This is a genomic window from Mesorhizobium sp. WSM4887, from assembly GCF_029625865.1.
Lineage (GTDB): Bacteria > Pseudomonadota > Alphaproteobacteria > Rhizobiales > Rhizobiaceae > Mesorhizobium.
This window is the reverse complement of the sequence record NZ_JARTVP010000002.1, coordinates 497,937-553,814: the sequence shown is the minus strand read 5'-3', so window position 1 is coordinate 553,814 and position 55,878 is coordinate 497,937. Positions and strand designations below refer to the sequence as shown.

Genomic DNA, 55,878 nt, shown 5'->3' with positions numbered 1-55,878 from the left:
CGTTCCACCTTGTTGCCAACCAACTCTTCTCCAACTGACGACTGGTAGTGGACTGGCTCATTGAATCGGCGCTAGGCCTTCAGTTGCTGCCTCCAGAGTGGCTTCAGCAACTCCAGGATTGCCAGCACGGCAAATCCCGCGGCAATTGTTACCGCCAGATCGTTAAGATGCAGCGGTCCGAAGCGGAAGAGACTGGTGGCAAACGGCCAAAGAAGCGTGCCGCCCAGCATTGAAGCAACGGCCACGACAACAATCATCAGCGACCGGTTCGGCCTGTTAAGCGCGGTCAAAAGGGATGCGCTGAACGAGCGGTTGACAAAAATCAGTCCCACGATGCTCAGCACCAGCGAGAAAAAGGTCAGCGCCCGGATTTCGTTCTCGGCCATGCCCTGCTTCAGGGCGACAAGGTAGATGCCCGCGAGGAGCGCGAAGGTGAGCGTCCCCTGGATCAGCCCCCACCCGATCAACGCCCCGGAGAAAAGTGGCGTATCCGGATTGCGGGGCGGACGGCGCATGACATCGTCTTCTTCCCTTTCAGCCTCGAAGACCAGTGAGCAGACGGGATCGATCACCATCTCCAGAAAGGCGATATGGATCGGCCCGAACAGGATTGGCAGGCCAAAAAGCAAAGGCAGCAGCGAGAGACCCGCGATCGGCACATGGACCGCGAAGATGAACCCCACGGCCTTGCGCAGATTGTCGAAGATGCGGCGGCCAAGCCGAACGGCTTTGACGATCGAGCCAAAATCGTCGTCGAGCAGGACGATCGAAGACGCCTCGCGCGCAACGTCGGTGCCACGCCCACCCATGGCAATCCCGATATTGGCTGCCTTGAGGGACGAGGCATCATTGACCCCGTCGCCGGTCATGGCAACGATTTCACCGCTCGACTTCAGCGCGCTCACGATGCGAAGTTTCTGTTCGGGCATGATGCGCGCGAACACGGTTGCGGTTTTTACACGCATTGCCAGCTCGTCGTCACCGAGCGCTTGCATCTGACTGCCGGTCACCACGCTTTCGGCATCGAGGCCAGCCTGACGCGCGATCACCTTGGCGGTTGCCGGGTAGTCGCCGGTGATCATCATCACCCTGATGCCGGCGGAACGACAGTCGCCCACGGCTTCGGGAACCCGTGCGCGCAACGGATCCATCAGGCCGACCAGGCCGAGAAATTCGAAGTTGAAATCATGTTGCGTATCCGGCAAGTCGGCGCCGCGATGAAAAGCGCGGGCCACGCCAAGCACCCGTAACCCCTCGGCCGCCATGGCTTCGACCAAGCCCTGCAAGACCATCAGGTCTCTGGCACTCAGATGGCACAGCGTCGCGATCGCTTCTGGCGCACCTTTTGCCGCAACCAGCGAATTGCCATCGCCGCCTGTCGACCGCCAAACATTCGACATTGCCAGCAGGCCGGGTCGAAGCGGATATGCGTGAACCAGTTCCCAATCCGGCTTGTCCAGAACTCTGTGCTTGCGCAGCCGTTCCTTGCCGAGTTTGTGAAATGCGATTTCCATGGGGTCGAAAGGGATCCGCGCGCTGGCGAGCACGCCAGCCTCGACCATATCGGCGAATGCCGCCGGCAGGTCGGTCTCCGGATGGTCGGCCAGCCGCAACCGCCTTCCGTCCGCCGACCGCAGTTCGGCGATGGTCATCCGGTTCTCTGTAAGGGTTCCTGTCTTGTCGGTGCAAAGGATCGTGGCGGAGCCGAGCGTTTCAATCGCGGCGGCCCTGCGGGTCAGGACGCGCGCCTGCGAAATGCGCCACGCTCCCATGGCCATGAAGATCGTGAGCACTACGGGAAATTCTTCCGGCAGCATGGACATGCCGAGCGCGATACCTGCAAGCACGGCGTCAAGCCAACCGCCTCGCAGAAGCCCGTAAAGCAAGACCGCGACGACGCTGACTGCACCGCCGACCATCGCGAAAATGCGTACGACGCGCCTCATTTGTCCCTGCAATCGCGGCGGCTCTGCCTCCATTGAACTCAGCGAGTATCCGATCTTGCCAATTTCACTTCGTGGCCCAGTCGCAAGGACTTCGCCAATCCCTGAACCGCGAACGATCAGCGAACCCGAGAATAAGAAGGGCAGGTCGTCACCGCCTGGCCGACGCTCGATCGTTGGCGAGCCGCCGTCGGTGGCAATCTTTCGGACCGGTACGGATTCGCCTGTCAGCAGGGATTCGTCGCTCTGAAGATCCTGGCTTTGGAGAAGCTTGGCGTCGGCAGGGACCCGGTCACCTTCGCCGAGCACGACGAGATCTCCCCGAACGACCTCACGGCCCGCTATCCGCTTGCGTTCACCAGCACGTATGACCAGGGCGCGAGGACTGGTGAGGTCACGCAATGCTTCAAGGACGCGCTCGGTGCGCGTCTCCTGGATGATGGTTATGCCGATCGACATCGTGCCAAATGCCAGCAGGATCAGCGCTTCCTCCAGGTTGCCCAGAAGCAGATAGACGAAGCCTCCACCGAGCAGGAGGGCCAGCATCGGTTCGCGAATGACCTCAAGGGCTATTCTAAATGGCGTGCGCCGGCTGGACCTGGGCAACTCGTTCGGCCCCTCGGCGAGAAGCCTGGCCTGAGCCTCGGTTTCGCTGAGGCCGCGCAGGCGTTCTCCAATCTCCGAATCGCCGGCCCCACTTTGCGTTTTCTCGATACAGGGGGCTCCCATCAACTGCTGCATCTAATCGCCCCGGGCAGTGAGTGCTCGCTGCATTTGCCTGATGATCTTGGCTCGACCGCGTTCGTCCGCCGCCGAGTTGACGGCCTCGCTCACGTCCAGCAAGAGCTTGGAGAGATCGTTGTGCCAGTCAAGACGGCCGACACTCTCCGGCTTCAGCCTGCGAGCATGGTTGATCTCGATTGGCACGCAGCCCGCCGGGCTCAATCGAAAGGCGTCATCAAGCTGTGGCTTGATGATCCTGTCCCCCGGAAAAGATCCCTTGAGGCGCTCTGCGAGGCCTGCAAGACCTTCGTCTTCGCTGTGGGTCAGGAACAGCGATTGCCCGACGGGGCCGCGAGCCATTATCCAATCCAAGAGCTCGGCTGCATCCGCATGAGCGGAGTATAGATCGAACAGGGTAACGTTTGCCCTCACTTCGATTTCCTCGCCCTGGATACGCACGCGCCGGGCGCCATCAAGCAATATTCTGCCCAGCGAACCCTGGACCTGATATCCAGCCATCATGACGGTGGCGTTCTTGCGCCAGAGGTTGGCCTTGAGATGATGGCGTATGCGCCCCGCATCGCACATGCCGCTTGCCGCTATCACCACGAAGAAGCCTGTCAGGCGATTGATCGCCTTGCTTTGCTCCACGGTATCGGTGAACCGCAATTCGGCGGAAATCAAAGCCTGACGCAAGACGTCGCCGTTCTCGATTTCATTGGCATGTCTCTGGAATATGGCGCTTGCGCGCGTGGCCAACGGCGAATCGACGAATATTGGGGCTCTGGGAACCTCGCCGGCTTGCATGAGCAGATGAAGGTCAACCAGCAATTCCTGCGTCCGCTCGACGGCGAAGGACGGAATGATCAAGGGACCGTTCGCCCGTGCGGCGCCGCGCACGACGTCGCCGAGCATCCAGCGTCGCCGGTCAGGCGAAACGTCGGGGCGATCCCGGCTGCCATAAGTCGCTTCGCAGACGAGATAGTCGACCGCGGAAGGACCCTGCGGGTCGGTCTGGAGCAGTTTGTGCCCCGGACCTATGTCGCCCGAAAACACGATGCGCATCGGCGAGCGCCCACCTCCATCAATTTCCAGCTCGACTGACGAGGAGCCGAGCAGATGGCCTGCGTTCCAGAAGCGGAAGCGGAGACCTTGGGCTGCGGTCGTCCAGTCGCCATACTCCGCAGCCCGAAACAGATGCATGCATGCGGCCGCATCTTCCTGACGGTAGATCGGTTCAACCAGCGGCCTGCCGCGCTGGGCGTTGCGGCGATTGAGATAGTCCACCTCCGTTTCCTGGATATGCGCGGCGTCCGGCAACATGACGGAGCAAAGATCGATCGTGGCGGCCGTCGCGTAGATCGGTCCGAGAAAGCCTAGCTTGACCAGCTTGGGCAGCAGACCGCTGTGATCGATATGCGCGTGGGTCAGGATGACCGCGTCGATCGCATCCGGCGAAAATGGGAATGCGCCGTAGTTCAGTTCCCTTTCGGATTTCGAACCCTGAAACAAGCCGCAATCGATCAGGAGGCGCCAATGTGGCGTTTCAATTTCGTAACATGACCCTGTCACGCAACGCGTCGCGCCATGGAAGCGCAAGACGGGATGCTGATCGCGATCCACGATCGTACACCTAATGCGACATCAAGACCGGCAAGCGCAGATCCGCCAGGATGCCTTCCGTAGCCCCACCAAGCACAAAGTCTCGAAGCCGGGAATGGCCCCATCCGCCCATGACGAGGAGGCTGCCATTGATCCTTATGGCATGGTCCTCGAGCGCGGCGCCGATTTCATTGTCCCCGGCGTGGATCGACTCCGACCTGGCCCGGAGACCCCGCGCCGCGAGGCCATGCGCCAGCCTATCGCCGGTATCTTCGCGCGGCAGAGCCTTCTCATCCGTCACCGTGACGATCGATATCGTCGATGCCCGCTCCAGGAACGGCCTGGCGTCGGCCACGGCCCTTGCAGCCACGCGGCTGCCGTCCCAGGCGATCACAACATGATCGAGCGCACCGACATCTTCGTCACCCGGAAAAATCAAAGTCGGCCGGCCGGAGCTGAACACTACCTCCTCCGCGGTCGCGCGGATTGACTCGATATTGCGCGTCCATCCGACCATGCAGAGGTCAAAATACCGCCCTTCCCTGGCGGCCGTTTCGCGCATGAAGGCGGGCTGGGCTTTCAACTCCTGGCTGGTCAAGGTCACTTTGCATCGCGCAGCTTCGGCCGCGACTGTCTCCAGCAGGGCCTTGCCCCGATTCCTGCTGGCCGCGTTGGCCTCGCGGATCTTCGCGGGGAGGTCGAGCAACAAGCTGGACAATGCGTTCGAGACATCCGGAATGTCGACGTTGATGACCGCCGCATCCAGGGTGGCGCCGAGTTGGTTGGCCACGGCCACCGCGTTCGAAGCAACCTTCGACCCCGGCGGGTCCGGATAAGTCGGCAGGAGCACGGATGTTAACAGTTGCATGGAGTTATCTCCTTCAAGGTGCAGGGACGTAGACTGCCGCAGCCTTTCAGTTCGACAGCAGCCTGTGGAACGAGCCCGAGCTGAGCAAGGATCGCGTCGCGCCGCCAAATGCCCATTCGCGGAACCGGCTATGGCCATAACCGCCGGCCACGATGAGATCGGCCCCGATGCGATCGGCCTCGACGATGATCGAGTCGCCGACCGAGATCCCTCCGCCCTCAAGCAACTGGGATCTCGCCTTGACGCCATGCTTCATCAAGAAGCGCACTACGTCCGCCGCGCCATCCCTGGCGACGACCGTTCCGTCCTCAGCCGCGTTGAAAACGGTCACTTCCTTGGCATTGCGCAGGAAGGGCATCGCATCAACCACTGCCCGCCGCGATTCGCGGCAATCCTTCCAGGCGACCATCGCCCTCTCGCCCTTGAAGGCTGCAAGGCCGTCGGCCGCAAACAGAACAGGTCTGCCCGTGGACAACACCAACGCGCCAGGGTTTATGGTTCTTTGGTAGTCGCCGGCGGCAGCCGCAGTCGGCGCGCCGGTAATCACCAGATCGGCCGCGCGCGCGTGCAGGGCAACGGCGCGCGTAGGATCATTGAGTTCCGCGCGCCATGACGCGCGCTCGTCGTTGCCGACGACGTTGAGGAACTCCTCCTTGAGCTTCTTGATGCGCTCCTCGATTTCGTGGGTTCGGTAACGCAGAACCTCTGCCACCAACGGGGAGGATTCGCTAGGCGAGACCAGAGTGGAGGGTTCGGCAGCGGCCACCGCGATGAGATCCGCCTCGAATTTCTTCGCGATCTGCTGTGCAAAAAGCAGGCGTGGGGTGGCCGGAGCATCAATATCGAGCTGAACCAGTATCGTGGTGTAGATCATATCCGGACTCCATGAGAGACCGGTAGCTCAGCATGGGACAGAGCCCCGTGCTTTGATGCACGTCAACTTCTTCAGCCGGAGCATGACAGTCCGATGGCATCGAGGCCCGCCTCGAGATGATCGCCGAGAAGCGGATTGCCGCAGAGATAGTCGGCCGTGTGTCGGTTGTGAGCATAGGCGGCCTGCTGGCGAACCTCGTCCCAATCGACATTGGCCGTCGTCCCTGCCAAGCCACGTCAAGGCGACGAGATCGATCTGCTCATCGACGGAGAGCTCCGAGATCAGCGACCCCAGTTCTTCGCGCACGGGGTCGTCATCATGATCCTGAAGCACAGCAATTTCATTGTCGTCCGTCGGATTCGATCCCGTGTCCGGCTCGGTGACGGCCACCTTGACGTCGAACCCATGTGCCTTGGCGATAATGAAGCAGACTTTCGCGACGGGGATCGTCAGTTCAGGTGCCTCGATATCGTCACTTCCCACTCCGCGTCTCATCGGACATTTCCTCCGTAGCTCGCCAGCATTATTCGCGTCGGTCCCGGGTGAATCGCAGCATCATCAGGAACAGATTGATGAAATCGAGGTATAGCGTCAGCGCCCCAATCAGCGCCTTGTTAGAAATCGCCTCGCTTTGGGCACGCTCCAAATAGACGGATTTGATCCGCTGCGTGTCATAGGCAGTCAAGGCCGCGAACAAGATCACCCCAACAAGCGATATTGCCGTCTCCAAGATGGATGACGCAAAGAGCAGACTGATGAAACCAGCCAGGATGAAGCCGACCAAGCCCATGAACAGAAACGAACCGAGACGCGTCAGATCGCGCGCGGTTGCGTATCCGTAGAGACTGGTGGCGCTGAAAGTGCCCGCGGCGGCGAGGAAGGCCTTCGCGATAGCCACATCGGAATAGGCAAGGAACACGCCCGAAAGAGATAGTCCCATGAGAACAGCATAGATCCAGAAAGCCAGCTGCGCGGCCGCGGGCCTCATCGTGCCGATACGGATACTGAGGAAAAAGACCACTCCAAGCGGTGCCAGCACGATCAGCCAGATAAACGGCGTCGCTGCGAGCTCGTGATAGAGATCCGTCGAGATCGCCAGATAGCTTGTGACCCCGCTGACTCCCAGTCCACCTGCCATGAGATCGTAGACCCGAAGCATGTAAGCTCGCAGGGCTGGATCGACGTCTTGGGGCGGGTAGCCGAGAATATCCGGGCTTCGGGCGTCACTGAACATTTGGCTGCTCCGTCAGCGCTTACCGCCAAGCATGCCACAGCCCCAGCCGGATGGGATTGATGCGGATCAAGCCGACATATTGCCCCAGCAGAATGCATGTCGCGAATGTGCTAGGGCGGACCTGCGGCTCACGGAATGACGACGTACTGGATACCGCCGGCATGGAAGATCCCGAGCAGCAGCAGCTTCTCGAACCGGTTTGCCTGTCGCGCCACCTGCGTGGCGGAGTGCACCGGTTGCTGATCGACGCTCACGATGAAATCGCCGGCGATCAACCCTGCCCTCGCAGCGTCGCTCTCGGAGTCGACAGCCAGGATCTCCGCGCCGTCCGCTTGGCCATAAGCCGCAGAATCGGGCGAGATATCGGCCAGTGCTACCCCGGCAAGCAACCCCTCGCCTTTGACCTGCGCCGTGCTAACTGTGTTTGCTTCCCGGAGCTCCACCGGCAACTCGAGGAGCTTGTTGTGCCGGTCGATCGTGAGCGTGGCCTTTGCGCCAGCACCGAGCAGTCCAAGCGCTGTTCGAAGGTCAACGTCGCTGCGTATTGCCCGACCGTCCACGGCAACGACGACATCGCCAGCAAGGATGCCGGCGCTGCTTGCCGCAGATCCGGTCATGACCCGGCTGACGAGCGCGCCCGCAGAAATCTTCAACTTGAAGGCCTGGGCCAGCAACGGCGTGAAGTCCTGTATCAGCATGCCGAGCTCCCCGCGCCTGATCTTTCCGTGGGCGATCAACTCCCGCACCGCGTCCTTTGCCATATTGGATGGAATCGCAAAGCCTATCCCGACATTGCTGCCGGCCGGTCCGAAAATGGCGCTGTTGATACCCACCAGCTCGCCCCGGAGGTTCACGAGGGCACCTCCCGAATTGCCGGGATTGATCGACGCATCGGTCTGGATGAAATTCTCCAGACCGTCGGAACCAAGGCCCGATCGCCCCAATGCGCTGACAATGCCTATGGTGACGGTCTGGCTCAGACCATAGGGATTTCCGACGGCGGCAACGTAGTCGCCGACCCTGAGCTCGCTTGAGTCTCCCAGCGGCAGCGAAGTGAGCCTGTCGGCCTTTATCTGAACAACCGCCACATCGCTCGGCTGATCCATGCCGATCACCTTGGCCGGAAACGATCGGTGGTCCAGCAAGGTCACCGTGATCTCGTCGGCATTTTCAAGCAGATGACTGTTGGTCAACACATACCCGCTTTTTGCGTCGACGATCACGCCTGAACCGGCCACCTGGAACGAGCGTTCGTTTGCCGTGGGTTGCTCAGGAAGCCCGAAGAACTTTCGCAGGAAGGGGTCGGATAACATCGGATCGGATTCAGCGGTGCCCCTCCCTTGGATGGCAATGCTGACGACACTGGGAACGACGCGTTCAAGCATTGGAGCCAGCGATGGTATCTCATTGCCAACGCGAGATGGGTCGGCCGCCCAGACAACCGAGTGTGTGTACAGGACACAGATAGCTGCAAGCACCAGCACTGCGCGAAGAGTTTTGGGCTCCTCGCCGGCCGACCGCTGACCCCTCGTCATCGGCTTAGGCTCCTGATGTAGGCGACAATGGCCTCGATCTGCTGAGGATCAGCGACAAATTCCGGCATGTCCGGGTGACCCGTCGATATCCCTTCCGCCAACGCCTCTTCCAGATCCTCGATCGGATAGCGCCGGTGCAACAGTCGAAAAGGCGGTGCGTCCGGATGCGAACTTTTGCCGGTCGGTCCTGTTGCGTGGCAACGGGCGCAGTTTGCTTCCACGAGCTTCCTGCCATGGGCAATCTGCAGATTGTCTTGCGCCCATGCGAATGGCCCGCCAGGGAAAATGGCTATAACCACGACCATTTTTGATAGCGCCAGGCGTTTCATGGCCTCCGAATACGCGACGAATGAGCGCCGGACCTTGACTTGGCTCAAACTGGCGAAACCGTCCTGTCGTTCGAGCACACGCGCCGGGTGCCGTGCAAACTGTCTTCGAGTTGCCTGAGGCGGCGGCGACCCGGCCGAGCGCAACCTCAGCACTCGAATGGCTATCAACCAGTCGATCCAGACTGTCCATCAGGAGCCATGTTCTATGGTCGCCTCTTTCGCCCAATCGTCTGGGTTCGGACGAATATCCGCATGGCTGCAACTGAGCTTTCTATAGGAACGGCCCGGGTGCCCAGGCTCGGAAACGATGCCGGCATTGTGCCCGCCGCTGGTCAGGACGAAGTCGATGTCGGTGTCGAGGAGATAGATCAACTTGGATACCGAACGCCATGGCGCGACATGGTCCGTCTTAGAACACCGGGACCCTGATGTCTTCCACATGAAAGGCCTGCCGGCAACGCAAAGGCGCCCTTCGATAAGGTCATTGCCCAGATAGAGTTGTCGTTGCGACTGCATGCGGTAAGGCATGCGGGTCGAATCGGCATTCCAAGCCATGAGATCGGATCGCGATAGATGTTCCCGGCTTCTTCGTCTGGGGGTGGCAACACCGAGGAATCGGTTGCGTTCACAACCTCACCGCGCTCAGGTCTTGGTGGCGCTGTCGAATCCCTCGCCCCGGCGGCGATTCTCCGAGCTGAGGTCCGATTGGCGACTGGTTTCCCCTCTCTTCCTCGGCCACAACATTTCAGGTCGCAAGCGTGGCCGCGGCCATGTCGTCGATAGTTGTTTCCCCATCCTTGCGGACCTGGTCGGCTGTCTCCGAAGCAAGTCTGGCGCCGATGGATGCGAATTTGCCAGCCTCATTCGCATAGTCGGACGTAGCGTTCTGGATGAAGTTCACGAATATGTCGAACGCATCGACGAATCCATCACCGCCAGTCAACTCCTCAACAAGTCTGAGGTCATCCTCGAACCGCCGCTTAAGGAAGGATAGGCCTTCGATCTGGTAGCGCAGCAGGGCGCGGACCGAGTGTGCTTGCATCGCGGCCGTCGCGCGCAAGAATTTTTGGCCGGTCTGGGCGAAAGGCAGCAGCTGGGGCGCACGAAACTCTTCCGGGTTCCTGGTCAAGGTGGTTTCCCTCCTTGTTTCAAATTTCGTCTTCGAGCTGATGGAAGCGGGAGCGGCGTTCGAAGCCGTGGCTGGCGGGCGAGCGCCTGCTTCTCTTGAACGATGCCAGCTCGAAATAGATCGCAACTCCCGCAAGTAAGCCGAGGCAGAGCACAGCGCCCCAGAGGAGGATATCTTCAGCGGACATAGGTGGATTCCTTGTTCAACCTGATCAAACATGGCTGGCCGAGCTTAAGTTGGCATTGATCGTGATCAATCGGGCTTATCGCCATTCGGTCCCGCATTTCGGGTTTTGATCGTGATCAAGGCGAAGGAAGGCAATGGCCGCGACAAGGTCGAAATCGACAAGCCTGTTGCGGATGCCAAGCGAGAGATGGATATGAGGGAATTGCCGCTTGCCGAAGTCTATCGCCTTATCGAACCTGGTCCCGTCGTTCTGCTCTCGACCCGATCCGAGCAAGGCCGCTCGAATGTCATGACCATGTCGTGGCACACGATGGTGGCGGTCGCGCCGCCGACGATTGCCTGCGTCGTGTCAAGCAATGACCGCTCGTTCTTCGCCTTGCGTCAAACGAAGGAGTGCGTGATTGCGATACCTGAAGTCGGCCTTGCCGAGAAGGTCGTGAAGGTCGGCAATTGCTCCGGCAGGGATACCGACAAGTTCGCAACGGCATGGTTGACGCCGCTTCCCGCCGAACGGGTGTCGCCGCCACTTGTGGCTGAGTGCTTCGCCAACCTCGAATGCCGCGTGGTCGATACCAGGCTGGTCAACAAGTACAATATGTTCGTGCTGGAAGTCCTCAAAGCCTGGGTTGATCCAGGTCAGCCAAAGCCGAAAACCATCCATCATGTCGGCTACGGCACCTTCGTCGTCGATGGTGAGGTAATCCATTTCGAATCGCGGATGCCATGAAGCGTTGCGCGCGCAGAGGCGATTTTGATCTGCATCAAGGCACGAGTGCGTCCTCGAAGTAGGGTTCCGCTCATCGAAGAAAGATCGAACCGAAGGCGCGTGCGATGGGTTACAAGTCAATCCTTCTAAACCTCAATATTGATGGGCCGATCGAACCGCTTACACGGATAGGTGTAAGCTTAGCCAAGCGCTTTGACGCCCGTTTGATCGGATTCTGCGCGGCGGATGCTCCGTTGCCGGTGACCATGGCGCCCGAGGGTGCGGCGGTCGCCGCCGAGATTTGGGAACAGTCAAGGGATGAAATCCGACGCCGCCTCGCCGACCTGAGCGGCGAGTTCGGCACTCTCGTGGCGGGAGCGGTCGAGACAGGCTGGCACGGAGAGATCGAAAATCCGGATCATGCCGTGGCCCGGAGAGCCCGCATGGCCGATATCGTCGTCACCAGCGCTTCCCAAGGCGCATCTACGGGCGACTCTTATCGCACGGCCGATCCAGGCTCGCTGGTGCTGCGCGCCGGTCGGCCGGTCCTGGTCGCCGCCCATGGCGCGACGGATCTGCCGGCACGCAAGATCGTGGTGGCCTGGAAGGACACCCGTGAAGCTAGACGTGCGGTTGCTGACGCTGCGCCGCTCATGACTATGGCGAGCGAGGTCACGATCGTGGCGGTCGATCGCCATCCCGACGACTGGATCAGGGACAGCGTCAAGGACGTGGCGAGCTTCCTGGCCGGTCACGGCATCAAGCCGCGCACAGAGATCATCAAGACGACCGATGATGAAGGCAATCGCCTCGTCGATTTCTTCGCCTCGGTGAATGCCGAGCTGATCGTGTCGGGCGCCTATGGGCATAGCCGGTTGAGGGAGTGGGTTTTCGGCGGCGTTACCCGCTCGTTGCTGGACGAGGTGTGGCTCAATCGGCTGATGTCGAGCTGACGCCGCTGCCTAAGGGCACACCTGCATGATGACGGCGGCAGCCGTCGGATAGAGCATGGTGATCCGCAGCGCGAGGAGTGAGGAAATCGCCCGCCTGATCGCATGGCCGCAGTGAAGCATCGCTACCACTAAGGGAATGCGCGGGGCCGCTGCAATGGACTCTTTTCGACGCATTGACCGAAATCAAATTCTTCGCCTCGAAATCCTTCATATGTGGCGCAACCAGGCGCTAAAGGTAACGCCGCTCAATGAGAAATGCCGTCGCGAGGCTTGTCGACACCTGCAATGCTGAAAGAAGCAAGGGATCGGACTTTCCAACCATCTGGAGAGATGTGCTGAAGGCTCATCCTTGCGTGCTCGGGCAGCCGGTGCAGGACAACGGGGAGGACGGTCCCCTGCTGAGGATTCCCTTGATCACCGGCCAGGTCCTCGTGTTCCTGGGTTCGCATTTTTCTCTCTGGTGAATTTCCCACTGCCGGGTGGTCCTGACGGTTTGGTTGCATCCTGTCCAACTTGACGAGGATCAAGGTTGTTGCGTCCCTGACCTGTCTTGATGCCGCCAGCGATCACTCGGGACGCTGCCGATCTCCCGGGCGGCTGTCTCGGCCGCGTAAACATTGTCGACTGTGATGTCGATCGCCAACCGACCGGGCGTTCGGGCCGGCAGCGAGGTCGTCAGCGGGTTGTCAGGCTGTGCTTGCTAGACAGCGCTCGCGACCAATCATCTTCCAAGCAGCCCGCCTTTGTGGTCGCCGGACGGCGGATAGGAGCACTTTCGATGCAGTTTTTGAAAATTGGACTTGCGTTGACCACGCTGGCCGTTGCGGCGCCGGCGTTCGCGGATTCCACGGTCAACGTGAAATTATGGGACAAGAACGGCGACATGAACGCCGACGCCAAGATGGGAATGGGCATGCCGGCGAATATGAGCATGGCAATGATGAAGATTCAGGTCGACAAGAAGGTCGTGCCGGCTGGCAAGGTGACCTTCGATGTGACCAACACCTCCCAGGCCACGGTCCATGAAATGATTGTCGTGCCCGTGGTAGACCCAAAAAAGACAACGCTGCCATATATTTCGAACGAGAACCGTGTCGATGAGGATGCGGCCGGCCATCTGGGCGAGGTCTCGGAACTCGATCCGGGCAAGTCGGGTTCGCTGACGCTCGACCTGAAGCCGGGCTTCTACGCGGTCTTCTGCAACATCCCCGATCATTTCATGAACGGCATGTGGGCCACCATCAAGGTTCAGTAAGACGACACCGAGCACGCCCGGCGATGACCCGCGGCGTGCTCGCCCAGCCAAGTGCAGGTCGCGAGCTGTGAGAACGTCATCGCAATAGGTATCGCGACCGTGCGCGGCCTAACGAGCCTGCCGCCGCAAGCCTTCCAGTGGTTGGACGTGCCTACGCCAATCAAGGCGAGTGGATAGGGTCAGGCGGTTTCTATGGCGCTTTTGATCGACATCACCGAATGCTTGACGAAGTCCTTGCCGATTTCGCCGACGAGTTTGGCGCTCAATGACGGCTGATAGTGCCTCCGCATCTCACCGAGCGTGCGCGGATCGGCGATCACCAGTATATGCTCGCAGGCTTTCTCGCGAGCCTTGTGATTGAGATAGCTCGCGATGGATGCGGCGAAGTCGTCCTCGCCCAGCCGGGACTCGTCCGGATTGGCGGTTGAACTGCGATGCCTGCCGCCGGATCCGGCGCGGGCCACTTCAAGGACCGAATCCTCGACTTCGATCAGGTCGAGACGAGGTTCGTGCCCCTTGTTGTGAAACAGCCGCAAGCTCTCGCCATCCGTAACCGCGACGAGGGTGCCGTTATTCAGGATCATGTGTTCCTCCGATGTGGGATCAGCCGAGCACTCTGGCGCCGCCCGATCACTGCTGTTGCCAGGCAGGTAAGCCCGGATCGCCTCGCATCGCTTTGAGCTTGATCAATGCCGGGCAAGGCCATGCAATGACCGGCTAGAGCAATTCCAGGAAAAGTGTGAGCAGTTTTCCGTCCGGAATTGCGTAAAAACAAAGACTTAGAGCGTTTCACCGTTTCCGTGAAACGCTCTAAGTCGGGCAGAAGGCGGAATGCAGCGCCTCGATGACAGTCAACACCTCCGGGCGGGTGATACGGTAGTGAACCGTCGTCCCTTCGCGGCGAGCCTCGACCAGCCCGTCGGCCCTCAGCCGCATCAGCTGTTGAGACATCGGCACCTGGTCGATGTCCAGGAGTTCCCTCAGTTGAGCCACGGAGCGCTCCTGATTGCCGAGTGCGCATAGCACCAGCAATCGCTGCGGGTGCGACAGGCTCCGAAGCAATTCCGCCGCCTTGTCCGAGGCCGGGATCATATCTCTTACATTCATACTCTTGAATTTATAATCTTTGAATGTTAGATGCAAGCTCGCCATCCGGGCCCCGTCGAAGCCACACCCTACAACCGCGCCGGCCCGTTTGGAAATTGAGCCTGATCAACGCAGAGCGCGGGCTCTCCAGCGCAGAATGCTGCGAAAGATCAAATACCGGGAGGATCATCATGTCACACATCGTCGTCCTCGGAGCAGGTCTCGGCGGCACCATCATGGCATACGAAATGCGCGACAAGCTGCGCAGCGACGACCGATTGAGCGTCGTCACGCTCGGCACGTCCTATTCCTTTGTGCCCTCCAATCCCTGGGTGGCCGTCGGATGGCGGGAGCGCGACGACGTCACCGTCGATCTGGCGGATACCTTCAAGCGGCGCGGCATCGCTCTGCGCCCCGAAGGCGCGAAGAAGGTGCATCCGAAGGAAAACCGGATCGAGCTCAACGACGGCTCCTTCGTCGACTACGACTATCTGATCATCGCGACCGGCCCCGACCTTGCCTTCGATGAGGTGCCGGGTCTCGGACCTGCCGGCCATACCCAATCCATTTGCCACATCGATCATGCCGTCGCCGCGCGGGCGAGGTTCGACGAATTGGTCCGCAAGCCCGGCCCGATAGTCGTGGGCGCGGTCCAGGGCGCATCCTGCTACGGCCCGGCCTATGAATTCGCCTTCATCCTGGACACCGCGCTGCGCAAGGCCAGGGTGCGCGACCGCGTGCCGATTACCTTCGTCACGCCGGAGCCCTATATCGGCCATCTCGGCCTCGAAGGAGTCGGCGACACCAAGGGCCTGCTCGAGAGCGCCATGCGCGATCGCCACATCAAGTGGGTCACCAACGCCAAGGTGGCTTCGGTCGACGCCGGCGTGATGCATGTCGAAGAAGTCAACGACGATGGGACGACCAAGGCCAAGCATGACCTTCCCTTCGCCTTCTCGATGATGCTGCCGGCTTTCCGCGGCGTGCCGGCGGTGATGGGTGTCGAGGGCATGGTCAATCCACGCGGCTTCGTCACCATCGACAAGCATCAGCGCAACCAGACCTATCCGAACGTCTTCGCGATCGGCGTCTGCGTTGCTATTCCGCCGGTCGGCAAGACACCGCTTCCCGTGGGCGTGCCGAAGACGGGCTTCATGATAGAATCCATGGTCACGGCCACCGCCGAGAACATCGGCGCGCTTCTGCGCGGCGAGGAGCCGAGGGCTGTCGCGACATGGAATGCGGTCTGCCTCGCCGATTTCGGCGATGAAGGCATAGCCTTTGTCGCGCAGCCGCAGATCCCTCCCCGCAACGTCAACTGGTCCTCGCAGGGCAAGTGGGTTCACGCGGCGAAGGTCGGGTTCGAGAAATACTTCCTCCACAAGGTGCGGCAGGGGAAGAGCGAGACCTTCTATGAGGGGCTGGCGCTCGACGTCCTCGGCATCAAGAAACTCAAGGCCATCCACATCGAGCCGGCCGAATAGGCACGGCGATATCCAGGAGAAAAAGGATCATGACGATAGACAGGGCAGTTCTCATGTTCGCGGGCTTCATGGTGCTGATATCGCTCGCGCTCGGCATCTACTATTCGCCCTACTGGTTCCTGCTGACCGCATTCGCCGGGCTCAACATGGTGCAGGCCTCGGTCACGGGCGTCTGCCCGGCGGCGATGGTCTTCAAGAAGCTCGGCTGCAAGCCGGGCGTGGCGTTCAAATAAACGGCACGTCATCGAGCAATTGGCCGCTAGCCGGGAGGCGGCCCAGTCGCCTCCCGACCCATTTCAATCGACGAGACAAGCAATAATGAGAACCATACGATCGGCCCTCGCGAACATTGTTCTGATCGGCGCCGCCGGCCTTGTCGCGGTCGATGCGCGCGCCGCCGATTTCACGGTCAAGGCCGCGGCCGTCACCGAGATGAAGGCTGTGTATGGACAGGTGGAGAGCCGCACGATCCTGCCGGCCAGGGCGAGGATTTCGGGAACCGTCGCGTTCGTCCGCGTCTCGGAGGGCGCTGAGGTAAGCAAAGGCGACGTGATCGCCACCGTCGTCGACGACAAGCTCGCCTTGCAGCTCAGAGCCGCCGACGCCAAGATCGCGGCGCTGAATTCGCAACTCGACAGCGCCCGCACCGATCTGCAGCGCGCGCAGGACCTGCTCGCCAAGGGTGCCGCCGCCCAAAGCCGGGTCGACGCCGCGAAGACGCAGTTCGATGTCGTCACGAACCAGCTGGCGGCTGCGATTGCCGAGAAGGCGGTCATCGAGCAAAGCACCAGGGAAGGCGATATCCTGGCTCCGGCCGACGGCCGGGTGCTGACGGTACCGGTGGCCGCCGGCTCGGTGGTCATGGCGGGCGAACCTGTCGCACGGGTGGCGTCGGGCCAATACTATCTGCGACTGTCGTTGCCGGAACGGCACGCCGTCGAAATAACGGAAGGCGCCCGCGTCGACATCGGTGAACGCGGCACGGGTACCAATGCTGGCTTCGTCAAGGCCAGCGAGGGACGGATTGCCAAGGTCTACCCCGAGATCGAGAGTGGCCGCGTGATTGCCGACGTCGAAGTCGTCGATATCGGGACCTATTTCGTCAATGAGCGCACGCTCGTTTCCATACCGGTTGCCAAACGGACCATGCTGGGCGTTCCGCCGGAGGCACTCAGGACCGTGCACGGCATAGACTACGTCACCGTCGAGACGGCGGACGGCCCACTAGAGGTCGCGGTCGTGCTAGGCGGGGAATTCCAGGACGCCGGCCAGCCTCGCGTCGAGATCCTGAGCGGTCTTGCCGATGGCGACAAGGTCGTCCTGCCATGAAACTCGGCATCGCCGGCTGGCTTACCCGTTCCTTCATCGCATCGCCGCTGACGCCTCTGTTCCTGCTGGCCGCGCTGGCGCTCGGGCTCGTGGCCCTGGTCACGTTGCCGCGCGAGGAGGAGCCGCAGATCTCCGTACCCATGGTCGACATCCACGTGTCCGCCAACGGCCTGAAGGCCGAGGATGCCGTCAAGCTCGTGACCGAGCCGCTGGAGACGATCATCAAGGGCATTGACGGCGTGGAGCACGTCTACTCGCAGACGATGGATGACGGCGCGCTGGTGACCGCGCGCTTCAAGGTCGGCACCAGCTCGGACGCCGCGATCCTGCGCGTCCACGACAAGGTCCGCGCCAACATGGATCGCATCCCGGTCGGGATCCCGGAGCCGCTGATCGTCGGGCGCGGCATCGATGACGTCGCTATCGTGGTGGTGACACTGACGCCGGCGCGAGAGGCAGCGACGCGCTACTCCTCTGCGGACCTGACGCGTCTTGCGCATGAGCTGCAGGTCGAGGTCGCGAAGCTTCCCGATATCGGCCTCACCTACATAGTCGGGGAGCAGCCGGAAGAGATCCAGGTCGAGCCGGATCCGGAAAAGCTCTCGCTCTATGGCATCACGCTGCAGCAGCTGACGGGCAAGATCGCCGGCGCCAACCGTTCCTTCCAGATCGGCACGGTGCGCGACCAGGGCAATCAGCGGGTGCTGGTGGCCGGCCAGACGCTGCAGGCTTTGTCCGACATCGGCAACCTTTTGCTGACCGCTCGTGACGGCCGGCCGGTCTATATCCGCGACGTCGCCAGCGTCGTGCTGGCGACGTCGCCGGCGGAGAACCGCGTCACCGACGTCGTCAAGTCCGACAAAGGTCTCGAGCGCGCGCCGGCCGTGTCGGTGGCGATTGCGAAGCGGCCGGGCACCAACGCGGTCGTCATCGCCGATACGATCGTCAAGCGCCTCGACCAGGTGCGCGGGCAGATCTTCCCCAAGGACGTCGAGATGGCCGTGACGCGCAACTATGGCGAAACGGCCAATGAGAAGGCCAACGAGCTGCTCTTCCATCTCGGTCTGGCGACCGTCTCCATCGTGCTCTTGGTCGCCGTCGCCATCGGCTGGCGGGAAGCTCTGGTGGTGGCCGTGGTGATACCCACGACGATCCTGCTGACCATGTTCGCATCGCGCATCATGGGCTACACGCTGAACCGCGTCAGCCTGTTCGCGCTGATCTTCTCCATCGGCATCCTCGTCGACGACGCAATCGTGATCATCGAGAACATCGCGCGCCACTGGGCGATGGACGATGGACGTTCGCGCACCCAGGCGGCGATCGACGCGGTCGCCGAGGTCGGCAATCCCACCATCGTGGCGACGCTGACCGTGGTGGCGGCGCTGCTTCCCATGCTGTTCGTCTCCGGCCTCATGGGTCCCTATATGAGCCCGATTCCGGCCAATGCATCGGCGGCGATGCTGTTCTCCTTCTTCGTCGCGGTGATGCTAACACCATGGCTGATGATGAAGCTCGGCGGCAAGGATCAAGCCGGCGCGCATGGCCACGCCGGCAGCGCGCATGGCGGCGTGCTGGGACGCATCTATGTCGCGGTGGCGCGGCCGATCTTGAAGTCGCGGTTCCGGGCGTGGGCCTTCCTTTTGGCCGTCGGAATCGCCACGATTGGGTCCATGGCGCTGATCTACACCAAGCACGTGACGGTCAAGCTTCTGCCCTTCGACAACAAGACCGAACTCCAGATTGTGGCGGACCTGCCCAAGGGCTCGTCGGTAGAGGAGACCGACCGGCTGCTGCAGGCAGCCGTGAACCGGCTGGCGTCGGTGCCGGAAGTGGTTTCGTTCCAGACCTACGCAGGCGCCGCCGCGCCTTTCAACTTCAACGGCCTGGTGCGCCACTACTACCTGCGATCGAGCCCCGAACAGGGCGACATCGCAGTCAACCTCCTTCCCAAGGGCGAGCGCAGCCGCGCCAGCCATGCCGTTGCGCTCGACTTGCGCGATCGCTTGAAAGGAATGGCGATGCCTGCGGGCACGGTGCTGAAGGTGGTCGAGCCGCCGCCGGGGCCGCCGGTGCTCGGCACGCTGCTGGCCGAAATCTACGGCCCGGATGCCGAGACCCGTCGCGCGGTCGCGGCCAAGGTGCGCGAGACCTTCGCCAGCGTCCCGTTCATCGTCGACGTCGACGACAGCTTCCACAACCAGCCGGAACGGCTCCGGCTTTCGATCGACCAGGACAACCTGGAATATTACAAGGTCGAGCAGGCGGACGTGTACGACACGCTGAGCTATCTCTACGGCGGGACCACTGTCGGCTACTCGCACCGAGGCGGCGGACGCCTGCCGATCCCGATCCGCATCGCCTTGTCCAAGACAAACGGCGTGGTCGACCAGCGTGCCCTGGCAACGCCGGTGGCCGCAAACGCGCTGCCCGGCGCGCGCGACGTTGTCGAGCTTGGCGACGTCGTGCGGGTGAGCCGGGAGCCTGCCTCCTACCCGATCTTCCGCCACAACGGCCGGCCGGCCGAGATGGTGATGGGCGAGCTGGCCGGCGCGTTCGAGGCGCCGGTCTATGGCATGCTCGCCGTGGACGATGCGATCGCCAAGGCAGACTGGGGCAACGTCCCAAAGCCGGCAATCTTGCTGCACGGCCAGCCGGACGACGAATCGAGGCCCACCCTATTGTGGGACGGCGAATGGGAGGTGACCTGGGTGACGTTCCGAGACATGGGCGCTGCCTTCATGGTGGCGATCCTCGGCATCTATATCCTGGTCGTCGCGCAGTTCGGCTCGTTCAAGCTGCCGCTGGTCATCCTGACCCCCATACCCCTTACGCTGATCGGCATCATGCTCGGCCACTGGGCCTTCGCCGCGCCCTTCACGGCCACCTCGATGATCGGCTTCATCGCGCTCGCCGGCATCATCGTGCGCAACTCTATCCTGCTGGTGGATTTCATCCGACACGCCAGAGGGCCCGACGAACCGCTCGTCGGCGTGCTGCTCAAGGCCGGCGCGATCCGCTTCAAGCCGATCCTGCTCACCGCGCTCGCGGCGATGATCGGCGCCGCGGTGATCCTGACCGATCCGATCTTCCAGGGCCTCGCCATATCGCTGCTGTTCGGCCTCGCCTCCTCGACGCTGCTGACCGTGCTTGTCATCCCGGCGATCTACGTGGCGCTGCGAACCTGACATGCCATTTTTACGGCCCTCGCCGCATTCGAAAGGTCTACTTGATCAGTTGCGCGAACGCAGATGGTGCTTGCCAGGTTGAGAGTCGGATATCGAACGTTTATCGGCCTTCCCTTAGTTCACGAGGGACAGAGGTCGCTGAGATAGTTGCGCACGGTTTTGACATGTTTGGCCCGATAATCCGTCACATCTCGCAAAGAAAGCCAGTCATGCCACTTTTAACAGCTGCAATTGAGCAGAATTGCTCCTGGCGGGCACGGTACCAGCGCCGACGACCACATTCTCATCATGCAGCTTGCCGATGATACCACCGAACCGTTCGGGTTTGGCCGCGAAGTGGTGTCCAGGTCCGCACCCCTGTCGCACGCGACATCACCAAGACCAACCGGCTGCTTGAGGAGACAGGCCACGCGGACTTTCAGTTCTAGCTGATCACGGCCGATGAGGACTTTAACCGCAACACGGGCGATGCCATCGCGGCCCTGTTGCGGGAAGCGAAGGTCAACATCAAGCGCACTGTCCGCCAAGTTCGCCCTTCTGAAACAACTAGACAAAGTATCCGTTCTGGCTGCACCGGAAGCTCCGCTCAGCTAGCCGCGCATCGCTCCTGCAGCAACGCTCATGCGCGTTTCGCCTTTCCGATCCGCGGCTCTCTTCGCCATGTTCTTGGCGAGCCCGACTAACCGGAGGACAGAACGCTTTGGATTGGAATCGAGCCAGACAGCCCTGATCGAGCTGACACTGTTGTGGCCTTCAAGGGGCATCCACTTCGCCGAATCGACGGTGATGGTGCGGGCATAGCTCTCCTCTGCAAAAGTTACTCCTTGGCCGAGTTGAACCTTGAGAATGATCGTCGCCAGGTCCGCCGAAGACGCCTGGAGGACCGGCCCACCAGCCGCCGCAATACGTTCCAGCAGTCGTAGATCAAGCCGTGGCCCCTCCTGTCCGGCTGAAATCAACAGGCACATATCCGCGAGGTCGGACCACGCGACCGCCGGCTTGTCGACAAGGGGATGGCGCGACGAAAGGAGTACGAAAAGGGGCTCCTGCCAGAATACCTCGCTGCAGCAGGACGTCATCTGGCCGAGGTCGTGGGTAAAGGCAATGTCAAGTTGACGCCGACGTATGGCAGCCAGGCACTGCCCGGCTGGAATATCTTCGATGGAGAGGTTCACCTCGGGGTATCGGCTGCTAAAACGATCAATGAGCCGCCTGAGAAATTCCCCTCCTGTCACCCAGCACAATCCGATGCGGAGCGTCCTTGCATCCTTGTAGCCTCGGGCACACTGGATGAAGGCGTCGAGCAGACCATCGTAGTGAGCGCGCGCAACGTCGATCCACGCCCCTCCAGCCTCGGTCAACCGAACCCCGCGAAAATCGCGCTCGAACAGTTGCATGTCTAAATGCTGTTCGAGTTTGAGAACATTGCGACTAACAGAGGATTCCCGGACCCTCAGGGCTCTTGCCGCCCGCCGCAGGCTGCCGTAATCCGCCGCTGCAAAAGCATAGGCCAGCAACCGAAGGGCGTTGCCGTCGCCGGTCATGCAGCCTGCGCCTTGCGGATTATCGGCATGGGCAAGGTCTGTTTCGCGCCAAATGGTTCGGACTTCTTCGCGCGGACGGTAGTCAGGCAAGCATCTTCCGATATGAAGCGGCCGCGAAGACGATTGCTCAGGCATCAGCCTGGCTGCCAGGCGGCGGCGAGATCGGTGAGGCCAAGTGCACGCCTGTCTCGTAGACATATTCATTTGGAATGGCAGGGTCTGCCATCTGCGAAAGGTAAAGGTTCAGATTTTCTCTGCTGTTGCTGGCAGCGAGGCTGCAGAAATTTCCGCTGTTCCAAGTCATGGCGCAGTGATTGAAATGCGCCCCCACTGCCCGAAGCATCTCTTGCAGCGTCACCTCGTTGTTGAACATCGTCGTGAGGACTGCGGCCTTTTTCTTCTCGATCTCGTCTAGGGGGAAATAGCGCGTTTTGAACCCAAAATCCTTCTGCCACTCCCGGCGCGCGTAGTCGTTCTCGTCGGCCGCGCGGAACTTCTCGACGAAAACAAATATGCCCCCTTCCTTGAGATGCTGCGATACAAACTCAATCTGCTTCGCTCGGTTTGGCGAGTACATCTGGAAGGTAGTGTCCTCGAGAATCAGGTCGAACCCTGGAGCGAACTTTGCAAGTCGTGCGTCCGAGCTCAGAACATCCTTTGTGAGTCGATGGAAGGGTCCGACAAAGAACTCGGCATCCGGCGGCTCGCCATACGCCATGAAGCATTTGTAGTTTTCTGCGTTGGGACTGCAGGACAGGCTGCGGATCTTTCCACCTGACAACTCCGACAGTGTCCTGGCCATGGTGCCCTCCGCTGTCCCAAGGCTGTATAGCGACAGCGGGGCCTGACAATACCGCGCGTATTTGAGCACGGCATACGCCATTCGGCATTCCTCCTCCAGTCGATAAGGAATGCTGCCGTGGTAGTGCTGGTCGAAAAAACCTTGCCGAGCCGCGTGCAGGCCGACCAGACCGCGAAGCAGAGCGTCACTGGGCAGGAGCCTTGCGTCGGCTGAAGGCCTCCGGATTGGCATCCCGCTCTGACCGGAGGCGGTCGCCGAGAAGAAGCCTGTGAGTTCGTTGATCCGCGGGCCACGGTCGCATTCGGCCAGAAAATCGTCGAGTCCCCGCATAGCAGTGTGCTCCCACAACCGTTTGATCGGTGAGACGCCTAAAGCTCGATGAAAAAACGAAGATTAGTGTGGATTAATATTCCACACTGTCGAGTATCAGCGCGGGAGACAGATAGATCGGTGCGGTACAGGCGGCTTTCATTCGGTTGCCGTTTTTTCTGAAAAGGCACATCTTCTACCAACCCAGAATTATTTGTGATTTGTCTGGCAACCTATGGTTCGCCAAAAAGCACGCGAGCGAGCTTCTCGTAGTAAGGAGGTCGTTTGGATTGGCGGAGACCTTTTGCCTGGACCCGAACAACATTCGCCCTTCGCGGCACCGGACGCTGGCGCATCAACACGAGAGCTGGGGAAATATACGAGCTGACTTAATTAGCAGGACGGGGCTGGAAAGACAGGAAACCAAGATCGCGTACCCGCGGCATATGTTTCTTATGAACCTGAAGGGCTCTGCGCGGCGGGGAGAAGACTTCGTCAATGGCCGCAGGATTTCTTTCTCGATAAGGCGGCCCGGCTCGATAATATACATCCCTGCAGAGAGCGAGTGGACTGGCTGGGATGAGGGCGATGCGACTGCGTCTTATCTGCTGGTGTCGGTCGAGCGGGAATTCGCCGAGCAGACTTTCGCCGGAACTGCGCTCTACCATCCGGCGGAGTTGCCTCCATGGATCGGATTTCGAGACAGCACCATCGAAATGGCTCTCCAGAGAATTGCAACGGAGCTCCGATATCCCGATCCGATCAGCGCGACGATGGTGGAGTGTCAGGTTGCGCAGTTGTTCGTGCAACTGGTCAGGTTGAACCGAACCCGCTATCAGCCGGCAAAAGGCGGTTTGTCGGCTTTCGACCTTAAACGCGTAATGGCAATGATCGAGTCGTTGTCAGGCGACCGGCCCACCCTCGCAGACCTGGCAAAGGAGATCGGCATCAGCCGGTTTCATTTCGGCAGGGCCTTCAAGCAGTCGACCGGCATGACGCCGCATGCGTTCATCGCGAAGCGTCGACTAGAGCAGTCCGCGGAGATGCTTCGATCGACCAATCTGTCGGCGACCAAAATTGCAATGGAATGCGGCTTCGCCAGTTCGAGCCATTTCACGAACGCTTTCAAGCGGGCCTTCGGAGTCAATCCGAGCGAATTCCGGCGCATATGCAAGACATAGACCGACGCCGACGGGATGATGATTCCAGCAAGGATTTGAAAAGTCCGACATCGCTGACAAGCAGACTTCGCGGGAGAGAGTATGACAAGCGGCCGGTGCGCGCTGATGTCTGACGCCTTCCGAATTCATGATGACCAAAGACCGCCCATGCAATCCCGAGTGCCCTTCCGATTTCTGGCCAGCACGTTGTCGGCTGCTGTCGGGCGAAACGGCTATTACATCGCATCCGCATGGATTCTGGTTGAAGCAGGATACGGAAGCAGCAGCGTGGCGACCTTGCTTGCGATCGTCAGCGTCGTTGAACTCCTTGCGAGCCCTCTCGTCGGTGTGGCGGCGGACCAGTTTGATCGGCGACGCTTGAATATCGCGGCCGATCTCAGTCGCTTTGCCATCATGCTTGCCATGGCATGCGCGCTTCTCCACGAGAACGTGTTTCTAACGATCTGTTTTTCAGCAGTCGTCTTTGCATTTTGTGATCGTGTGGCGCTAACCTGTTCGCAGGCAGTCATCCCGGCCGTGGCGCGACGCGGCGACCTCGTAGCATCGAATTCACTTATCTTCTTCGTGATGCAATTCGGTTGCCTCGCGGCAGCTCTGCTTTTCGGGTCCTTGCTCAATGAGCACTCCCCTGCCCTGGCCTATATCGTCCTTGCCATGTTCTTCCTTGCTTCTGCGGCCAGCCTGTTCTCGATGCGGCCGGACTCGTCATCGTACAGCATCTGCGGGGCCAGACGTTTTGCGCTCGACATTGACCCGGGCTTGCTTCGCCTCTTTGCAGTGTACGCGCTCCTCTATGGAGGCGCGGTCCTGATCAGTGTGATGGGTTCAGCGTTTGTTTTCGAAGAACAGAAAGGCGCCGCCGTCGATTTCGGCCATGTCGAAGCCGCATGGTCAGCAGGTTCGCTAGTCGGCGCGATTGCTCTAAACAGGCTGGCACGAGCGATTAGTGCTCATATGCTGCATCTCGCGCTGTTAGGCTCTACCGCCCTCGCGCTGATGGCGCTGATACTCATGTCTGCGCCGTGGACACTGGTTGTCTTTGCGGCACTCGGTTTCTTCTACAATCTGGGCCGCGTCAGCGTAGAGGTCACATTGCAGTCGCGAGCATCCCATAGGGTGCTGGGCAGGGCCAAAGGCACTATGCACAGTTTCGCTGTCGCGCTTGGACTGGCCATTTTCAGCGTTACTGCTGCTTTGGGAGACACCGTATCGCCCTCGACTATTTTCTTCGGTTTCGGAGTGATGCTGGTCATTGGTGTTCCTGCGATAGGCATAGGTCTCGCACGGCAAAAGATCGGATCGTGAAGTGGATGAGCCAGTACCAGGCACAGACGAAAAACAGGCGGTCCTGGATTCGCTCGCAATCCTTTACCCGTGGATTCGAGCTTTCTATTCACGACCGATCCGCGACTATGCAATCCGCCTCTTTGAGGCGCCAGCTTCTGAAGCCCTACCGGAAATTCGCAGGCATGCCCTGACCAAGTTGCTCGGCGTCATCAGAACCGCAGGCAAGCGAAACGGATTGTCGGTAGAGGCCGTTGCCCGGATTTGCCGGGAACTCGAGGCACGGCGCGTGCTGCAGACGGGACCTCATCTGCTTATGCTCTTGGACCCTGAAGCCTATTACACACATATTTTCAGCCTCGTCGGCCTCGCGGGGCATGGCTGTTCGACTTACTTGTCCTATGCCGTCTCCACGGTGAGCCTTGTTGAAAAGGCGCGCAAGGGACCAGGCTGGCTTACCGTCGAGGGGAATCCGATAAACGTCTTCGGCCTCAGCCGAAGCCGCATGATCGGTTACAGCCTTCTCACCGGACCTGGGTCTTATCAGTTTGAGCTGACGCCCCCTGAGCAAGGAACTGAAGGGGCCACACTTGCGCAGCTTCGCAAGCTTCTGCCCAGGGATGAATTCGAGCGGCCGGCACATGCCATCAAGGCTGCCAATCTCATGCTTTGGCCGCAATTGTTCGGTGACCGCTTTACATTCCTGCAGATCGACGACGAGGACATTGCCGATCTGGTGGCGGACCATTTGTTGGATGAGGATTCCTGGCTGCGGGCAAGGCTACTGGAAGACCCGCGGCTCGCTTTGAAAATCCTTACTGAGATCGACAGGCTGGCTGACGGCCCATGGGGTGGCTGGCTCGCACGAAGCACCGATTTCTTCTGGTTATACGAAAACGGCAGACGCCTGCCTCTGCGCCTTGCGGCAGGCGAACTCATCAACCAAGCAAGCGGGACAAAGGTGGCTCGTTTCGCGGCTCCCGATATCATTGAGCGGCTGGCGGACCGCACCCTCATTCCCAATCTCCTCGTCATGTTTCTGGTTGTGTCGATTCTGCCCGGTGTGCGTGCGCTCGGAGGCAGTCATCAGCCGGTGTATTTTCCTCTGATGCGCTACATTCTGTTTCGGGCGCTCAAGGGCGCGAACGTTGATGCGGATCTTCGGCACGCACTTGCAAGCGACGATGTGCCAGGAGCTTGGGGGCACCGAGTGATTGAATGCGATGACGAACCTTTTGAGATGTTGCGCAGTGATGGCATTGTTGAAACCAACGATCTGATCGACCGCTTTGGCAATGTGCCGTTTTCGAAGGCGTGCGGAAGTATGAGCGGCTTTGTTTCGGATACGTCCTGGCAAGAGCTTCAGAAAGGGTTGCGAAAGCAAGCGATCGCCGCGACTGATGCAGAGTGGGCTCTTTCCTGAAGGCAGATCGGTTAGCTATCAGCTGCCTTATCTGATGCCTTGATTTGGGGTCGCGAGCGGCCGGGCAGCTTATCAAAGGCGCCCAATTCTTCTGCGATTGCGGCTATCAGGGCAGACACGCGAGCTCGCACTCGCGGGGGCAGTTGAACAAGACGCTCGATCAAACGCCGACCTTCTGCGCTGGCAATAAACTCAATCTGTTCATCGACCGGCAAAAGTGAAGCCTCGCGACTAAGTTCACCGTTCCCCGCAAGGCCTTCGAAAAAGCGGCTGACAGGAACACCCAGCGACTTGCCAATCTCGTAGATCATGGAAGCGCTCACACGATTCCTTGCATTCTCGTATTTTTGGAGTTGTTGACAGCTGACACCTATCGATCGGGAAAGCTGAGCCTGCGATACGTCCGAGTGCATGCGAACCACAGCGATCTGCCGGCCGACATGAAGATCGGCTGGGTGAAGATCGCGCCCGACCTTATGCTTTGGCATTGCCAGGCGAGGGCTCGAGCGTTTCGGTTTCAACAATCTTTCGATGCTCCGCCAGATTCATTCTCGCATAGACACCTGAGGCGGTCGGCTTTGGAATCTGTGCCAGTCGTCAGCCGAACTTGCGCGTAGGCGGCACAGTGACGGTGCCGGAATATCCTGAGACTGTGATCGCGGTGCCAAACGTCCGGGAGCGGGTTGCGAAACCGTCGAGAATATCTCGCGCTATGTTTCCGGCCGCGGCGACGGGAACCAATCTGTCTGTTCCGGATCCTGGAGAGCGATCTTCCCCACCAATCACAACCGGCAGAAGGTCTATCGTGTGGAGACTCCCGCTTCCATCGTATCGACATGCCGCGACAATGCTTTGCCAGACTTCAGGCGGGTCCCACTCGTTCTCATCGGGATGCACGTGGAACAGAAAATTTCCAAGCCCATAGAAGATCGGTGAGCCATTGTAGATTTCCAATGCCTGGAGCACGGGAGCGCCATGGCTGACAAAGAGGTCTGCACCAGCGTCGACACACATTCGGGCAAAGACCTGCACCCAGCGCGGTACGTCCTGCCAACCCGGTTCCCAGTGGTGGTGGTGTAGATAGGCGATGACGAAATCGCCTTGCAAGGCCGCCTGCCTGATAGCGGACAAATGGAGTTCCGCGCTCTTCGGATCTATCTCGATCAGCCGACCGAAGTCGGCTGCCTGCGAGAATACGGTGCCGTAGAAATTGATCTCCGTTCCACCAGTCACGTCCGGCGGATCATCCGGTTGCGCATAATTGGCCAGTTCGAAGTGCGAGCTTTGCAAATGGCCGCCAAGCCTTGCCAGTCTCCGGAAATGCCCATCAGGCACCCCAATCTTGCGGACTGTGATCAGCCGGTTGACACCTGGCCGAGCCGGCCGGGAAGCGGTACGGTTCGCAGCATACATATTGGCCGGACCGGGGCCGGCATCGACTGCAAGCAGAGAGACTTGCCGGTTGCCTAGATTGCGCCGGCCGAGCGTCGCCGCATGTGTCTCGTCAATCCCGACCCCGGCGTGTAAGAAACCCCGGGCCCCTACCTCCTCCAATGTCGACTGGATGCCGCAAGGGCCGAGGTCGAATGCGTGATTGTTGGCCAAGGCAAGCGCGTTGAAGCCTATGTCCTGCAACGCGTCCAGCACTTCGGGTCTGGAGTAACCGAAGTATTTGCCCTTGGTTGGCCAGCCGCCGTGCTGGCCGAGGATCGTCGACTCAAAGTTGGTAAAGACGACGTCACCTTGTTGGAGAAAACGCTCAACATCAGAGAACCGCTCGGCTTGGACATGACGGATGTCATGCGTGATCAACGATTGGCCGGTTACGACCGCGCAAAAAGGATCTTTCATCGAACTCGCTCTATGAGTGTGAAGGTGTGGCAACGGCACGCGTATCCAGCTAGTTCGGTAGGGCTGGGGCGATATCCGCTTTGAACCACTTCAGGCTCAGCGCCTTGATCGTTCCATCCTTGGTTGCCGCGTCGATCGCCGCGTTGAACTTGTTTACCAGTTCGGTATCGTCCTTGCGCATGCCAGCGCCCACGCCTGGCCCCCAAAGACCGCCCTTTAGTTCCGGGCCGAAGAACACCGCACTGGAGCCGTCGGAGGTCTCCAGGAAGTCGCGCCATGTGAAATAGTCGGCAAGACCGCCGTCGACGCGCCCAGCGGCAAGATCGAGCTTGAGGTTGTCGAGGCTATCGTAGCTGCGGACTGTCACGATATCCCCGAGGAGTTGGTTCACCACAGCCTCCGAGTTCGATGAACGAAGGACGCCAATGGCTTTGCCGCTGAGGGTCGATCTGACACGCTCGATGGTTGCCTTCTCCTTGTCACCGATGGTTGAGAGATTGACCTTTTCCTTGGTGTCGCCGGCATCGAGCCCAAGTTCCTTGCGCACGACGAACTGGTTGAAGCCACTGGCGTAGGGGTTGGAGAAGGCGATCTGCTGTTTGCGCTTCTCGGTGATGGCCATGCCGGACATGATGACATCGTACTTGCCGACCAGCAGCGCGGGAATGATCCCGTCCCAGTCCTGTGCGACGAAGCTGCATTTGATCTTCATGCGATTGCACAATTCGAGACCGACATCGACATCGAAGCCATAAAGGTTGCCGTTCGCATCGGTCCCATCCCAGGGCGGCGATGCGCCTTCCGTGGCAATCGATATCGTTCTGTCGGTCCCGGCCTCGACCGGGACTGCTGCAATAAGGGCGACGATGAAACCGGCAATAGCCAAGCGAATGCGCATGAGGCACCTCTTTTGTTTTGGGTCGATGGGAAAGCAGCTGTAAAGCTGCGATGTCACGGCACGGTCGTCGTGATCTCGTGATTAGGTAAGGCCGGGCGGGACCGCACCTTGCGTCGTCGCTTTGGATGGCCGTCTGTCGAAAGTCGCCGTTCCAGGAATTGAGTCGCCTTCACGGCAAGGGTCGTGAGCGCCAGATAGATCGCTCCCGCAACAATAAAGATCTCGTAGGGTGCGAACGTGGACGACACCAGTTGTCGGGCCATGCCGGTTATCTCAAGCAGCGTTACGGTGCTCGCGAGGGACGAGCCTTTGATCATCCCCACCACCTCGTTCCCGTAAGCCGGAAGCGATATTCTGAAAGCGATCGGGAAGGTGACAAGGCGAGCGATCTGGATGCGTTTGAGACCAAGCGCCACGGCAGCCTCTACGACACCCTTCGGGACCGACTGGAGGCCACGGCACAGGATCTCGGTGGTGTGCGCCGCGCTGTTCAGCGAAAAAGCGAGCAAGGCACACCAGAACGGATCTCGCAGGGCCACCCAGAAGACGCTCGTTCTGACTGCTTCGATCTGACCCAGCCCGTAGTAGAGCAGGAAGAGTTGCACGAGCATTGGCGTCCCGCGAATGACGTAGGTGTAGGCCAGTACAGCTAGGGACAGGCTTGGGCGGCCAAACGCGCGGACAAAGGCCAGCGGCACCGACAACAGAAATCCCGCCGTCAGCGACAGGACCGTCAGGGTCAAGGTGAGGCCAATGCCCGACGGCAGGACCATCATCGCGTCGAACATCAAGCCAAGGTTCATCGCCGCGCGCCCCTCATCGACTAAGAGCCGAGTAGCGCCGCTCCGCCAACCGGATCGACAACAGGGTGATCGTCGTCAGCGAGAGATACAGCGCCGACGCCGCAAGATAGAAGGTCAGCGGCGCGCGCAGCGATCCGGCACCGACAAAGGCAACGCGCATGATATCAGTCAGGCCGACGATCGAGACCAGCGCGGTATCCTTGAAGAGCGATATCCAAAGATTGCCATAGGCGGGCAATGCCAGTCGCAGCATCTGCGGACCAATGACGAAGGCCCACCGCTGCCAGGCGTTCAACCCAAGCGACTTCGCGGCCTCAGTCTGACCTGCCGGGACGGCCGCAATCGCCCCACGGAAGACTTCAGTGGCATAACCGCTGAAGACAACCGTGAGCGCGATCACCCCAGCGGTAAAAGCATTCACTTCCACATATCGCCCGGCGACCTTGCTGGCGAAGATAGTGCCCCCGAAGTAGATGAGCAGGATGATGAGGAGTTCTGGAACACCGCGAACGACCGTCGTGTAGGCCGTCACCGCAGCTTTGAAACGGGAAGCGGGAGAACTCTTCGACATGGCCAACAAAAGCCCAATTACCGTGCCGAGGATCCCGCTGACAAGACCAAGACTCACGGTGACCACGAACGCGGTAGCAAACTGAGCAGCAAAACCGCCCATGGCACTCTTCCATCGATTTTTGATTTCGCAATCTTTGGCGTAGTTCCTTCGGCTATTACCGAAGATCACGAAATCAGCTAAGGACAATCTGCATTTGTTTTTTGCAGAATTTCCCAAAGCTATCGACGTTGCCCCTTAATTCAATCTATAATTTTCAGAATTTTTGCGATAACGGCTGATTATAGGCACTCGAAGCCTCTCGCGTTCTTGAGCGAAACTGTTTTCCGACGCTTCGAAATATCTATAGTGGAAGGCAGCGCAACCGATGTTCAAGCCATGCGGTTGCTCCGCGCGATAAGCGCGCGATCACGTGGGAACTGGCTTCTCAAGCTAGTCGACTCCAACGAGACTGGTGTTCGACTATTTTGACTTATGAGGCTGGTAGAACAATGTAGCCGGATCGCACTCCAGCACCGCTGCGATCCTGTCCGCCACATTAAGTGAGGGGTTTCTTTGCCCCCGTTCGATGCCGCCCATGTAGCTGTACGCAAGGCCAGCCTCGGTTGCCAGGGATTCCAAGGTCATGCCGCGCTCCTTCCGGACTCTACGAACGTTTGCTCCAAAAATCTCCGCAAGGCGCATGCGTGCATAGCGACAAGCAAACCTTCCCCTTTACCAGTCACTATAGTGACTATATGGTGATAGATTCGGGGCTCGCTTGGCGACGCAATTTTGGGAGCGTTCGAGGTCCGATCAAATTGTCAACTCGGGTTGCTAGGTCAGTTCACATGTGACCTGGGCGTTCTCGGGAAAAGGGCGCGAAATGGAGTTGCTGCAGAGCGGCCTGAAGCTCCGACAGTTGCAAGTCTTTCGAGCGGTGCTGCGGGCCGGATCGACGAGGCGAGCAGCTATCGCGCTAGGGATAAGCCAGCCAGCGGTAAGCCAGCACATCAAACAGCTTGAGGCGCTCCTCGGCATCGCGCTGTTCGAGAGATCCACCAACCGCATCCATCCTTCACGGGAAGCGTGGGAACTCCTGCGCAATGTCGACCTCGCGCTGACGTCTCTGGATCGCCTGGAAGCGTCGATCTTCGCGATGAAAAACGAAGAGAGGCAACAGATCGCGATTGCCGCACCCGCGGTCTTCGGTTTCGTGACTTTGCCGAAGGTCGTCGCGACAGTCCGCTCGAAGACTGGTTCGAGCGTCCGATCAATTTCGGGAAACTATCACCAGGTGGGCGAGCACATCCTGTCCGGCCGAGCCGACCTTGGCATCTCTCGGCTGCCTTTGGATCCTCGCCTGTTTGAATGGGCGCCGATCGGTTCGGCGCACAACGTATGCATCTTTCATCCAAAGCACCGCTTTTCAAGGCAGGCGTGTGTCGAAGCGAGCGACCTGGCAGGCGAAACGATCGTCGATATCGACCCCGAGTTCGCGTCGCACCAGATGAACTTCAACGCCTTGCGCTTTGCCGGTGTCGAGCCGGACATACTGGTGGAATACGACTCCAATGGTTACGAGGTTGGATTCGTTTCGGCAGGCCTTGGCGTATCCATTACCAACGAGATAATTGCGCGCGAGTATGCAGCGTTCGAATTGGAAGCAAGACCGGTCGACCCGTCCGCGCTCTATCACTACGTGGCGATCTGGCAGAGAGGCAGGATGTTTTCCAGCACTCTTGAGGTGTCGCTCGACGCAATCCGATCGGCTTTCGCAAACTGTCTCCCGGCGAACGATATCGCGCGTGATATGGATCGGCCCGCCTTAGCGGTCCGACGTTAAGCCTTTCGCTCATGCCTCGCTTTTGCAAAGCCGCGATCGGAGGCCATGAAGCGCTCCAGCATAGGCACGATCAGGCGCACGGGATCGGTAGACGGCTGCCCGGCTTCGCGTCCAAGGATCTCGGCATATCTGGTAAGGTCGCGATGCAGCGGTGCCGGTAGTTCCACGGTGACCTTGACAGGTTTGTCGTCGGCGATTGGCCCGAGTTTCAGCTTGCCCATTTCAGCCTCCGTAGGGTTCGAGCACGAGATCGCGGGTGGCGATCACGCGAACGGGAAATCCCGGCCGAATGGTGAGCGCCGGCGCTATCTCGAGCTGGCGCTGGACGATCTGCTGGCCGACCTGGCTGACGCTGTCGGAGGCACCCCTTCGCAGAGCGCGCACGATGTCGCTCTCCTGGCCGGACGAGCCTGCCTCGGCTCCGACGCTAAGTATCGTCGAGAGCGCCGCCGCCTTGAAGAGTTCGCCCCAGTGGTAATTCACACCGTCCTCGAGGCCGGCGTAACCCTTGGCGTCGGCGCCAGGCTGGCGCTCCAGAACAATAGAGCGGCCATTGGGGAAGATCAGCCGGCTCCAGACGAGCAGCACACGACGCTGCCCGAAACCGACGCCGCTGTCGTATTGACCAATGACGCGGGTGCCTTGCGGGATCAAGAGCGCCCTACCGGTTGGACTGTCGTACACATTCTCCGTCACCTGCGCGCTGATCTGGCCTGGCAGGTCGGAGCGGATGCCGGTTATGAGCGCAGCGGGGATGACGGCACCGGCCTGAAGTACATACGGAGATGCCGGGGGCATGACGCGATCGGGCGCCACCGTCTGTCGGTCGGCCGCCGCGTTCAGGAACGCCAGTTGGCGATCCTGAGCCGTTTGGCCCCCTGCGATGCCGGAGCCGGCGAGGTCCGGCGCGGCGCTATTGCCAGGTCCCTCGTTCGCGGCCGCGGTCACCACTCCCGTCTGGAAAAAGACGCGCGACGTTCGGGCCGCTTCTTCTTCAGCCAGCCGGCGTTGTTCCGCCTCGTCGACCGTGGGTGTAGCAATGGTCGGCGGCACGACGGGCTGGCCCTTGTTCTGGGCGTCGAGCATCGGCCGGCCAAGGTCGCCGGGCAGCGGCGGCCCAAGGATGGGGCCGGTATAGTCGCGCGGCAGGCTCGCGAGGCCATCGGCGGGCTGCCGGTTGGACGTCGAATAGAGCTCTTCGCCGCGCCTGCCTGAATCGCGCGTCTGAAGCGCGTATATCAGAGCCCCACCGATGCTGAGCGACGCCAGAAAGCCGATCCCGGCGAGCACCTTGCGAGACAGGCGGGTGACGCGCGGCGGATCCGCGCGAAGCCTCATCGGTTGAGCCGCGGTTTCGTTCTCGCTCATCACTCCTGCCCTCCCCTCTGCCTTGGTGTATTCTTGATTTTCGGGGCCGTGGTGAAAACCGCCATCCACGACAGGCCACCCGTCCTCGCCCCATCGACGCGGACGATCCGCACGATCTGTTGCCGTTTGCCGCTGCCAAGACGCAGCTCGGCGGCGCCAAAGAGGCGGTCAACGATCAGCATGTTCTGGTAGACCCGGCCGTTGGCGATCTCAGCCTCGCCGTCCGGACCGATGATGAAGATCGGCGGCATCTCGCCCTGCACGATGCCTTGCGGAAACTCGACATAGACGCGCCTGCCGTCGTCGTAGACAGCGACGGGCTTCCATGGCGGCGTGCCCCCTTTGAGGCCATAGCGGTAGTTGCGCGCCGCGAGGCCCGGGATCATCGGCGTTGCGGGAACGGTCTGTCGCTCGCCGGCTGGCTTGGCCGGATACGCCCACGCCACGGCCGGCATATAAGGCTTCCCGTCCGCCCGCAGTTCGATCATGTAACTGCGCCGGTCGGTGGTGATGACGAGATTGGTGGTGATGTCCGCGCGCGAGGGCTTCACCAGCACGTGGACGCGGCGGCTGGCACCAGATCCGCTCTCGGTGTCGCCGATAATCCAGCGAGCGGTGTCGCCGGCAGCGATGGGGCCTGTGCCGGTCAGGCTTTCGCCCGGCTCGAGCGCAATGTCCGTTATCTGGCCGGGCGCGGCATAGACCTGGTAGAGCGCTCCTTCGCTCCAGGGATATATCTGGATGGCGTTGTAATAGCCCTCGCGCCGCGGCTGAACACGCGCGGCCGCGTTGGCGTTTTCGACCTGGGCCGTCGGGGTATTGGCTTCGACACCGCCGCGGGTCGGGCTCCAACCCGGGGGAACGTGCAGCGGTTTCGGCTTCTCATCTGGCCTGGCAACCGGAACCGCCGGCAGCGGCGGAACGTAGGCGTCGTATGCAATCCGCGGCGGCTTCTCAGGCGTGGCGCAGCCGGAGACGACGGTCCCTGAAAGCAAGACCGCCGCGATTGCATATCCATGGAAAGCGGGTGGGATCAAACCACGCAGTGCCAGGCTCATTGGCTCATCTCCCGTGACCAGTTGATGGCGTTGACGTAGATGCCAAGCGGATTGGTTTTTAGCTGTTCGGCGTCGTTCGGCGGCTGGATGACGATCGTCAGTATTGCGGTCCAGTGCTCGGTGACGGAGAGCTGGCCATTTTCGTAGCGACGCTCGGTCCATGCGACGCGGAAGGAGTCCGGCGAGGCGCGGATGACCGAGGAGACCTCGACGGCAACCTGCTGCTTGCCGACCTTGGCGAAAGGTTCGTTGGCGCGGGCATAGTCATTGAGCGCCGCCGCGCCCTGGTCGGTGGTCCATTCATAGGCGCGCAGCCAGTCCTGGCGCACGATGATCGGATCGGCCGGGATCGACCGGACCTGCTCGATGAAGCGGGCAAGATGCCAGGCGATTTGAGGATCCGTCGGCTTGTAGTCGGCGATCGCGGGCGCGACCGTCTGCGCCTGCCCGAGGCTATCGACCTGGACGACCCAGGGCACAACCGTACCTCGGGCCGACTGCCAGACAAGCGAGGCGGCAAGGCCAGCCGACAGGATAAGCGATCCGAAGGCCATGGCGCGCCAGTTCCGTGCCTGGACGCGAGCCGAACCGATGCGCTCGTCCCAGACCTGCCCTGCCTTCTGGTAGGGCGTCTCAGGTTGAGGTGTCTTGCCGTAGTGAACGGCGGGCCGTCGAAAGATATTCATGGGTCACTTGCCTTCGGAGAGAGAAATGGAGGTTCCGCCGCCATGGGCCTCGCCGGCGCGCACGGCGTGAGCGGTAGTCTGGACGCCGTGAGATAGGCGCTGGGATCGCTGCATGCGTTTGGCCCAGTCGGGTGGGCTTTGCGACGCGCCACCGGCCTGCATGGCCCCAAACGAAGGATCGTTGGCCGATACTGCGGCCCCGCCAACAGTTCCCAGCGTTGACCATCCGCCGGTGGACTCGACTGCGGAACTCACGCCGGACCTGAAGCTCGACTTCGCCGATTGACCGGCCTGAGCGGTGGCGCGCCTCAGCGGCGAGGTAGCGGCGGACATGCCGGCGCTTGCAATCCCACCCAGTCCAGAAGCGACGCCGGCGGCGCCAGCCTGGCCGGCTGAGCCAAGGGTATAGGCAGCCGATGCCGCACCAGCCAAGTACGAACCGCCTCGGGCCGCGGATGTCGCTCCAGACAGGGCCGCCGCACCGCCCCTCGCCGCGAGGCCGGCGGCCCCGCCGGCGACGAGTGTCACGCCGCCGGCGGCAAGACCGGCGCCGACGGCGGCGCCAGCGCCAAGCTGCGGCCCACCGGAAACGAGACCATTTGCAATGCCGGGGCCGAATATGCCGAGACCAAGCAGGGACAGCGCCGCCAGCACGATCGCCATGGCTTGATCGATGGTGGGGCTTTGGCCACCGAAGCCTTGCGTGAACTCACCGAACAGCGTCGAGCCGATGCCGATGACCACGGCCAACACTAGGACTTTAATACCAGAGGAGATGACGTTGCCGAGAACACGTTCGGCCATGAAGGCTGTCTTTCCGAAGAGACCGAAAGGAATGAGGACGAAGCCGGCAAGCGTCGACAGCTTGAACTCGATCAGCGTGACGAAGAGTTGCACGGCCAGGATGAAGAAGGCGAGCAGAACGAGCGCCCAGGCGAAGAGCAGGCAGGCGATCTGGATGAAGTTTTCGAAGAAGGAGACATAGCCCATCAACCCGGAGATGGCTTCAAGCAAAGGCCTTCCCGCATCGAGGCCGGTTTCAGCGACCTTGCCGGGGCGTAAGAGATCCTGGACCGAGAAACCGGTGCCACTCGCCTTCAAGCCGAGGCCGGAAAAGCTTTCGAAGACGATCCGGGCAAGACTGTTCCAGTTGGAAATCAGGTAGGCGAAGACGCCGACGAACAGCGTCTTCTTGACGAGCCGGGCGAGGATATCGTCATCGGCGCCCCGACTCCAGAAAAGGGCCGCGAGCGTCACGTCGATGACGATCAAAGTGGTGGCGACGAAGGCGACTTCGCCGCCAAGCAAGCCAAAGCCGCTGTCGATGTATCGGGTGAAAGTGCCGAGGAACTGGTCGATGATGCCTGTACTGCCCATGCCTATTGCGCCCCCTGCGTGGTCGCATCCGGCGACGGCGCGGTGACCGGCTCTGAAGCCGGGCTTGCGAAAGGCGCCTTGGAGCCGAGGAAACGATCACGCTGCTCGGCCCACAGGCGCAAACAACCACTGTCGCGCAAAGCAGCCTCACCGAGCACCTGGCAGTGGCGAAAGCCCTCTCGGAGCGGGCTCCGCGACGTCCCCGGCGCCTCTAGCACTGCTGAGCCCGACTTGTCCTCCTTGCGGGTCATCTCGACCGCTGTCGCGGTGACTGCGATGGCGACGAAAATCGGGGCGGTGATGCGAACGAGCGTCTTGCCATCCACTGTCGTGATCCTCAGCGATTGAACATTGAGGCGTTGCCGGCCTGGTAGCCGGAGCCCGCCGCGAGGAAGCGGCGACGTTGCTCGCGGCCCTGTTCGGCAGCGGCCGCGCGCTCGGCGTCGGTCAGCGCCTGGGCGCGACCGTTGGCAGCGACTACCGCCGTGAGATCTGCGAGTTGCTGGGCTTGAAGTGCCAAGAGTTGGTTGCCGGCTTGCGTCGCCTGGAGCGCGCCGGTCGCCGACTGGCTGGCGCCGACCAATGCCGACATCTGGGTCCGATTGGTGTCGATGTTTCCAACGACGCCGGCCTGGACACGCATGGCATCCTCAAGACCCCCGACCGTGTTCTGCCAGCGCGAGCGTGCGTCAGCGACAAGCTGTTGATCGGACGCAGACAGGGACACGCTGCCATATTGCTGCTTGAAGACCTTGTCGATCTGCTGGACGTCGAAGGCGATGTTCTGCGCCTGGTTCAGCAGTTGCTGGGTGCGCTGCACCGATTGCTGCAATTGTTGCAGCGAGGAGAAAGGCAGGCTCGCAAGGTTGCGGGCCTGGTTGATCAGCATCTGGGCTTCGTTCTGCAGCGACGTGATCTGGTTGGTGACCTGCTGGAGCGATCTGGCAGCCGTCAGCACATTCTGGGCATAGTTCGACGGATCAAACACGATGAAAGCGTGCGCCGACCGGACAAGGATGGGCGATACCGACAGGGGCAAAACGAGCATGGCCGCGGCCAACGTAAGGGCGTGTGCGCGGGTGTGAGGGGTAGTCATGATTGGGACTCCTTTTCAGCTTGCGGGGCAGAGATTGGCGGGGCGAAGATGAGGTCGGCGGCCCAGGCAACGTTTCGGGCGCGCAGCCAGGCCGCGAGGAAACCGTCGCGGCCGTTCTCGGCGGCAACGCTGGCGATGAGAGCTTGATCAGTCTTGGACGAAGCGGCGCAGAGCGCGAGACCGACCTCGGAAAGGCCGAGCTCGAACAGGCGGTTGCCGCGCCGCGACTGGCAATAGTAGTCGCGCTTGGGCATCGCGCGCGCCAGAATCTCGATCTGGCGATCGTTGAGGCCGAAGCGCCGGTAGATCGCCGTGATCTGCGGTTCGACCGCGCGTTCGTTGGGCAGCAGCAGCCTTGTCGGGCAGCTTTCGATAATCGCCGGCGCGATGCCGGAACTATCGATGTCCGATAATGACTGAGTGGCAAAGACGACGCTGGCGTTCTTTTTGCGCAAGGTCTTCAGCCACTCGCGCAACTGGCCGGCAAAACCTTCGTCGTCAAGAGCGAGCCAGCCCTCGTCGATGATCAGAAGAGTCGGCCGCCCATCGAGCCGGTCGCCAATGCGGTGGAACAGGTAGGACAGAACAGCAGGTGCTGCTCCGGTGCCTACGAGCCCCTCGATTTCGAAGACTTGCGCGGATGCCGCGCCGAGATGCTCGGCTTCGGAATCGAGCAACCGGCCATATGGACCTCCGACGCAATATGGCCGCAGGGCCTGCTTCAGGTCGTTCGCCTGCAACAGCACGCTGAGACCAGTGATGGTGCGCTCCTCGACCGGCGCGGAGGCTAGCGACGTCAGAGCCGTCCAGATATGCTCCCTGGCCTCCGGGTTGATCGGGATCCCTTCACGCGCAAGGATCGCAACGATCCAGTCGGCCGCCCACGCGCGCTCATAAGTGTCGTGTATGCGGGCAAGAGGCTGGAGCGAGACGGAGGCATCGCTGCCCTCGGTCAACCCACCCCCGAGATCGTGCCAGTCTCCACCCATGGCGAGTGCCGCGGCGCGGATCGAGCCGCCGAAGTCGAAGGCGAAGACTTGGGCCTGCGCATAGCGTCGGAACTGCAGCGCCATCAGCGCGAGCAGCACGGACTTGCCAGCGCCCGTGGGTCCGACCACCAGGGTGTGGCCGACGTCGCCGACATGCAAGGATAACCGGAACGGGGTCGAGCCTTCGGTCTTGCCAAATAGCAAGGGAGGACTACCGAGGTGCTCGTCCCGTTCCGGCCCCGCCCACACGGCAGAGAGGGGGATCATGTGGGCGAGATTGAGTGTCGAGATCGGCGGCTGGCGGACGTTGGCGTAGGCATGCCCGGGCAGCGAGCCAAGCCAGGCATCGACGGCATTGACCGTTTCCAGCATGGCGGTGAAGTCGCGACCCTGAATGACTTTCTCGACAAGGCGCAATTTCTCCTGCGCCAAATGCGGATCGGCGTCCCAGACGGTAATGGTCGCGGTGACGTAGGCCATGCCAGAAACGTCAGCGCCGAGTTCCTGCAAGGCCATGTCGGCGTCCGCGGCCTTGTTGGCGGCGTCCGTGTCGACGAGCACGGACGCCTCGTTCGTCATGACTTCCTTCAGGATCGCGGCGATGCTTTTCCTCTTGGCAAACCATTGCCGGCGGATCTTCGTCAGCAGCCTGGTGGCGTCGAACTTGTCGAGCAGGATCGCGCGCGTCGTCCAGCGATAGGGAAAGGCGAGCCGGTTAAGGTCGTCGAGCAGTCCTGGTGTCGTTGCGGTCGGAAAGCCGACGATGGTGAGAACGCGCAGATGCTGGTCGCCAAGGCGTGGCTCGAGCCCGGCAGTCAACGGCTGTTCCGCAAGAAGCGCGTCGAGATAGATCGGCGTCTCCGGTACACGCACACGATGGCGTTTCGTCGAGACAGTCGAATGCAGATAGGTCAGCGTCTCGCTGTCATCGAGCCACTGGCACTCAGGCATGAAGCCGTCGAGAAGGGAAAGTACGCGATCCGTGCGGTCGACAAACGCGCGCAGGATCTCATGAGGATCCACGCCGGACTGTTCGCGCCCCTCGTAGAGCCAGGTCTCTGCCCGCGCCGCATCCTCCGCCGGCGGCAAGTAAAGGAAGGTGAGGAAGTAGCTCGATATGAAGTGAATGCCCTCTTCCTCGAAATCGGCTTTGCGCTCGGCGTCAACGAGGCCAGAGGCGGGATCGGGAAACTGGCTGTCGGGATAGGTCGCGGCCTCATGCCGCTGCGCCTCGACGAAGAGGCTCCATCCCGAACCGAGGCGACGGAAGGCATTGTTGAGGCGCGATGCCACTGCCACTAGCTCTGCCGCTACGGCCGAATCCAGATCCGGCCCACGAAACTTCGCGGTGCGCTGAAAGCTCCCATCCTTGTTCAACACGACGCCAGGCGCTGCGAGCGCGGCCCAAGGCAGGTAGTCGGCAAGGCGGTAGGCGGCGCGGCGAAACTCAGCGAGGTTCATCATGGCCGCGCCCTCAAACCGCCAGGTGGCCGGGAAGGCGCAAATGCCTCCGGACGACTTCAACGAAGAGCGGATCGCGCCTGGCGGCCCACACCGCCGCGAAATGCCCGAGCGCCCAAAGGAAGAGGCCGACCAGCCATAGCCGCAGGCCGAGGCCGACCGCGCCGGCGAGCGTGCCGTTCATGATCGCTATTGAACGCGGAGCGCCGGCGAGCAGGATATGCTCGGTCAGCGCCCTGTGAACGGGAACAGCAAATCCCGGCACCACGTCTATCTGTTCGAATGCGGTCGCCATCAAATCAGTGCTCCGCCGCCAAACGAGAAGAACGACAGAAAGAAGCTGGACGCCGCGAAGGCGATCGACAGGCCAAAGACGATCTGGATCAGTCGCCGGAAACCTCCGGAAGTATCGCCAAAGGCAAGCGTCAGCCCGGTGACGATGATGATGATCACGGCAATGATCTTGGAGACCGGACCTTCGATCGATTGAAGGATCTTCTCCAGCGGCTGCTCCCACGGCATCGACGATCCGGCGGCGTTGGCGGCCGATGCCGCCACAAGACTGATGAAAAGCGTCGTACCTGCGGCTGCGATATGCCGGTGGCCTCGCGAGAGAGCGCGGATCATGAATGGTCTCCTTCATTGTTCTGGGTGGCTTGGGAGGTGCGATAATCGCCGTCGGGACCTAGGCCTTCGACCCGCGTGAGTTCGGTGAGCCGGCGCGCGGAACCGCGTCCGGATAAAACGGCGACGAGGTCTATGGTTTCGGCGATCAGCGCACGCGGGACGGTGACGACGGCTTCCTGGATGAGTTGCTCGAGACGCCGCAGGGCTCCGATGCCGGAGCCAGCGTGGATCGTGCCGATGCCGCCGGGATGGCCGGTGCCCCAAGCCTTCAGAAGGTCAAGCGCCTCCGAGCCACGCACCTCGCCGATGGGGATGCGATCGGGACGAAGGCGAAGCGAGGAGCGGACCAGATCGGCGAGCGATGCCACGCCATCCTTGGTGCGCATGGCAACCATGTTAGGTGCGGCGCATTGCAGTTCGCGTGTGTCTTCGATGATGACGACGCGATCCGATCCCTTCGCCACTTCGGCGAGCAGGGCATTGGTCAGCGTTGTCTTGCCGGTGGAGGTGCCGCCCGCCACAAGGATGTTCGCGCGACCCACCACCGCAGCACGCAGCGTGGCCTTCTGGCCGGCGGTCATTATGCCTGCCGCGACATAGTCCTCGAGCGTGAACACGGCGACTGCCGGCTTGCGGATCGCGAAGGCAGGTGCAGCAACGACGGGCGGAAGCAGCCCCTCGAAGCGTTCGCCGGTTTCCGGCAGCTCGGCCGAGACGCGCGGGGAACGGGTATGTACCTCGGCGCCGACATGGTGAGCGACCAGACGTACAATGCGCTCTCCGTCGGCCGCCGACAGCATGTGGCCCGTGTCGGCCAAACCTGCGGACAGCTGATCGACCCAGATCCGGCCGTCCGGGTTCAACATCACTTCGACGATTGCCGGATCGTCGAGGAACCGGCTGATGGCTTGACCGAGCGCGGTGCGCAGCATGCGCGAACTGCGCGCACGTCCTTCGGTGTTGTTGTGCAAAGCTGCCATTTTGTCCCCGTTTCGGTCGGGAACAGCTCAGGCGGTCCCCGGTCGGGGATGATTAAGAGAACGGTATTTTGGGTCGCTGCAACAGGTTTATCGAGGCGTAGTAGCGTAGCGTGTAAAGACAGGCGGACGGCGGCGGCGCCAATAACGGCGAGCGTCGGGTTGCCACCTCCGACAGGTCCACGGGCCTGGGCGCATTCGTTAACTGCTTGGGATTCATCGACAGGCGGCAGACCTATTTGGCCTGCCCGGAACCGAGGCCGAGTACACGCTCCAAGTTCTTATATGCCTCGCGATGCCTCGCTGGCGGCATGCGTTCCAGGTTGTGCATTTTCCAGCGAACCGCAGGAAGCTTATCGACCCCTTCGATACCCAGCAGATTCCAATCCGGGCGCCTTGCCTTGAAAGACAGGAGGAATTTGCGCTGATCCTCGGTTAGTGCCCTATTGAGATCTGCGATCAGACGCTCACGGACGGCCAGCAGTTCGCCGAGGCTGACCTCGATCTGGGACATACGAACGAATTCGCCCTCGTAAATGCCGGTGATATCCTTGCGCGTCGGATGCAGAAGTTCGGCCATAGTCCGGTTATGGCTGATGAGGTAGACTATGAATGTCCTTACCAGGTCCTCGCTGAGGCCCTCGTTTTCGAATAGCAGTTTCACATCGAAAAGGTCCCGCGGATGCTGCCTGTCGAGCGCAGCGCAGATTTTTCCGGCATAGAGGTCCGGGACGGAGAGAAGCTGCATTTCGACGTAGCCAAACTGCTCTTCGACTGTGGGCGCCACTTCCCGCAGTTCCTGCGGAAACACGGATCCGCGCAGGACCGGCGAGAGCTCGATCTTAATGCGATCGCGGCCCTGCGCGACAAAGAGGCGAAGTGCATCTTGCTGATGCTCGAAAGAGCGAACGATCTCGGCGTCAGGCATCGCGGTGATGACGGCGTCCGCGATGCGGCCAAGCGCTTCCTTAACGTTCCTCAATGCCGCGTCACGATCGTCCATCGGCAGGTAAACAAGATCGATGTCGACGGAGAGGCGCGGCAGGTCTCGGAGAAAAAGATTGATCGCTGTGCCGCCCTTTAGGGCAAACAACGTCTCGACCGCGACCAGCGGCAGGATGCGGGTCAGGAGGCGGACTTGTCCATAGTAGGGGCTGGCGGTGTCCACATCTCCTCCGGAACGGTTATGCGATATTTTGGATCGAGTCTGCCGCCCTTGGCCACAACTCTGTTGCCGCTCCCAAGGCCGAGTTCATCGAGCTCTTCGGGAGGGGGCAGTTTTTTAAGCCATGCGTAAGCGTTGCGTTCTGCCATCCAATAAAACAGCCGGCGCACCTTGACGTTGGTGCATTTGCGTAGCAGCTGCTCCATGCGCCGCGGTGAAATCGTCGTCATACCCTGAATCAGCTGATTGGCATGCTCGAAGGAGATCGTCTGTGGAACATCCATCAGCACCTCCAAGTAGGCCCGTTCCGGTGACGACAGGGTGACGGACCAGCAATCCCGCCGCCTTCCCGGAGCCTCCACATCTATGAGCGTGCGCTCGACCGGATCATACTCCCGGAAAACGAGCCCGAATCCCAATAGCGAGGAAAGGCGGCTGTGGCGGACGAACTCTACAGCCGGTATCGCGTGGTTCAGCCAAGCCGGCAAAACGTCCTTGGTGTAAAGATGCACTGATCGTTTTCGCGACAGCGGCAGGTAGTGCGCAAATCCTTGCAATTCTAATGCGGTAAGCCCTCCGACATTTAGATCCTTACTGAATATGGTCTCCAAGGCGGCCACCACGCCTTGCCAGGTCAAATGCGTGCCTGAGCGCACATATACGCCCGGCGCCAATGCTTTGATCTGCTTGCTTTTGAGCAGGTTATCAACGGCGTGACGATCAAACTGCGGGCTTTGCTTCGTCAGCCAATGCTTCGTTACCGGGAGCCCCTCGGGCACCAGGGTCTGGAGCAGTTCTCGGCGATCAGCATTCGTTGGCATTGGTTTATAGATTTGGCTTCGTACGGCGATGATCGCCGCATTGTCCTTTTTTGATAAACTACTACAATCAATGCCGGTTTAACAACGGGGCATTTTGCGGCGATCATCGCCGCAAATCCAAAAATGGATAAACAAATAGCGAGGTTGAGGCCTCGCTCCTGTCCGTGAGAGACGATGAAGCCTAAGTTCCACCGGCTTCCACCGGATTGACATCCTCCGAAATCTCCTGCCGCAGTTTCGGCCCTTTCGCCAGGCGCCGCCCCAGCGCCGTGACGAAAGCATCGTAGCGTTCGGCGGCCTTGGCGCGCGCGGCGTGCGCGGCGGGTTCCGGCAATGCGGGCGTCGTCGCGAGCCAGAAGCGGACAAACACGGCCAAGGTCTCGACGGCGATCCCGATATCGCGCTCCTGCCGGGCCAGGCGACGATCGACTTGGTCGAGGCGCTTAGCGATAGCCGCCTCGCGCCGCTCATCCGCATCTGGCGACAGGAACGAAGCGATCGCGGCCTCCGCGATCATCGATCGTGGCTGATCGCGCCGCGCCGCGTAGTCGGCGAGCATCGTCATGATGGCCTGATCGAGATAGACCGAGATCTGCGCTTTCTTCTTGTGGCCGTTCATGGCGCCTACAACTCCATGCCATCATCGGGATCGAGGGAGACCTGCCGCGCCATACCCTGCATGAGCCGGGCCAGGCGCCGATTGCGGACCGCATCGTCATCGTCGGAATCGTCGACCGGATTGATCTCGAACTCATTGTCGATCGGAGCCGTCTTCTCCACTTGCCGCGCGCGATTGAGTTCGGGTTGCAGGCGTCGCTCCGACCCGGTTGGATCGCCATCGTCCTGCCCGGATGTGCCGGGAGTTTCGGAGACCCCAGGGCGAACCAGGACCGGCAGCTGAGACCAGTCATCAGCATAAGCGTTCTCGGATCGGGTCCGTTCGGGGGCCGGCAAGACGCGATCGCGCAAGCGATCGTCCTCGTAGTACCGCGCCTTCTTCGCCCGGATCGGTGGCGCCCCCGATACCATCACGATCTCGTCGGTCGGGGGAAGCTGCATGATCTCGCCGGGGGTCAGCAACTGGCGGGCAGTCTCTTGCCGCGACACCATCAGATGACCGAGCCACGGCGAGAGGCGGTGGCCGGCATAGTTTTTCATCGCCCGCATCTCGGTCGCGGTGCCGAGCGCGTCGGAAACGCGTTTGGCGGTCCTTTCGTCATTTGTGGCGAAGCTCACCCGGACGTGACAATTGTCGAGGATCGAGTTGTTCGGCCCATAAGCCTTTTCGATCTGGTTCAGAGACTGGGCGATGAGGAAGCTTTTCAGCCCGTAGCCCGCCATGAAGGCGAGCGCGCTCTCGAAGAAGTCGAGGCGGCCAAGTGCCGGAAATTCGTCGAGCATGAGCAGCAGCCGGTGGCGGCTCATCTTTGTGCGCAGATCCTCGGTCAGCCGGCGTCCGATCTGGTTGAGAATAAGGCGAATGAGCGGCTTCGTCCGATTGATGTCGGATGGGGGCACGACCAGGTAGAGCGTCGTTGGGTTCTTGTTATCAACAAGGTCCGCGATCCGCCAATCGCATCGCCGGGTCACCTCGGCGACGACGGGATCGCGATAAAGGCCGAGGAAGGACATCGCCGTGGAGAGCACGCCCGATCGTTCGTTGTCGGATTTGTTGAGCAGTTCTCGGGCAGCACTGGCAATGACCGGATGCGGACCGGCGGAGCCGAGATGGTCGGTCTTCATCATTGCCGAGAGCGTGGATTCGATCGGTCTCTTCGGATCGGAAAGGAAGGCGGCGACGCCGGCCAACGTCTTGTTCTTCTCGGCATAGAGGACATGAAGGATTGCACCGACCAGAAGCGCGTGGCTTGTCTTTTCCCAGTGGTTGCGCTTTTCGAGACTGCCTTCCGGGTCGACCAGAATGTCGGCGATGTTCTGGACGTCGCGGACCTCCCATTCGCCGCGGCGGACCTCCAGCAAGGGATTGTAGGCCGACGATTTCGAGTTGGTCGGGTCGAAAAGCAGGACCCGACCATGGAGAGCACGGAAGCCGGCGGTGAGCTGCCAGTTCTCGCCCTTGATGTCGTGGACGATCGCCGAGCCCGGCCAGGTCAGTAAAGAAGGCACCACCAGGCCGACGCCCTTGCCGGATCGGGTCGGGGCGAAGCACAGCACATGCTCCGGACCATCATGGCGCAGATAATGGCGATCATAGCGCCCGACCACCACGCCATCGGCACCGAGCAGGCCGGCAGCTTCGACCTCCCTCCTGTCGGCCCAGCGCGCCGAACCATAGGTATAGACGTTCTTGAGCTCGCGCGCCCGCCAAACCGACATGCCGATTGCAACGACGATCGAGAGGAAGCCGCCGGACACGGCAATCAACCCGCCTTCCACAAAGACGGCCGGGGCGTAGGCGTCGTAGAAATACCACCACCAGAACAGCGCTGGCGGGTAGTAGATGGGCAAGCCGACGAGCTCGAACCAGGGAGCCCCGAGCTGTGGCTGGAAGCCAAGTCTCCACGCGGTCCATTGTGTCGCGGCCCAGGTCGTCAACACAACGATCAGGAAGACAGTAAGGATCTGACCCCAGAGGATTTTAGTGGCGGACATTGTGGCGGTCCTTTCCTGTCAGAGGCCGAGCCCACGCTTGCGGCCAAAACTCCAATCGACACCGCCATCACCGCGGGAGACGCCGGAGACATGCCGCCCGAGATGTTTTTCGAGCGAGGGCGACCATGGTACGAGCTGGAAGCCAAGGCCGTCGTCGATCATGGCAAAACGGCCGGAGCTCAGGGCCAGGCGCTGGCGATAGATACCGGCGACATAGTCTCCGCCGGCGGGACGCATGCACGGCTGGCCGGTCTCGGCTGCGAGCCTCGCGGCCGCAAGATCGAGTTCCCTGCGACGCAGCGTCTCGATCAGGTTGCGGTCGAAAACGACGCGCCCGCCGAGACGCTTTGCCAGGCCTTCGCCGACCAAATGGTTGGCCCTCTCCTCCATCGCCTCGTGAACCTCGGCGCCGAAGCCACCTGCGCTCAATGCGGCAGGCTCGCGCGCGATGGCCTGCCGATCGAGCCAGGTCGCTCCCTGTGCCGTGACCTGTTCATGCACACCAAGATCGGAGCGCACGGCGAGCGCAACACGACGTTGGCCTCTCGCGTCATCGAACTTGCGCAGCTCGACGATAGAGCCCGGCGGACTGTCGCCTGCTGCCTCCAGGTCGCCAAGTCTAAGGTGGTGGGTGCGCCCGTCGATGCCGTCGACCACCGCATAGGCAGTGCCTCTCAGTTCGTCGTCGAGACCTCGATCGAGCAGCCGACCGATAATGGGTGTGTCGAGGCCTTCGGCGGCCAGAACGTAGCCGCCTACGCCACGCTCGATCCCCCGCTCGGTCAACGCGCGATGCATTCGCTTTATGATGTCGCCACGCTCACCTAGCTCGCGCAGGGTCGTTTCAGCCCTGTCGGCAATCATCCACTGGCCTGGCGCAACCTGATCAGCAAGGCCAAGGGCTTCGAGTTTGCGCAAGCGGCCGATCTTCTGCACCCGATACTCGTCAGGCTGCCTATGAGCACTTGGGGCAAGATCGATGATACCGGCAGAGGCGACATCGCGGAGCAGTTGCCGGTCGAGCTGGGTCCATCGTTCGGCATCGATCTGCTTCTCCAAATTTCGGCGGATGTCGAGATCGGAGCGAAAGCCGAGTTCCTGCGTGACGAGATCGGCGGCGCGTGCGCGCATCCCTTCCTTGATGTAGTCGCGGGAGATGACGAGGTCCTCCCCGTCTTCCGTGCGGCCGCGCAGGATAATGTGAATATGGGGATTGTCGGTGTTCCAGTGGTCCGCCGCGATCCAATCGAGCTTCGTGCCCAGGTCTTTCTCCATCTGGCCCATCAAATCGCGGGTAAAGGCCTTCAGATCAGCCATATCCCTGGCGTCCTCCGGCGAGACGATGAAGCGGAAATGGTGACGGTCGCCATCACAACGCGCGGCGAAATCCCTGACGTCCGCATCGTCGGTTCCGGGACCGAACATGCGACCCTTTTCCTCTTCACGGGTCACGCCCTCGCGCCGCAAGTATGTGAGGTGTGCGGCCAGAGGTACGGCACGCGCGGAGTGCCGTACGACTCGGGTCTTGATGACCGTGATGCGCGAGCGCCCCGATAGCAGACGGTTCGCTTGGATGTTCGCAACCCGGCCCCGGCCAAAACTCGATCGGTTGCCTGGGCTGATTTGACCGGAGCGCGAGATGCTTCCACCCGCCTTCCTCGCTGCAGCCAAGGCCTGTGCGATAAACGGTCGCGCAGCTTGACCGCGGCTGGAACGAATCCGGCCAGGGCGAATGCGGAACTCGCGCTCACTGGCCATGGCGTTGCCCTGCAATGTGGAAAAGCGAATGCGGATTCAAAGCCTGGGATGTTCGGCGCACATTGCGCCGAACCGCGGCAATGTGCGCCTGGCACCCAAAAACCCGACGAAAGCAACCAACCGCCCGGCGCACAATGTGCCCGTTTTTATCTAGCCATCGCTCGGCTGTGTCGGCCGCGCCTGCCCTACCCGCTCGCCAATGCACGATGGAGCACGAATTGACACGAAGGGCGCCGAGGCAGCTCATGGCGCGGACCTCTCGCCCGCTTTGGGCACGAATAGTCCGGTCGATCGCGATGCGGCGCCGGTCAATCCCTGCAGGGGCAGAGCTCGTGAAGCGTTATCGCGGGAACGCTCCATTTGCAGCGAGCAATCGCCAAGGCTGCCGCCCAGCTGCGTGGCGAAGAGCGGAGCGTACCTCCAGCCATACCTTGCGGAGGCTGCGAAACAGGTCGCTTTCGCGACACCGTCCTTGGAGATGGCGGATGAAACGACGGAGACATAGGCGCGCGTCTCCGCAGGCAGCCGTCTGCCTTCCAGCGACGCCTCGTAGCGCCCGGGACCAGCATTATAGGCGGCAATCCAGCCGGGCGACCCATAGCGATCAACCAGCTCGCGAATATAGGCCGAGCCGGCGATGATATTGTCGTGCGGGTCGTAGGGATCACTGCCGAGCTGGTATCGGACGCGCAGGTCGGACCAGGTTTCGGGCACAATCTGCATCAGGCCCATCGCTCCCTTGCGCGAAGTGGCGCGTTGATCGCCTGCGCTCTCGGCGCCAAGAACGGCGCGGATCCAGGTTGGCGGAAGGCGGAAGCGCTTCGCCGCTTCCGCGATGTGGGTATCGTAGCGACCGCGCGCCGTCAGTGTGGCGACCGGCGAGCTCTGCGCCGGCGCATTGGCGGGAAGGATGCAATTGACGTGTAGCCCGCCAAGCAGAATGAGCGCCGGACGCCAGATCGCGCGAGACGCGTGCGTTCTCATTTTGCCCGTCGGCTGACGGCGCGCCGACATCGCTTAGTCCTTCTCGGCGCGATCGCGCTGGCGCGACCATTGCAAAGACCAGGACGTCTTGTCGTCGCCGTTTTGGAACAGATACGCCCGAACCGGCTGCGCAAAAGTCGGGTCGTCGATCTGCAACGATATGAACTCGCCGGCCTTCTCGCTCGAGTGTTTCCAGCCGGCCCCGATCGTGCTGCCGTCTTCGCCGCCGGCGTGCACACGATAGTCGGGCGCATTGTCCGCATCGCTCGATTCAGCCGCGACGATCGCGACCTCAAGGTCAAGACTAAGCGTGCGAATTCGCCCCGAATACCCGGTCTGATGGCGAATAAATTCTCCGATCTGTGGCATCGTGCTTTCTCCTGTCTTTGATGTGTGCGGTGACGATTGACGGCTCCAAAGAGTGCCGCCGATGGCGCACTCACCGCGCTGCCGCTCGCCATTGGAAGCGGCCGTCGCCCTGCTCGTCGGTCCATAGCGGGACCGCGTGGCCAATAACGTGATCGGTGGAAACGAGGCCGAAGTAGCGGCCATCGAGGCTGTCGCGAACCCAGCGGTTCATCAGGAAAACGGCGCCGACCGGGATGCGCAGGCAGCCCTGCCAGATCGGCAGGCCACGGCCGACGTGATCGCGCTCGAGCGCAACGCCCACGTCAGAGCCATCGACCGCAATCGTGAACCCGTTGCGGCACACGGTCTGACCGGAGACTGCAAGAATATGCTTCAGCAGCAGCACGCCTTTCGGCAGATAGCCGCGCCCGGCAAGGAATGTTGCAAGCGGTTCGGGCTGTTTCACAGCGACGAGATCGCCCACTGAAAACGCCCCTGCGCCGTCGATGCGGTAGAAGCCGATCGGTGCGCTGGCCGACGCGTTCCAGACAAACTTCGGCGGGACTGGCTTGAGAACAGGGTAAAGCGCACCAACCGTCGCAAGTGCCGTCACGAGGGCAAACGGTAGCCGCATCATGGCTGGACGCCCCGACGCAGCAGGTAGGCTCGGTGGAGATCCAGCGTATAGGCCCGAGGCTCCTGCCCGACCGTCATTCGGTTGTGGACGTGCCGCCAATGATCGGGCGAGACCGCTCCCGGCGCGATGCCGAGTTGCTCCACGCCATCGATTGTCTGCAGCACGCGCTCGACCTTGGGCCAGCCTTGAGCTGTGAGCAGAATGTCACCGCCGGCCCGCACGAATGGCAGCGTCTGATGGGCTTCGCCCGAGGCAACTGCGCGCACGATGTCGAGGCGCGAGATGATCGTGCCATAGTCGTTCGCCGCCCATCGGACGAAGGCGAAGATGTCGCCGGGACGAAAAGAGACGATGCGCCGACGTCGATCGAGAACCTTCTCCCGAACGACCGAACCGAAGCGGATCCAGTACTCGATCTTCTTCTGGACCCAGGTCAGCTCGACATGAGTCAAGCATTCGCTGGCGATAGCGCCTGGCGCCGATCGGCCCGAACGGAAGTCAACGACGGTGCCCATTGGCCTGTCTCCTGATCTTGTGGGACGCAGCCCCGATGCGTGATTGGAGGTGCGCCTGCGCAAGCATCAGCGGCGCGTTTGCATGACTCGAGTGCAGCTCAGCGCCCATAGCGTCCGTCCGGCGCGAAAGCCGCCGGCGGATGGCGCTTGGCAGGCAGCACGGAACCGCGAGGGTCGGAAGTCGAAGTCACCGCGCCGCGCTGAGCCCAGGCTTGGAGGTCGTCGACGGCATAGACGACGCGGCCGCCAAGTTTGCGATAGGCGGGACCTGTGCCGTAGGTGCGGTGCTTTTCGAGCGTGCGGGAAGACAGGCTGAGGAACTCGGCGGCTTCCTTGGTACGCAGAAAGCGCGGTGGCAAAACGGCTAGATCTGGTCGCATTTATCGGGCCTCCGTGGGGCTTCGGTGAGCCGCCGGTGTTCAGCGGCGGACGGCGATCACGGTGGCGTAAGGGTGGCTTCGTGAGGGATGGGGAAGATTGGGAGGCCTGAAATCGCCACCCCGAGGCGCTAGGTGCGCAGACGGTGGCGCAGCAGTTGCAGATAGCCGCCGGCAATCAAGGTTCCGCCGCCCTTGACCAACCCGATCACGGTGTCGCGAAGCGACGACGTTTTCCAGGGATTGGAGGCAACACGTACTGTCCCATAAAAGGCAGTTGCGATTTCGCGGTAGCTGGCGCCGTTCTTGCGACCGTCGGTCGCCTGCATCATCAGGCGCAGGCGGTGCCTCTGCTGAATCGTCATCCGTGTATCAGGCGGCACCGGCCGCCCATGACAGGAGCGCCAGAAACGAACCAGAGCCTCGACCCGGCCGAGCGTTTGGGAATCGAGCGGGATCAGCGCCGTGAGCGAACGGTTCGTCGAGCTGCCGGGAAGGAGGAGAAGCTGTGTCGCGGCCCCACTACTCCCGATGGCATGAAGTCCCTGCTGACTCTCGCGCGGTGCGTCGAACTCAACGGGCGCCGTGGGGGATTCGGATGTCAGGAAACCCGGCGATGGCGTCAGCGTCACCACCGCGGGATCGGCAAGCGGTGACCATAGAACGTCTTGCGTCAATGCGGACAGGTCGGGTCGGGCCGCGAAATCGCAACCCCCAGCGTTCCTGTGCATCGGTTGAGAAAGGTTCCCTTTCGGTTCCCTCCCGCACAAGTGCCAGATAGTGTCGCTGATAAGCGTCTGAGCGCCGCAGACATTCCCAAGCCAGACCTTCGATCGGCAGGCCGTCGAAGAACTCGTAGCTGGAATTATTTCGCCAATGTGACGTGTCGGGCTTCATCGGGCACTCCTCGCTAAAACTGCAAGTTGTGCCCGAATCGATTCCCGGCTCAGGCGAGTGACGGAAGGCCCTGAAGACGCATCGGGTGATGCTCGTTCAGCATCACCCTGCAATCTTCACCAGGTGTCAGTTTGGTGGAGAAGGTGACGGTAGCCAGTACGCGTCATCCACCGCGCTCGCGCCAGGTGGCTGTCGTAGACATGTCGAGCGCGCTGCGGCTCCTTTGCCGGGTCGATGCCAAAAAGAACTTTTACCACCTCGCGCCAATCGGCGCCGTCGGCGTCGGCGTCGAACAGGCGCATGTAGAGCTTAACGTGGCCGCGATCATAGTCTGTGAGTTCGTCTCCCGTGGGAGCGGTGTCGTCGAACGGCTCGATCATGATTTGCACTTCCCCAACATGCGAGACTTAAAACACAAACCTTACAGGTGTCACGTCGGCGGTGGAGGAGGCTCAAAGAGCATCACGCGATGCTGGACCCGCATCGCTCCCGCTTGCGCCGTTACCGCTCCAGTTGGAGCTTGAGGGTTCCGCCCGGTTGGCCCGGACGGAACCTGTTGTTTGCCTCCTATTCCGCGTGGCGGCGGCTCGGGCGTGACCAGATCAGGCTGTAGCCCTCACCGTCCTCGTCATCGAAGAGGTTTGCGAAGATCGGGGCGGTGAAGCTCGGATCGTCGAGCTTGAGGCCCAGATAGTTGCGGCCCTCGTTGGACTGCTTGGCCCAGGCGGCGCCGATCTCTGCTCGGCCGACGAAGACGCGGTGGCTGGGGGCGTTCTCGCCGTTGGCGCGGGTTTCGGGGACGATGCGGACGTTGCGGGCCTGGACGCTGAGTGTGACGATTTCGCCAGTGAACTCGTTGTTGCCGGACTTCTTGAAGGTGCCGATGGTAGCCATGGTAGTTCTCCTTGATCCTGTCTGTTTTCGAGCCGCACCATTGCGGTCTCGATGGTGGTCGGCAGGTCGAAGGCGATCGTCAGCGCACCCGAGGCCGAAGCGAAGCGGAGGATGGCGTGGGAATGACTTTGTTGTTTCGCGAGGAATGACGGCGCAGCCGTCAGGGGAAGAAAGTCGTGAGCTGCCATTGCGACACCGACGATCGAGGCGAACGCCGTCCTTCAGACCAGAAACACCAATCGATGAGACCGCTTTGGTGTGCTCACTGCGCGGGATGCAGGAGGACCTTGGCAACACAGGCCTGCCGTCCGTCCAGCAACGAGTGTACAAACGAGAGACGACTCTCCTGCCGAGGAGAGCGCCATCCAGATATCAAACTCCCAGCTGTGTAACGTCAATGCTTGTGCCGCTTGGCCGCTTTCGCAGACGTGGTACGGTCATGTTCAACAGAGATAGGTGTCCTTCGAATGTTGGCTCGAGCCAATAAGGCTGCGCCAGTCCGTTACCTATTCTCTGGGAACTGAACCGCAAGGGCGAACATGTCGATTGGCTTGTTCAGATGGCCAAGATTTTGGATGCTTGCTGATGGCGGTGGCGTGCGAGGGCCAATTTCAGTGTGGATAGGGTAAACGCCAAATTGCGACTCAGCGCGAGCCCTCCTATACTAGGAACTGATTGATTCAATTTATCTTGGGCGCCTTTCGCGCCCGGAAATGCCAAAGGGAACAAATCAGGAATTGAACGCATTCCGTGCGAACTAAAGGCCGCACAATCAAAGTGATCGATGTCGTCGCAGCGCGGGATCCGCAGTGTGAACGCACTGAGTCTCATTGCCAATTTTGCTGGGCGATCCCAAGCGCCCTTGTCGATAGGAGTAGGTATGTCGAACAACTGGAAACACGATCGCGCCAAGGACGCGATCGACGCCCGCATCAAGGAGGTCGAGTCCGTCACGGTGGTGGACTACAAGCGAGACACCTCGCTGACATCGATACCGACAAACAAGGCCTACCGCATGGATGCGGTTCACCTCTACGTCGACATCCTAAACCTGCGGGACATGCTGGAAAGCACGCAATCCGAAGGCGAAACGTGCCACAAGCGAACGCTGCGCTTCCTCAATCTGCACTATAGGGCAGTCCATCGCATCCTGGCCGCATCCGACGCAATTCGCGTTGACTTCCATAACCAGCGGCTCCACGCCGTCGTCGCCAAGCCTTATGGCAACGACGCGGAAGGAGATCGCGTCAACCGTGCCGTCGCCATCGCGCAGTTGATCAGCGACGTCCTGCTCGAGACAGGCGATAACGACGAGAATATCCCGGCAGCCGAGGTTCGGATTGGCATCGATACTGGCCGTGCGCTAGCCGTAAACAACGGTCGGAGCGGCAACCGCGAACCGTTGTTTCTGGGGCGTCCCGCCAACATAGCAGCGAAGATCTCATCGAACGGCAGTGACATAGGCATATATCTGAGCAACGAGGCGAGGAAGGCAATCGGGCTCGAGGAGCTTGACTACGAAGACGTCCCGCTCACACCGCTCACGGAGGCCGAGATCGAGGACTGCCAGAACGCCGCCAACCTTGGAGTGAGTAAGGATTCCGTGGTGTCTGGCTGGCGTGCTGACAACAAAAACAACCCGATCGGCGCCTTCACGTTCACTCGGGCGTCTCCGCCTTTGCGCGACCTTAATATCTCGGCTCTTACGCCTGGAAACTCGAAGCGGATGGACACGGTTTCGGTGTACGCCGACATCGACAACTTCACGGCATATGTCGACGCACATATCGATGACGATCCGGAAGACGTCGTCCGCTGTCTTCACGTCATTCGTTCGGAACTCGACCGGGTTCTTTCCTCCGATTTCTCGGGGCGGCGTATTCGCTTCGTCGGCGATTGCATTCACGGCCACGTGATGGAGGGAACAGCCTACCAAACATACAACGAGGATACGGTGTCTACCTCGGCCCTGTGTGCCGGAGGGTTGCGCAGCAGCTTCGATCTTGCGCTCGAAAGGCTTGGGGCGAATGACGTGGACACCGACGATCTCGGGCTAGCCATAGGCTTTGAATTCGGCCCAACGGCGATTACCAGGCTTGGCATGCAGGGTGACCGCGTTCGGTGCTCCACAGGTCGCGCCGTCCTCGGTTCGGAAGCCGATCAGAAGCGCTGCAATGGCGAGCAAACCGCGATCGGAAAAGCGGCGTATGATGCTGGCCCCGATTCTGTACGGACGCTCTTTGGGACATCGCGCCGGCAATCCGGGCTGACCTACGATGTGGTGCTTGAAGCGCTCACGGCCGAAGGCGACAAGG

The 55,878-nt window shown here is 61.1% G+C and carries 58 protein-coding genes and 1 pseudogene (1 of these 59 cut by a window edge); 13 read left to right on the top strand and 46 right to left on the bottom strand.

Annotated features, from left to right (window positions below; genetic code table 11):
- Positions 1–71 precede the first annotated feature (71 nt).
- The 11 genes and pseudogenes from P9230_RS11095 to P9230_RS11045 all read right to left on the bottom strand — a co-directional run bounded on the left by P9230_RS11095 (position 72) and on the right by P9230_RS11045 (position 10,424).
- Positions 72–2,684 carry a cation-translocating P-type ATPase gene (locus tag P9230_RS11095; RefSeq protein WP_278118909.1) on the bottom strand — a complete coding sequence of 871 codons (2,613 nt, stop codon included), beginning with the start codon at positions 2,682–2,684 and terminating at the stop codon, positions 72–74.
- Positions 2,685–4,289 carry an MBL fold metallo-hydrolase gene (locus P9230_RS11090; protein ID WP_278118907.1) on the bottom strand — a complete coding sequence of 535 codons (1,605 nt, stop codon included), beginning with the start codon at positions 4,287–4,289 and terminating at the stop codon, positions 2,685–2,687.
- Between the two features lie 10 nt (positions 4,290–4,299).
- On the bottom strand, positions 4,300–5,058 hold the full coding sequence (locus P9230_RS11085; protein ID WP_278118905.1) for a universal stress protein: 759 nt from the start codon (positions 5,056–5,058) through the stop codon (positions 4,300–4,302).
- 124 nt (positions 5,059–5,182) lie between these two features.
- On the bottom strand, positions 5,183–6,010 hold the full coding sequence (locus P9230_RS11080) for a universal stress protein (RefSeq protein ID WP_127248336.1): 828 nt from the start codon (positions 6,008–6,010) through the stop codon (positions 5,183–5,185).
- A 71-nt stretch (positions 6,011–6,081) separates the two neighbouring features.
- A pseudogene (locus P9230_RS32420) lies at positions 6,082–6,316 on the bottom strand (DUF3775 domain-containing protein).
- 217 nt (positions 6,317–6,533) lie between these two features.
- Entirely contained in the window at positions 6,534–7,244 is a 711-nt protein-coding gene (locus tag P9230_RS11070; RefSeq protein ID WP_278118902.1) for a Bax inhibitor-1/YccA family protein, read from the bottom strand.
- Between the two features lie 128 nt (positions 7,245–7,372).
- Complete coding sequence (locus P9230_RS11065; RefSeq protein WP_278118900.1) at positions 7,373–8,629, bottom strand: Do family serine endopeptidase; 1,257 nt, start codon at positions 8,627–8,629, stop codon at positions 7,373–7,375.
- Positions 8,630–8,775: 146 nt separating this feature from the next.
- A complete protein-coding gene (locus tag P9230_RS11060; RefSeq protein ID WP_127248332.1) occupies positions 8,776–9,108 on the bottom strand; it encodes a cytochrome c in 333 nt (110 codons plus the stop codon).
- 189 nt (positions 9,109–9,297) lie between these two features.
- Positions 9,298–9,480: a hypothetical protein gene (locus P9230_RS11055; RefSeq protein ID WP_278118897.1), complete on the bottom strand. Its 183-nt coding sequence runs from the start codon at positions 9,478–9,480 to the stop codon at positions 9,298–9,300.
- A 373-nt stretch (positions 9,481–9,853) separates the two neighbouring features.
- On the bottom strand, positions 9,854–10,237 hold the full coding sequence (locus P9230_RS11050) for a phasin family protein (RefSeq protein ID WP_245475431.1): 384 nt from the start codon (positions 10,235–10,237) through the stop codon (positions 9,854–9,856).
- Positions 10,238–10,256: 19 nt separating this feature from the next.
- Positions 10,257–10,424: a hypothetical protein gene (locus P9230_RS11045; RefSeq protein ID WP_278118894.1), complete on the bottom strand. Its 168-nt coding sequence runs from the start codon at positions 10,422–10,424 to the stop codon at positions 10,257–10,259.
- A gap of 192 nt (positions 10,425–10,616) precedes the next feature.
- Between P9230_RS11045 and P9230_RS11040 the strand changes: the two genes are divergently transcribed.
- From P9230_RS11040 to P9230_RS11025, 4 genes are all read left to right on the top strand, one after another.
- Positions 10,617–11,150, top strand: a complete 534-nt coding sequence (locus tag P9230_RS11040; RefSeq protein WP_278119461.1) for a flavin reductase family protein — start codon at positions 10,617–10,619, stop codon at positions 11,148–11,150.
- Between the two features lie 239 nt (positions 11,151–11,389).
- The gene (locus P9230_RS11035; protein ID WP_278119459.1) at positions 11,390–12,082 is read left to right on the top strand and encodes a universal stress protein; all 693 of its coding nucleotides are present in this window, start codon (positions 11,390–11,392) and stop codon (positions 12,080–12,082) included.
- Between the two features lie 248 nt (positions 12,083–12,330).
- Positions 12,331–12,546 (top strand): hypothetical protein, encoded by a 216-nt coding sequence (locus P9230_RS11030; protein ID WP_127248330.1) that lies wholly within the window; start codon positions 12,331–12,333, stop codon positions 12,544–12,546.
- 314 nt (positions 12,547–12,860) lie between these two features.
- Entirely contained in the window at positions 12,861–13,337 is a 477-nt protein-coding gene (locus tag P9230_RS11025) for a plastocyanin/azurin family copper-binding protein (RefSeq protein WP_278118891.1), read from the top strand.
- A gap of 179 nt (positions 13,338–13,516) precedes the next feature.
- Here P9230_RS11025 and P9230_RS11020 read toward each other — a convergent pair whose 3' ends face one another.
- Together P9230_RS11020 and P9230_RS11015 are read right to left on the bottom strand one after the other, a co-directional pair.
- Positions 13,517–13,921, bottom strand: a complete 405-nt coding sequence (locus tag P9230_RS11020) for a host attachment protein (protein WP_278118889.1) — start codon at positions 13,919–13,921, stop codon at positions 13,517–13,519.
- A 226-nt stretch (positions 13,922–14,147) separates the two neighbouring features.
- The gene (locus tag P9230_RS11015) at positions 14,148–14,429 is read right to left on the bottom strand and encodes a metalloregulator ArsR/SmtB family transcription factor (RefSeq protein ID WP_278118888.1); all 282 of its coding nucleotides are present in this window, start codon (positions 14,427–14,429) and stop codon (positions 14,148–14,150) included.
- A gap of 185 nt (positions 14,430–14,614) precedes the next feature.
- Here P9230_RS11015 and P9230_RS11010 point away from each other — a divergent pair, with 185 nt between their 5' ends.
- The 4 genes from P9230_RS11010 to P9230_RS10995 all read left to right on the top strand — a co-directional run bounded on the left by P9230_RS11010 (position 14,615) and on the right by P9230_RS10995 (position 20,424).
- A complete protein-coding gene (locus tag P9230_RS11010; RefSeq protein WP_278118886.1) occupies positions 14,615–15,907 on the top strand; it encodes an FAD/NAD(P)-binding oxidoreductase in 1,293 nt (430 codons plus the stop codon).
- Positions 15,908–15,936: 29 nt separating this feature from the next.
- Positions 15,937–16,140, top strand: coding sequence for a DUF2892 domain-containing protein (locus P9230_RS11005; RefSeq protein ID WP_278118883.1), 204 nt, complete (start codon positions 15,937–15,939; stop codon positions 16,138–16,140).
- Positions 16,141–16,225: 85 nt separating this feature from the next.
- Complete coding sequence (locus P9230_RS11000) at positions 16,226–17,236, top strand: efflux RND transporter periplasmic adaptor subunit (RefSeq protein WP_278118882.1); 1,011 nt, start codon at positions 16,226–16,228, stop codon at positions 17,234–17,236.
- Positions 17,233–20,424 (top strand): efflux RND transporter permease subunit, encoded by a 3,192-nt coding sequence (locus P9230_RS10995; RefSeq protein WP_278118880.1) that lies wholly within the window; start codon positions 17,233–17,235, stop codon positions 20,422–20,424. The genes P9230_RS11000 and P9230_RS10995 overlap by 4 nt, the downstream gene beginning before the upstream one ends.
- Positions 20,425–21,014: 590 nt before the next feature.
- Here P9230_RS10995 and P9230_RS10990 read toward each other — a convergent pair.
- Both P9230_RS10990 and P9230_RS10985 read right to left on the bottom strand, forming a co-directional pair.
- Positions 21,015–22,058, bottom strand: coding sequence for a LysR family transcriptional regulator (locus P9230_RS10990; RefSeq protein WP_278118878.1), 1,044 nt, complete (start codon positions 22,056–22,058; stop codon positions 21,015–21,017).
- A 37-nt stretch (positions 22,059–22,095) separates the two neighbouring features.
- A complete protein-coding gene (locus tag P9230_RS10985) occupies positions 22,096–23,100 on the bottom strand; it encodes a class I SAM-dependent methyltransferase (RefSeq protein ID WP_278118876.1) in 1,005 nt (334 codons plus the stop codon).
- Positions 23,101–23,369: 269 nt separating this feature from the next.
- Between P9230_RS10985 and P9230_RS10980 the strand changes: the two genes are divergently transcribed.
- The 3 genes from P9230_RS10980 to P9230_RS10970 all read left to right on the top strand — a co-directional run bounded on the left by P9230_RS10980 (position 23,370) and on the right by P9230_RS10970 (position 26,967).
- A complete protein-coding gene (locus P9230_RS10980) occupies positions 23,370–24,260 on the top strand; it encodes an AraC family transcriptional regulator (protein ID WP_278118874.1) in 891 nt (296 codons plus the stop codon).
- A gap of 105 nt (positions 24,261–24,365) precedes the next feature.
- Positions 24,366–25,565, top strand: coding sequence for an MFS transporter (locus tag P9230_RS10975; RefSeq protein ID WP_278118873.1), 1,200 nt, complete (start codon positions 24,366–24,368; stop codon positions 25,563–25,565).
- A gap of 1 nt (position 25,566) precedes the next feature.
- On the top strand, positions 25,567–26,967 hold the full coding sequence (locus P9230_RS10970) for a hypothetical protein (RefSeq protein WP_278118871.1): 1,401 nt from the start codon (positions 25,567–25,569) through the stop codon (positions 26,965–26,967).
- Positions 26,968–26,978: 11 nt separating this feature from the next.
- Here P9230_RS10970 and P9230_RS10965 read toward each other — a convergent pair whose 3' ends face one another.
- The 6 genes from P9230_RS10965 to P9230_RS10940 form a co-directional block, all read right to left on the bottom strand.
- Entirely contained in the window at positions 26,979–27,380 is a 402-nt protein-coding gene (locus P9230_RS10965) for a helix-turn-helix transcriptional regulator (protein WP_278119457.1), read from the bottom strand.
- 184 nt (positions 27,381–27,564) lie between these two features.
- A complete protein-coding gene (locus P9230_RS10960) occupies positions 27,565–28,818 on the bottom strand; it encodes a CapA family protein (protein WP_278118869.1) in 1,254 nt (417 codons plus the stop codon).
- Positions 28,819–28,867: 49 nt separating this feature from the next.
- Positions 28,868–29,716, bottom strand: a complete 849-nt coding sequence (locus tag P9230_RS10955) for a transporter substrate-binding domain-containing protein (RefSeq protein WP_278118867.1) — start codon at positions 29,714–29,716, stop codon at positions 28,868–28,870.
- A 53-nt stretch (positions 29,717–29,769) separates the two neighbouring features.
- Positions 29,770–30,519, bottom strand: coding sequence for an ABC transporter permease subunit (locus P9230_RS10950; protein ID WP_278118865.1), 750 nt, complete (start codon positions 30,517–30,519; stop codon positions 29,770–29,772).
- A gap of 13 nt (positions 30,520–30,532) precedes the next feature.
- On the bottom strand, positions 30,533–31,192 hold the full coding sequence (locus tag P9230_RS10945) for an ABC transporter permease subunit (RefSeq protein ID WP_278118863.1): 660 nt from the start codon (positions 31,190–31,192) through the stop codon (positions 30,533–30,535).
- Positions 31,193–31,552: 360 nt separating this feature from the next.
- Positions 31,553–31,774 carry a helix-turn-helix transcriptional regulator gene (locus P9230_RS10940; RefSeq protein ID WP_278118861.1) on the bottom strand — a complete coding sequence of 74 codons (222 nt, stop codon included), beginning with the start codon at positions 31,772–31,774 and terminating at the stop codon, positions 31,553–31,555.
- A 181-nt stretch (positions 31,775–31,955) separates the two neighbouring features.
- Between P9230_RS10940 and P9230_RS10935 the strand changes: the two genes are divergently transcribed.
- Positions 31,956–32,915: a LysR family transcriptional regulator gene (locus P9230_RS10935; RefSeq protein ID WP_278118859.1), complete on the top strand. Its 960-nt coding sequence runs from the start codon at positions 31,956–31,958 to the stop codon at positions 32,913–32,915.
- Here P9230_RS10935 and P9230_RS10930 read toward each other — a convergent pair.
- From P9230_RS10930 to P9230_RS10810, 25 genes are all read right to left on the bottom strand, one after another.
- Positions 32,912–33,136: a DUF2274 domain-containing protein gene (locus tag P9230_RS10930; RefSeq protein WP_278118857.1), complete on the bottom strand. Its 225-nt coding sequence runs from the start codon at positions 33,134–33,136 to the stop codon at positions 32,912–32,914. The genes P9230_RS10935 and P9230_RS10930 overlap by 4 nt on opposite strands.
- A gap of 1 nt (position 33,137) precedes the next feature.
- Positions 33,138–34,283 carry a TrbI/VirB10 family protein gene (locus P9230_RS10925; RefSeq protein WP_278118855.1) on the bottom strand — a complete coding sequence of 382 codons (1,146 nt, stop codon included), beginning with the start codon at positions 34,281–34,283 and terminating at the stop codon, positions 33,138–33,140.
- The gene (gene trbG, locus P9230_RS10920; protein ID WP_278118853.1) at positions 34,283–35,341 is read right to left on the bottom strand and encodes a P-type conjugative transfer protein TrbG; all 1,059 of its coding nucleotides are present in this window, start codon (positions 35,339–35,341) and stop codon (positions 34,283–34,285) included. Before trbG ends, P9230_RS10925 begins: the two co-directional genes overlap by 1 nt.
- A complete protein-coding gene (gene trbF, locus P9230_RS10915; protein WP_278118851.1) occupies positions 35,338–36,027 on the bottom strand; it encodes a conjugal transfer protein TrbF in 690 nt (229 codons plus the stop codon). Before trbF ends, trbG begins: the two co-directional genes overlap by 4 nt.
- A 3-nt stretch (positions 36,028–36,030) precedes the next feature.
- Entirely contained in the window at positions 36,031–37,404 is a 1,374-nt protein-coding gene (trbL, locus tag P9230_RS10910) for a P-type conjugative transfer protein TrbL (protein WP_278118849.1), read from the bottom strand.
- Positions 37,405–37,406: 2 nt separating this feature from the next.
- Positions 37,407–37,730: a putative entry exclusion protein TrbK-alt gene (trbK-alt, locus tag P9230_RS10905; protein WP_278118847.1), complete on the bottom strand. Its 324-nt coding sequence runs from the start codon at positions 37,728–37,730 to the stop codon at positions 37,407–37,409.
- A gap of 11 nt (positions 37,731–37,741) precedes the next feature.
- Positions 37,742–38,500, bottom strand: a complete 759-nt coding sequence (trbJ, locus tag P9230_RS10900; RefSeq protein WP_278118844.1) for a P-type conjugative transfer protein TrbJ — start codon at positions 38,498–38,500, stop codon at positions 37,742–37,744.
- The gene (gene trbE, locus P9230_RS10895) at positions 38,497–40,953 is read right to left on the bottom strand and encodes a conjugal transfer protein TrbE (protein ID WP_278118842.1); all 2,457 of its coding nucleotides are present in this window, start codon (positions 40,951–40,953) and stop codon (positions 38,497–38,499) included. Before trbE ends, trbJ begins: the two co-directional genes overlap by 4 nt.
- Before the next feature lie 10 nt (positions 40,954–40,963).
- Positions 40,964–41,245 (bottom strand): VirB3 family type IV secretion system protein, encoded by a 282-nt coding sequence (locus P9230_RS10890; protein ID WP_278118840.1) that lies wholly within the window; start codon positions 41,243–41,245, stop codon positions 40,964–40,966.
- Positions 41,245–41,577, bottom strand: coding sequence for a TrbC/VirB2 family protein (locus P9230_RS10885; RefSeq protein WP_278118838.1), 333 nt, complete (start codon positions 41,575–41,577; stop codon positions 41,245–41,247). Before P9230_RS10885 ends, P9230_RS10890 begins: the two co-directional genes overlap by 1 nt.
- Complete coding sequence (trbB, locus tag P9230_RS10880) at positions 41,574–42,557, bottom strand: P-type conjugative transfer ATPase TrbB (RefSeq protein ID WP_278118836.1); 984 nt, start codon at positions 42,555–42,557, stop codon at positions 41,574–41,576. The genes P9230_RS10885 and trbB overlap by 4 nt, the downstream gene beginning before the upstream one ends.
- Before the next feature lie 232 nt (positions 42,558–42,789).
- On the bottom strand, positions 42,790–43,722 hold the full coding sequence (locus tag P9230_RS10875; protein WP_278118834.1) for a nucleotidyl transferase AbiEii/AbiGii toxin family protein: 933 nt from the start codon (positions 43,720–43,722) through the stop codon (positions 42,790–42,792).
- Positions 43,680–44,540: a type IV toxin-antitoxin system AbiEi family antitoxin domain-containing protein gene (locus tag P9230_RS10870; RefSeq protein WP_278118832.1), complete on the bottom strand. Its 861-nt coding sequence runs from the start codon at positions 44,538–44,540 to the stop codon at positions 43,680–43,682. The genes P9230_RS10875 and P9230_RS10870 overlap by 43 nt, the downstream gene beginning before the upstream one ends.
- Before the next feature lie 181 nt (positions 44,541–44,721).
- Positions 44,722–45,159: a CopG family transcriptional regulator gene (locus tag P9230_RS10865; protein WP_278118830.1), complete on the bottom strand. Its 438-nt coding sequence runs from the start codon at positions 45,157–45,159 to the stop codon at positions 44,722–44,724.
- Positions 45,160–45,164: 5 nt separating this feature from the next.
- Complete coding sequence (locus P9230_RS10860; RefSeq protein ID WP_278118828.1) at positions 45,165–47,153, bottom strand: conjugal transfer protein TraG; 1,989 nt, start codon at positions 47,151–47,153, stop codon at positions 45,165–45,167.
- An 18-nt stretch (positions 47,154–47,171) separates the two neighbouring features.
- Positions 47,172–48,911, bottom strand: coding sequence for a VirD2 family relaxase/mobilization nuclease (locus P9230_RS10855; RefSeq protein WP_278119455.1), 1,740 nt, complete (start codon positions 48,909–48,911; stop codon positions 47,172–47,174).
- Between the two features lie 243 nt (positions 48,912–49,154).
- Complete coding sequence (locus P9230_RS10850; protein ID WP_278118825.1) at positions 49,155–49,895, bottom strand: lytic transglycosylase domain-containing protein; 741 nt, start codon at positions 49,893–49,895, stop codon at positions 49,155–49,157.
- 33 nt (positions 49,896–49,928) lie between these two features.
- The gene (locus P9230_RS10845) at positions 49,929–50,264 is read right to left on the bottom strand and encodes a DUF736 domain-containing protein (RefSeq protein WP_127248322.1); all 336 of its coding nucleotides are present in this window, start codon (positions 50,262–50,264) and stop codon (positions 49,929–49,931) included.
- Positions 50,265–50,334: 70 nt separating this feature from the next.
- Positions 50,335–50,880: a S26 family signal peptidase gene (locus tag P9230_RS10840; RefSeq protein WP_278118822.1), complete on the bottom strand. Its 546-nt coding sequence runs from the start codon at positions 50,878–50,880 to the stop codon at positions 50,335–50,337.
- The gene (locus P9230_RS10835; protein ID WP_278118820.1) at positions 50,877–51,395 is read right to left on the bottom strand and encodes a DUF2840 domain-containing protein; all 519 of its coding nucleotides are present in this window, start codon (positions 51,393–51,395) and stop codon (positions 50,877–50,879) included. The genes P9230_RS10840 and P9230_RS10835 overlap by 4 nt, the downstream gene beginning before the upstream one ends.
- A 98-nt stretch (positions 51,396–51,493) precedes the next feature.
- Positions 51,494–51,775, bottom strand: a complete 282-nt coding sequence (locus P9230_RS10830) for a helix-turn-helix domain-containing protein (RefSeq protein ID WP_278118817.1) — start codon at positions 51,773–51,775, stop codon at positions 51,494–51,496.
- 128 nt (positions 51,776–51,903) lie between these two features.
- Positions 51,904–52,407: a DUF2285 domain-containing protein gene (locus P9230_RS10825; protein ID WP_278118815.1), complete on the bottom strand. Its 504-nt coding sequence runs from the start codon at positions 52,405–52,407 to the stop codon at positions 51,904–51,906.
- On the bottom strand, positions 52,346–52,669 hold the full coding sequence (locus P9230_RS10820) for a DUF6499 domain-containing protein (protein WP_278118813.1): 324 nt from the start codon (positions 52,667–52,669) through the stop codon (positions 52,346–52,348). The genes P9230_RS10825 and P9230_RS10820 overlap by 62 nt, the downstream gene beginning before the upstream one ends.
- A gap of 116 nt (positions 52,670–52,785) precedes the next feature.
- Complete coding sequence (locus P9230_RS10815) at positions 52,786–53,049, bottom strand: DUF2285 domain-containing protein (protein ID WP_278118811.1); 264 nt, start codon at positions 53,047–53,049, stop codon at positions 52,786–52,788.
- Between the two features lie 187 nt (positions 53,050–53,236).
- Positions 53,237–53,563 (bottom strand): DUF736 domain-containing protein, encoded by a 327-nt coding sequence (locus P9230_RS10810; RefSeq protein ID WP_278118809.1) that lies wholly within the window; start codon positions 53,561–53,563, stop codon positions 53,237–53,239.
- 880 nt (positions 53,564–54,443) lie between these two features.
- Between P9230_RS10810 and P9230_RS10805 the strand changes: the two genes are divergently transcribed.
- Positions 54,444–55,878 carry the 5' portion of an adenylate/guanylate cyclase domain-containing protein gene (locus P9230_RS10805; RefSeq protein WP_278118807.1) on the top strand. Its footprint extends 98 nt past the window's final position, so the window shows 1,435 of its 1,533 coding nt (coding positions 1–1,435); its start codon is at positions 54,444–54,446; the stop codon falls past the right edge of the window.

Excerpts from the sequence above, each read along its gene's own strand:
- P9230_RS10840 (WP_278118822.1), bottom strand. The coding sequence starts at position 50,880 with ATGATGCGGCTACCGTTTGCCCTCGTGACGGCACTTGCGACGGTTGGT.
- P9230_RS11020 (WP_278118889.1), bottom strand. The coding sequence starts at position 13,921 with ATGATCCTGAATAACGGCACCCTCGTCGCGGTTACGGATGGCGAGAGC.
- trbG (WP_278118853.1), bottom strand. The coding sequence starts at position 35,341 with ATGAGCCTGGCACTGCGTGGTTTGATCCCACCCGCTTTCCATGGATAT.
- P9230_RS10845 (WP_127248322.1), bottom strand. The coding sequence starts at position 50,264 with ATGCCACAGATCGGAGAATTTATTCGCCATCAGACCGGGTATTCGGGG.
- P9230_RS10820 (WP_278118813.1), bottom strand. The coding sequence starts at position 52,669 with ATGAAGCCCGACACGTCACATTGGCGAAATAATTCCAGCTACGAGTTC.
- P9230_RS11000 (WP_278118882.1), top strand. The coding sequence starts at position 16,226 with ATGAGAACCATACGATCGGCCCTCGCGAACATTGTTCTGATCGGCGCC.
- P9230_RS10815 (WP_278118811.1), bottom strand. The coding sequence starts at position 53,049 with ATGATCGAGCCGTTCGACGACACCGCTCCCACGGGAGACGAACTCACA.
- trbL (WP_278118849.1), bottom strand. The coding sequence starts at position 37,404 with ATGGGCAGTACAGGCATCATCGACCAGTTCCTCGGCACTTTCACCCGA.
- P9230_RS10860 (WP_278118828.1), bottom strand. The coding sequence starts at position 47,153 with ATGTCCGCCACTAAAATCCTCTGGGGTCAGATCCTTACTGTCTTCCTG.
- P9230_RS10940 (WP_278118861.1), bottom strand. The coding sequence starts at position 31,774 with ATGCGCCTTGCGGAGATTTTTGGAGCAAACGTTCGTAGAGTCCGGAAG.
- P9230_RS11080 (WP_127248336.1), bottom strand. The coding sequence starts at position 6,010 with ATGATCTACACCACGATACTGGTTCAGCTCGATATTGATGCTCCGGCC.
- P9230_RS10930 (WP_278118857.1), bottom strand. The coding sequence starts at position 33,136 with ATGGGCAAGCTGAAACTCGGGCCAATCGCCGACGACAAACCTGTCAAG.
- P9230_RS10965 (WP_278119457.1), bottom strand. The coding sequence starts at position 27,380 with ATGCACTCGGACGTATCGCAGGCTCAGCTTTCCCGATCGATAGGTGTC.
- P9230_RS10975 (WP_278118873.1), top strand. The coding sequence starts at position 24,366 with ATGTCTGACGCCTTCCGAATTCATGATGACCAAAGACCGCCCATGCAA.
- P9230_RS11040 (WP_278119461.1), top strand. The coding sequence starts at position 10,617 with ATGAGGGAATTGCCGCTTGCCGAAGTCTATCGCCTTATCGAACCTGGT.
- P9230_RS11010 (WP_278118886.1), top strand. The coding sequence starts at position 14,615 with ATGTCACACATCGTCGTCCTCGGAGCAGGTCTCGGCGGCACCATCATG.
- P9230_RS10935 (WP_278118859.1), top strand. The coding sequence starts at position 31,956 with ATGGAGTTGCTGCAGAGCGGCCTGAAGCTCCGACAGTTGCAAGTCTTT.
- P9230_RS10960 (WP_278118869.1), bottom strand. The coding sequence starts at position 28,818 with ATGAAAGATCCTTTTTGCGCGGTCGTAACCGGCCAATCGTTGATCACG.
- P9230_RS11060 (WP_127248332.1), bottom strand. The coding sequence starts at position 9,108 with ATGAAACGCCTGGCGCTATCAAAAATGGTCGTGGTTATAGCCATTTTC.
- trbJ (WP_278118844.1), bottom strand. The coding sequence starts at position 38,500 with ATGACTACCCCTCACACCCGCGCACACGCCCTTACGTTGGCCGCGGCC.
- P9230_RS11045 (WP_278118894.1), bottom strand. The coding sequence starts at position 10,424 with ATGTCCGCTGAAGATATCCTCCTCTGGGGCGCTGTGCTCTGCCTCGGC.
- P9230_RS10810 (WP_278118809.1), bottom strand. The coding sequence starts at position 53,563 with ATGGCTACCATCGGCACCTTCAAGAAGTCCGGCAACAACGAGTTCACT.
- P9230_RS11065 (WP_278118900.1), bottom strand. The coding sequence starts at position 8,629 with ATGCTTGAACGCGTCGTTCCCAGTGTCGTCAGCATTGCCATCCAAGGG.
- P9230_RS11030 (WP_127248330.1), top strand. The coding sequence starts at position 12,331 with ATGAGAAATGCCGTCGCGAGGCTTGTCGACACCTGCAATGCTGAAAGA.
- P9230_RS11015 (WP_278118888.1), bottom strand. The coding sequence starts at position 14,429 with ATGATCCCGGCCTCGGACAAGGCGGCGGAATTGCTTCGGAGCCTGTCG.
- P9230_RS10995 (WP_278118880.1), top strand. The coding sequence starts at position 17,233 with ATGAAACTCGGCATCGCCGGCTGGCTTACCCGTTCCTTCATCGCATCG.
- P9230_RS10955 (WP_278118867.1), bottom strand. The coding sequence starts at position 29,716 with ATGCGCATTCGCTTGGCTATTGCCGGTTTCATCGTCGCCCTTATTGCA.
- trbB (WP_278118836.1), bottom strand. The coding sequence starts at position 42,557 with ATGGCAGCTTTGCACAACAACACCGAAGGACGTGCGCGCAGTTCGCGC.
- P9230_RS10855 (WP_278119455.1), bottom strand. The coding sequence starts at position 48,911 with ATGGCCAGTGAGCGCGAGTTCCGCATTCGCCCTGGCCGGATTCGTTCC.
- trbE (WP_278118842.1), bottom strand. The coding sequence starts at position 40,953 with ATGATGAACCTCGCTGAGTTTCGCCGCGCCGCCTACCGCCTTGCCGAC.
- P9230_RS10885 (WP_278118838.1), bottom strand. The coding sequence starts at position 41,577 with ATGATCCGCGCTCTCTCGCGAGGCCACCGGCATATCGCAGCCGCAGGT.
- P9230_RS10945 (WP_278118863.1), bottom strand. The coding sequence starts at position 31,192 with ATGGGCGGTTTTGCTGCTCAGTTTGCTACCGCGTTCGTGGTCACCGTG.
- P9230_RS10950 (WP_278118865.1), bottom strand. The coding sequence starts at position 30,519 with ATGAACCTTGGCTTGATGTTCGACGCGATGATGGTCCTGCCGTCGGGC.
- P9230_RS11070 (WP_278118902.1), bottom strand. The coding sequence starts at position 7,244 with ATGTTCAGTGACGCCCGAAGCCCGGATATTCTCGGCTACCCGCCCCAA.
- trbF (WP_278118851.1), bottom strand. The coding sequence starts at position 36,027 with ATGAATATCTTTCGACGGCCCGCCGTTCACTACGGCAAGACACCTCAA.
- P9230_RS10830 (WP_278118817.1), bottom strand. The coding sequence starts at position 51,775 with ATGCGACCAGATCTAGCCGTTTTGCCACCGCGCTTTCTGCGTACCAAG.
- P9230_RS10835 (WP_278118820.1), bottom strand. The coding sequence starts at position 51,395 with ATGGGCACCGTCGTTGACTTCCGTTCGGGCCGATCGGCGCCAGGCGCT.
- P9230_RS10925 (WP_278118855.1), bottom strand. The coding sequence starts at position 34,283 with ATGAGCGAGAACGAAACCGCGGCTCAACCGATGAGGCTTCGCGCGGAT.
- P9230_RS11005 (WP_278118883.1), top strand. The coding sequence starts at position 15,937 with ATGACGATAGACAGGGCAGTTCTCATGTTCGCGGGCTTCATGGTGCTG.
- P9230_RS11095 (WP_278118909.1), bottom strand. The coding sequence starts at position 2,684 with ATGCAGCAGTTGATGGGAGCCCCCTGTATCGAGAAAACGCAAAGTGGG.
- P9230_RS10985 (WP_278118876.1), bottom strand. The coding sequence starts at position 23,100 with ATGCGGGGACTCGACGATTTTCTGGCCGAATGCGACCGTGGCCCGCGG.
- P9230_RS10890 (WP_278118840.1), bottom strand. The coding sequence starts at position 41,245 with ATGGCGACCGCATTCGAACAGATAGACGTGGTGCCGGGATTTGCTGTT.
- P9230_RS10850 (WP_278118825.1), bottom strand. The coding sequence starts at position 49,895 with ATGAGAACGCACGCGTCTCGCGCGATCTGGCGTCCGGCGCTCATTCTG.
- P9230_RS10865 (WP_278118830.1), bottom strand. The coding sequence starts at position 45,159 with ATGAACGGCCACAAGAAGAAAGCGCAGATCTCGGTCTATCTCGATCAG.
- P9230_RS10870 (WP_278118832.1), bottom strand. The coding sequence starts at position 44,540 with ATGCCAACGAATGCTGATCGCCGAGAACTGCTCCAGACCCTGGTGCCC.
- P9230_RS11025 (WP_278118891.1), top strand. The coding sequence starts at position 12,861 with ATGCAGTTTTTGAAAATTGGACTTGCGTTGACCACGCTGGCCGTTGCG.